Below are 57,671 nucleotides of genomic sequence, written 5' to 3' on the forward strand. Positions count from 1 at the left end.
CCGGAGGCGCGGCGGGCTGGCCGTACCCGGGCGGCGGAGGCGCGGTCTGGCCGGGCACCTGCCCGAACTGCGGCTGACCGGGCTGACCGTACGGCGCGGGTGCGGGCGCGGGCGGCGGCACCGGGCCCGGACCGCCGAGCGGCGCGATGACGGTCGGCGCGGCGTGCACCGGGGGGTGGCCGGGCGCGGGCTGCGGGGGCGGTACGGCTCCCGGCGGCGTGAAGCCCTGGCCGGGCTGCGGGGCGGGCGGCTGCGCGTGCGGGGCCGGTGCGGGGGCGCCGAACGCGGGTGGTGCCGTCTGCGCCGGAGGCGCCGTCTGGGCGGGCGGGGCGAACGCGGGTGCGGGCTGCGCGGGTCCGGCGTGCGCGGGCGGGGCGAATCCGGGGACACCGCCGGCCGCCGGCTGGGGCGCGGCGGGCTCCTCCTCGGCGACCTCACCGCCGAAGTTCTTCAGCAGCGCGTCCAGGCCCCCGTCGAAGCCCTGTCCGACGGCGGCGAACCGCCATACGTCCTTGAGATAGAGATCGCCGAGCATCACGGCGCGCTCGGTGGAGAACTCACCGCCTTGGAACGAGTACCGGGCCACCTCCTCGCCGCCCGCCACGATCCGCAGATACCCGGGGGCGACCTGCGCCATCTGTCCCGCACCGTCGATCGTCGCGGTGAACGACAGCTTCTGGATGCCCGCCGGAATCCGGTCCAGCGTCACGCGGAACGACTCCGTGTCGCCCGCCTGCGCGCCCAGCAGCTGAATGGACTCCTCCGGAGTCTTCGGCTGGTTGAAGAAGATGAAGTACCGGTCGTCCGACAGTCGTTCGTCAGCGTCCAGCCCGAAACAGCTGATGTCGAAGCTCAGCCCGGGGCCGGAGATCTGCACACCCACGTACAGATCCGTGCCCGCGGTGAGGTCACTGATCTTGGCCTTGTGGCCGCGTTGGAATTCCCTGGCCATGCGTAACGACCGTCCCCCATCCCGGATACAACTGCGTCGCGTCAGGCTAACGGCAAACTCTGACATCCGAGGAAGCCGGTACAGACCCGGTACACAAACACCACGCCCCGCCCTTCACCGCCCCTGCCCGGCCGTCAGCCCGGCCGTCATGCACGCACGCGACGACGCGCGCGGGGCGACCGATCACTCCTCGCGCGCGGAGGGGTGATACGGCAGCCGGTCCGCCGCGACCACCCCTTCGAGGTAGCCCCGCGCCCTCTCGGTACGGGGATACGCCTCCAGGAGCCGCCAGAAGTCGGGACCGTGCCCGGGGACCAGCAGATGCGCCAGCTCGTGGACGAGGACGTAGTCGACGACGTACTCGGGCATGCCCTGCAACCGGTGCGAAAGACGGATGCTGCCCTCGGACGGGGTGCACGATCCCCAGCGCGTGTTCTGGTTGGTGACCCAGCGCACCGACGTCGGCCGGGCCCGCCCGCCGAAGTACTGCACGGACAGCCGCGCGGCCCGCTCGACCAGCTCCGTGTCGCCCAGCAGTCGCTTGCTCTCCTGAGCGGCGAGCTTGTCGAGCATCACACCGACCCAGCGCTGCTCCTCCGCCTCGGACATCCGGGCGGGGATGAGCACAACGGTGCGATCGCCCTCGCGGTACGCGGAGACCGTCCGGCGTCTGCGGGCACTCCTGCGCACCTCGACCGCGCTCGCCCCCGAGCCGCTGGGCGGCTGGCTCGTCATGCTGCGCTGTGGCTTCGCGGCGCGGTGCAGTGGGTCGGCGGGCACGCCCCGACGTTACCCGCTGGACGTGCGAGAAGTCCCGCCCCCGGGGCGGTTCCGTGCCGATCCACTCCCCCAGGGCCGCATTGGTACGACTAATCCCGCCACCTGTGGACAACTTTCGGCAGCCCACGACCCGGGCCCCGCATGCTGAATCCGGACCGGCCCACGAGACAAGCCCAGGGCCACCCACGAAATATGCGAGACGCACAAGAAACGACGCACAAGAAACGGGGACAGCCATGCCTACGGAGACAGCAGCCACACCCATGGGAACAGCCAGGCATCCGGTACTGAAGCCCGCGTTGCGGCGCGGCTGGCGCGACCTCAACACCGTCCAGTTCGGTGTGGCCCCCGCCCACGCGGTGGTGCTGGGCCCGGTCGACACGGCCACGGGCAGCTTCCTGACCTTGCTCGACGGCACCCGCGGCCCGGATCTGTTACGCGCGGAAGGCCACCGCATGGGCCTGCCCGACGGCCATGTGGACGCCCTGCTCGACCGGCTCACCACAGCCGGCCTGCTCGACGACGCGACCGGCGGCGGCCCCCAAGCCGACGCGCTACGCCGACGGGGTGAAGCCATGGACCGGCTGCGCCCCGACCACGCGGCACTGTCGATCGTCGACCCGGTACCGGGCGGTGCCATGAAACGCCTCGCGGCCCGGCGGACCACGCGGGTCCAGGTGCGGGGCGCCGGACGGGTCGGCGCGGTCCTCGCCTCCGTACTGGCGGGAGCGGGCGTCGGCCAGGTCGACGTCATGGACGGAGGATGCGTCGAACCCTGGGACCTCGCCCCGGGCGGCCTCCCCCCGGAATCAGTCGGGGAACGCCGCGCGGAGGCAGCCCGCCGAGCCACCCGCCGCGCATCCCCCGGCCGCCCTCCTCGCACCCGCCCGGCACAGGAACCCGGTCGCTCCCTGGTGGTCATCGCCCCACGCGACGGCCTCGCCGCCTATGCCCCGGACCCGACCGCCACCGAAGACCTGATGGCAGCGGGCACCCCACATCTCTACGCCGGAGTGATCGAGGGCACCGGAGTCGTCGGCCCGCTCGTCCTGCCCGGAGCGACCGCGTGCGCGAACTGTCTGGCCCGGGGGCGGACGGAGCGCGATCCGACGTGGCCCCGGCTCATGGCGCAGTGGCGTTCGGGGGCCCGCCGCCAGGTCCCGGCCTGCGATCTCGCCCTGTCCACCGCCGTCGCCGGACTCGCCGCGGGACATGCCCTGGCGCATCTGGACGGTGAGCCTCCGGCGAGCGCGGGGGCCCGCTGGGAAGCGTCCCTGCCCCGCCTGGGCTGGCACGCCCGCCTGGTGTGGCCACACCCCGACTGCCCCTGCGGAGCGTCCGACCGCGACAAACAAGCCCAGGCGGAGACCGACGGCACCGCCGAGGGAGGATCCGAGGCCGACAGCGGAGGAGGCACGAAGGGAACTGGGGAAAGCCAACTGGGGAAAGCTAAGGGGGCACGCACCTCGGACGATCCGGAAGCGCACGACACAATGACCGGGTAACCGCCATACGTGGCACGGCTGTCTGGGAATTGGAGGGGCGAATGTCGGATCTTCCCCGCAAAGCGGTCACCCGGACCGCCAAGCTGGCCGCGCTACCGCTCGGCTTCGCCGGACGCGCGACCTGGGGTCTGGGCAAGCGCATCGGCGGCAAGTCGGCCGAGATCGTGGGACGCGAACTCCAACAGCGCACCGCGGAGCAACTGTTCAAGGTGCTCGGCGAACTCAAGGGCGGCGCCATGAAGTTCGGGCAGGCGCTCTCGGTCTTCGAGTCCGCACTGCCGGAGGAAGTCGCGGGCCCCTACCGCGCCGCCCTGACCAAGCTCCAGGAAGCGGCGCCACCGATGCCGACCCGTACGGTGCACACCGTCCTGGCGGAGCGGATGGGCGAGGACTGGCGCGCACTGTTCCTGGAGTTCGAGGACAAGCCGGCAGCGGCGGCGTCGATAGGCCAGGTCCACCGGGCGGTCTGGCACGACGGACGCGAGGTCGCGGTCAAGGTGCAGTACCCGGGTGCGGGGGACGCGCTGCTGTCGGACCTGACCCAGCTCAGCAGATTCGCCCGTCTGTTGGGCCCCCTGATCCCGGGCATGGACATCAAGCCGCTCATCTCCGAACTGCGCGACCGCGTATCGGAAGAACTGGACTACGCATTGGAGGCAGCAGCCCAGCAGACACATGCGGAGGAATTCTCCGGCGACCCGGACGTCCTGGTCCCGGACGTGGTGCACCAGTGCGACCAGATCCTGGTGACCGAGTGGATCGACGGGATACCGCTGTCGGAGATCGTCGCCGACGGCACCGAGGAGCAGCGGGACCGCGCGGGCCAGTTGCTGACCCGGTTCCTGTTCTCGGGCCCGGCCCGCACCGGTCTGCTGCACGCCGACCCCCACCCAGGCAACTTCCGTCTGCTGCCCGACGAGAAGGCTGGCTGGAAGCTCGGGGTACTGGACTTCGGAACGGTGGACCGACTGCCCGGCGGACTCCCGCAGACCATAGGTGACTCCCTGCGGATGACCCTCGACGGCGAGGCCGACGCGGTCTACGACCTGCTGTGCGAGGAAGGGTTCGTCAAGTCGGAGATAGACCTCGACCCGCAGGCGGTCCTGGACTACCTGCTGCCGATCATCGAACCGGCCCAGGCCGACGACTTCACGTTCACACGCGGGTGGATGCGCAGCCAGGCGGCACGCATCGCCGACCCCCGCTCACCCGCGCACCAACTGGGCAAACAACTGAACCTGCCGCCGGCGTACCTGCTGATCCACCGTGTGACGCTGAGCACGATCGGCGTCCTGTGCCAACTGGGCGCCACGGTACGCATGCGCGACGAACTGGAGGAGTGGCTACCGGGCTTCGTCCCGGAGACAGAGCCAGCGTAGACAGAGGGGGAGGGGGGTGGGGGTGGGGGGGTGGGGGCCCCGAAGTCACCACCACGTCGAGTCGAGTCGTCCCTCGATCGCCCTGATGTTGGCGCGGGCGCAGGCGTCGCAGAAGTAGTGGCGTGCGCCGTTCTCCACGGAGCAGGTCCAGGTCGGCGGGGCGCCCTTGGCGGAGGTGCCGCAGCGGGCGCACAGCGTCGCTTCGGCGTCCGGCCTCTGGGCAGTGTCATGATTCTGCCGGTCCACCGTGTGACGATATCGCCGTTTCGCGTGGATCCGGGCGTGCAACGCACCGCGGGGGCCGGTCCGTTCGGACCGGCCCCCGTGGGGTGGATCGTCTGTGCGGCTTCCTTCACAGGCTCTGGTGGGCCGCCCTGTCTCGGCCCGTTCCAGTTGCCTAGTGCATGACCGCTATGGCCAGCGCACGGCGGGCACGCATCGACGCGCGCTCCGCGCGGCGCCGCGCCCGCCGGGCCGCGGCAAGACGGGCTGCCGGGCGCTCGGCCTCGGCCTCCCGCAGCCGCTCGTGCATATGCGCACGGGCCAGGGCTTCTGGGATGAGTTGCATCTCTCGGGTCCTGTTCTGACGCGAGTCGATCGCGCCGGTGGTGGTGAAGTCTGGGATCGCGGAGCCAACGGGCTCGGTGGTGGATGTCATCGGGACCTGCTTCTTGGGGTCGTGCGTGAGGGGGCGATCGATCGTTCCGGCGAGTTTCATGCGACGACCGGGTTCTTGCGCGGGCGGCCACGCGGCCGCTTCCGGGCGACGACTACGCCCTGGACGAAGAGTTCGCCGCCCCAGACACCCCACGGCTCACGCCGCTCCTTGGCACCGGCGAGGCATGCCTCGACCAGCGGGCAGGTACGGCAGAGGGACTTGGCGTACTCGACATCGGCCGGCGACTCGGCGAAGAAGACCTCCGGGTCGTTGGAACGGCAGGGGACGGGTACGCCGAGGTTCTCGATGGCGTCGTCGAGCGCGGTGAGCGCGGTGAGCGGGGTCAAGGTGGAGTCCTCCGTGAGGCCGGGCGGGGTGATCGTGTCCGAGGGCGGTACTGACGGGGCGTGCGCTTCGAGTTGCACGGGGTGTCTTCCTCGTCTGGTCGTTCCGGCCGGTTGGCCGGTGGCGGTCTCTCCAGTGGTGACCGGAGAGGCTGGTACCGGGTGGTGCCTGTTCCCGAGGCCCCTTCACTTCGTCCTCCCGTGTTCGGGGAAAACAAAAGGGCCGCGGATCCCGGGTGGGGTTCCGCGGCCCTGAAGGCGCCGGCCTGATCGAGAATCAGGCTGGATCACTCCAGGGTTCGAGCCCACGGAAGGCCCACATCGAGTGGTGCTGCGTCTTGCTGCTGGATCCGGCACCGGTTGCCGCAAAGGCATATGCCTGCGCCTTGGTTGCTGCTACTGCTTCCGGTGCCTGGGTCGGTCGCTCATTGCGCTCACGAATCGGCAGACCCGCGAGGGCCAGGTTGGACACGGGGCGGACGGCGGCGACGCCGGACACACCGGTGCCCTGGTTCGAGAGGCCGAGCAGGCACGAGGCGACGACCGAGCGATCGGTCATTTTCGTGGTGCTGATGGAGCGGGTCTTGATGCTGATCACTGGAATCGCCTCCTCTCGGCGTCTCGGGGACTGGTGAACCAGTCCGACGGCTTTCAAGTACAACACGGAACCAGGGCTTCGGAGAAGCCGCTGTTCCCGTGCTTAAGAACCTATGGGGACTACTGGGGCATGCGCAAACTATTTTTTCGACGAGTTTGCATCAGTGCTCCTCGTCGACTCCTTCAGGGTCGCCACCTGCGCAGATGGCCAGAACTGCGGCGCCGAACCGGCCGACCTTGCGCGCCCCGACCCCGGAGATCCGCGCCAGATCGCCGATGTCGTCGGGTGCGGTCTCGGCGATCGCGATGAGGGTCTTGTCGGTGAAGACGCAGTAGGCGGGTTGGCCGAGTTCGGCCGCCTGGATCCGGCGCCAGTCGCGGAGGCGTTCGTAGATGCCTTCGTCCATGTCCGACGGGCAGTCCTCGCACCGCATGAGCTTCATCTCACCGGCTTCGGTCAGGGTGCGTCCGCACACCCGGCAGCGCGCGGGCGTGCGGGCTGCGCGGCGGGCCGTCGGGGTGCCGGGCCGGCCGGTGCCCCGCTCGATGCCGCCCGCTCCGGTCTGGCCGCCGCGTGCGGCGCCGGGTGCGCCGGTGGAGCCGGGGCGCAGTCCGTCGAGGAAGCGGCTCGGTCGGCGGTTGGGGCGGCCTCCTGGGGAGCGGGACAGGGCCCAGGAGACGGAGAGGTGTTGGCGTGCGCGGGTGACTCCGACGTAGAGGAGGCGGCGTTCTTCCTCGATCTGTTCGTCGGTCCTGGCGTAGGTGATCGGCATCATGCCTTCGGCGACGCCGACGAGGAAGACGGCGTCCCATTCCAGGCCCTTGGCGGCGTGGAGTGAGGCGAGGGTGACGCCGTCGACGGTGGGGGCGTGCTGGGCGGCGGCCCGTTCGTCGAGTTCGGCGACGAGGTCGGTGAGGGTGGCTTCCGGCCGGGCGCGCGCGAAGTCCTCGGCGAGGCGGGCGAGTGCGGCGAGGGATTCCCAGCGTTCGCGGACGGCGCCGGATCCGGCGGGCGGGCGGCTGTTCCAGCCTTTGGTCGAGAGGACGGCCCGGACCTGGGAGGGCAGGTCGACGGCGTCGTCGAGGAGGGCGTCGTTGGCGCCGAAGCGGGCGGCGCCGCGCAGGGCGGCGCCCGCTTCGCGTACTTCGCTGCGTTCGAAGAAGCGTTCGGCGCCGCGTAGCTGGTAGGGGATGCCGGCGTCGGCGAGTGCCTGTTCGTAGGTCGCGGACTGGCTGTTGGTGCGGAAGAGTACGGCGATCTCGCCGGCGGGGGTGCCGGCGGCGATGAGGTCGCGGATGCGGCGGGCGGCGCCTTCGGCTTCGGCGGGTTCGTCGGCGTACCCGGTGTAGATCGGTTCGGGGCCGGCGTCGCGCTGCGAGATCAGTTCGAGGCGGTGGTCGGCCGCGCGGCCGGTGGCTTGGGCGAGGAGGCCGTTGGCGAGGTGGACGACCTGGGGTGAGGAGCGGTAGTCGCGGATGAGTTTGACGACGGTGGCTGCGGGGTGGCGGGTGCGGAAGTCCAGGAGGTGGTCGGGGGTGGCTCCGGTGAAGGAGTAGATGGTCTGGCTGGCGTCGCCGACGACGCAGAGGTTGTCGCGTTCGCCGAGCCAGAGTTCGAGGAGGCGTTGCTGGAGGGGGCTGACGTCCTGGTATTCGTCGACGACGAAGTGTTGGTACTGGCTGCGGACTTGTTCGGCGATGTCGTGACGGTCCTGGAGGATGGCCACGGTGAGCAGGAGGACGTCTTCGAAGTCGATGACGGAGCGTTCGCGTTTGAGGTCTTCGTAGGTGCGGTAGAGCTGGGCGATCTCGGCGGGGTCGCGGGGGATGTCGCGGCCCGACTTGTGGGCGGCGGCGGGGTAGTCGGCGGGGACGGTCTGGGTGACCTTGGACCATTCGATCTCGGCGGTGACGTCGCGCAGTTCGTTGCGGTCGAGGCGGATGCGGCAGGCCGCCGCGGCGTCGGCGACGAGTTGGATCTTGCGGTCGACGATGCGGGGCAGGCCGCCGCCGACGGCTTTGGGCCAGAAGTACTGGAGCTGGCGCAGGGCGGCGGAGTGGAAGGTGCGGGCCTGGACTCCGGAGACGCCGAGCTGGCGCAGTCGGCCCCGCATCTCGCCGGCGGCGCGGTTGGTGAAGGTGACAGCCAGGACGCTGCTCGGCTGGAGGGCTCCGGCGTGCACGCCGTAGGCGATGCGGTGGGTGATCGCTCGGGTCTTGCCGGTCCCTGCGCCGGCCAGTACGCACACCGGTCCGCGCAGCGAGGTCGCGACCTCGCGCTGCTCCGGGTCGAGCCCGTCGAGCACCGCGTCGGCGCCCTGCGGCGGGGCCGGGAACTGGCCGGGGCCGGGGTCCTGCGGGAAGAGGGTGGAGTGCGTTGCTGATGTCACCCCGCCATGCTGCCAGGTCGCCGGAGACGCGTGAGCCGGGTTGTCCACAGGGGGGTGCATGTAGTCGTACTAATGCGGGAGGTGCGTGCTGACGCGGGAGGTGCGGGGTGTGCGGGGGCGGGGTACCCCCTCCGCGTACGGGAATGGCGGCCCGGTCGCGTACGTTCGAGTGAGGGCGGGCAGGCATCCGAGGCCCGTTCGCAGAGGGACGAAGGAGACCGAGAGACATGCCGGGCACTGTGACGATGTACAGCACGACGTGGTGTGGTTACTGCCGTCGGCTGAAGGGTCAGATGGACCGCGAGGGCATCGGCTACGAAGAGATCAACATCGAGCAGGACCCGGACTCGGCGGCGTTCGTGGAGAAGGCGAACGGCGGCAACCAGACGGTGCCGACCGTGCTGTTCCCGGACGGTTCGACGCTGACGAATCCTTCGTTGGCGCAGGTCAAGCAGAAGCTCGGCGCCTGACCGCGCCCAGGTGCACGCGTCCGCTCGCTTGCTCCGGGTTGGGGACTGTCAGAGGGCGGTCCCCGGCTTGGGCAGGGGCTTGCCGTACCAGAGTTCGATCAGTCGGGCCGCGATGGAGATGCCGTAGGGAGGCAGGACCTCGCCGGTGTCGAAGGCGGTCCGCAGGTCTTCGCGGGAGAACCAGCGCGCCTCGGAGATCTCCTCACCGTCGACGTTGATCTCGGACGTGGTGGCGCGTGCCATGAAGCCGAGCATGAGGCTCGACGGGAACGGCCAGGGCTGGCTGGCGATGTATTCGACCTCGCCGACCGTGACTCCGGCCTCTTCCTGGACCTCGCGGCGCACCGACTGCTCGATGGACTCTCCGGGCTCGACGAAGCCGGCGAGCGTGGAGAAGCGGCCTTCGGGCCAGTGCACCTGGCGACCAAGCAGCGCGCGGTCCTCGTCGTCCGTGACGAGCATGATCACGGCGGGGTCGGTACGGGGGTAGTGCTCGGCGCCGCAGGCCGGGCAGCGGCGGATGTGTCCTGCGGCGGCGATGACGGTGCGCTCGCCGCAGCGGGAGCAGAAGCGGTGCAGGCGCTGCCAGTTCTCCAGGGCGACGGCGTGCACCATGAGGCCGGCGTCGCGCGGGGACAGCAGCAGGCCCGCTTCCCGGAGCCCCGCCGCGCGTGCGGACTGGTCGATGCGGCCGGGCAGGACGTCCTTCTGGAGGGCGAAGTAGCTGACGCCGTCGTCGTCCGTGCCGAGGAAGTAGCGGTGCGCCTCGGTGAGGGGGGCTTCGAACGACGGTGTGCTGACGAGTTCCGTGGTGCCGTCGGGTGTCTCGTCGATGAGTACCTGGCCGCCGGAGACGACGAAGACCCGGGTGGTCGGGTGGCTCCACGCGGCGGCCAGCCATGCCTCGTCGAGGCGGTGGTGTGCGGCGCGGTCGATGCCGCTCGGGGCGGCCAGTGAGAGTGGTCGGTCGGCGTAGTGGTCGGTCCTGGTGGTCACGGGTGCTTCCAACTCCCCCGGTGGAACGGATATTTCGTCGGGCGGTTCAGGAGGACGTTCGGCTGGACTCGTCGGCGCCCGGTGGATCTTGGGTGGGTGGGGACGGTTGGTGCGGGGATCATGGCGGGGGCTGTCCGGCGCCGTGCCCGGTTCCGTCGTGCCCGGTTCCGGTGGCTTCCGGGGTTGGGGCGGCTTCCGGGTTCCCGGTGGTACGTGGCGTCCTGGTGGCGTGCTCCTCGCGCGCGGTGTCCCTGTCGCCCCAGGTCTCCGCGAGGTCGCCCCAGAGGTAGGCCGTGGTTTCGACGCCTTTGAACAGCAGGTCGAGTTCGACCTTCTCGTCGGGCGCGTGCCAGCCGTCGGACGGTACCGAGATGCCGAGGAACAGTACGGGCGCCGCGAGGACGTCCTGAAGGTCGGCTGCGGGTCCCGAGCCGCCTTCGCGCGTGTAGCGGATGTCCTGGCCGAAGGCGCGGCTCATCGCGCGGGCGACGGACCGCAGGGCGGGGTGGTCCAGCGGTGTCAGGCAGGGGCGGGTCGCGGCGCCGAAGGTGATCGTGTGGCGGATGCCTTCCGGGAGCTGATCGGCCACCCACGCGCGTACCGCGTTCTCGATCCGGTCGGGGTCCTGTCCCACGACCAGTCGGAACGAGAGCTTCAGCATGGCCGACGCGGGGATGATCGTCTTGCCGCCGGGGCCTTGGTAGCCGCCGCCGATGCCGTTGACCTCGGCGGTCGGGCGGGCCCAGACGCGCTCCAGGGTGGTGTGGCCTGCCTCGCCGTAGGCCGCGTGGGACTTCGCCGTACGCAGCCACTCGGCCTCGTCGAAGGGCAGTTCGGCGAAGAGTTCTCGCTCGCGGTCGGTCAGTTCGACGATGCCGTCGTAGAAGCCGGGGACGGCCACGCGTGCGTGCTCGTCGTGGAGCGCGGCGACGAGTCGGGCGGCGGCGGTCGCCGGGTTGGGCACGGCGCCGCCGAAGGAGCCGGAGTGGATGTCCTGGTCGGGCCCGTACAGCTCGATCTCGCAGTCCGCGAGGCCGCGCATGCCGGTGCAGACGGTGGGCGTCTGCGCCGACCACATGCCGGTGTCCGAGACGATCACGGCGTCCGTGGCGAGTCGGTCCGCGCGGGCTTCGACGAGGGCGCGGAAGTGCGGTGAACCGGACTCCTCCTCGCCTTCGACGAGCAGTTTGAGGTGGATCGCGGGGGTGCTGCGTCCGGTGGCGGCGAGGTGGGCGCGCAGGCCGAGGGTGTGGAAGAAGACCTGCCCCTTGTCGTCGGCGGCCCCGCGCGCGTAGAGCCTGTTGTCGCGGACGACCGGTTCGAAGGGGTCGCTGTGCCAGCCGTCCTCGCGTGTCGCGGGCTGTACGTCGTGGTGTCCGTAGACCAGGACGGTCGGGGCGTGCGGGTCGTCGGACGGCCATTCGGCGAAGACGGCCGGTGCGCCGGGGGTGTCCCAGATCTCGACGGTCGGGAAGCCGGTGTCCTTGAGTGACGCGGCGAGCCAGTCGGCGCTGCGTCGCACGTCCGCCGCGTGTTCCGGCTGCGCCGACACGGACGGGATGCGCAGCCAGTCGCCGAGGTCGGCGAGGAAGGCTGCGCGGTGGTTCTCGATGTACGTACGGACGGCGCTGACGGCACTGTCAACGGGCTTGCTCATGGTCACGAGCCTATCGGCCCACGGGGGTGTACTCGTCCGGCGGTTCTTCGGGAGACGTGTCGCGCGCGTCACTCCGGTCACCGTCCGCGGTCGCCTCGCCGAGCAGGATCCGCTCCAGTTCGGCCCGCCCCGGCAGCGTCTTCGGGCGTACGGTCTCGCCGCTGCGTACGTACAGGAACGCCGTCCTGACCGACTCCGGCGAAATGCCGTGCCGCTCGGCCCAGGCCAGCCGGTAGACGGCGAGCTGGAGCACGTCCGCCGCGCGCGTGCGGCTGGTCTTCCAGTCGAGGATCTCGTACGTGGCGTCGTCGCCGTCGCCGTTCTTGTAGACGGCGTCGATGCGGCCCCGTACGACGCGGCCGGCGAGGGTGAGCTGGAAGGGGACCTCTACGCGGTGGGGGGTGCGGTGGGCGTACGGGGTGCGTTCGAAGGCGTCCTTGAGTGTTTCCAGGTCGCGTGCGTCGGCGATCTCGGCCTCGCTGCCGGGGAGGTCGTCGGGTTCGAGCATCGGCAGCCGCAGCTCTTCGAAGCGGGACTCCACCCAGGCGTGGAAACGGGTGCCCTGTCGTGCGGCGGGCTGCGGGGGGCGTGGCATGGGGCGGGCGAGTTCCCGCGCGAAGGCGTCGGGGTCGGCGGCGAGGTGCATCACCTGCGATGCCGTGAGCGTCGGCGGCAGCGGGACGTCGGTGACGCCTTCGCGGGCGCGCAGCAGTTCCCCGGTGAGGGCGTCGAGGTCGCGGTCCCAGGAGGCGAGGGTGCGGGTTTCTTCGGGGGTGAGGGAGGGGTCGCCTGCGCGTGGGGCGGCCGATTGTGTGGGTACGCGCGCGGGGTGGTTTTCGGCCCTCCCGCGCGCGTGTTCTTCGGTGGAGGCGTGGGTGGGGTGCGGGAGTGCGGGGCGCTCGTGCGTCCACGAGTCCCAGTCCGCGTCCGCGTCCTCGTCGGATCCGGCATCCGGGAAGCCGTCGTATGTCGCGACGTCGTCCTGCGGCGGCGGATCGTCGTCGGGCGGGAATACGGCGTCCTCGGGCGGGAGGATGTCGTCGTCCGTCAGCCGCGCCAGGTGGGTCAGGACCGTCTCCGCCGCCGCCCGTCGCCGTGCGAGTGCCTGGTCGTCCAGTGGGAGGGGCCAGGCGTGTTCGGTGGCTTCGCTCAGGGCCGGGTTCCGGTCCTCCTCGTCGGGTTCGTCGGCCCATGCCTCGATCTCGCCGTGTCCGGCGGCGCAGTGGTCGTACAGCGCGCGTAGAAAGTCCGAGGGGCCGCGGCGCTTCTTCTGCGAGGGGCCCCACCAGTGGCCGGAGCCGAGGAGCAGGGACCTCGGGCGGGTGAAGGTGACGTAGCCGAGGCGGAGCTCCTCGGTGTGCTGGTGGTGCTTCATGTCCTCGTGGAACATTTTCAGGCCGCGCGCGTCCCAGGCGATCACGTCGGGCAGGGTCGCCGTGTCACCGCGCAGGGCGTGTGGGAGGACCTTGCCCTGCGCGGTCCACTTCTCGCGGCCCTGGGTGCTGGGGAAGGTGCCGGTGACCAGGCCGGGGACGGCGACGACGTCCCATTCGAGGCCCTTGGACTTGTGGGCGGTGAGGACCTTGACGGTGTTCTCGCCGCCGGGCAGGGCGTTGTCGAGGCCCTTCTCGTACTGGGCGGCGGTGCGCAGGAAGGCGAGGAACGCGAGCAGGCTGGTCTCGTTCTCGGTGGCGGCGAAGGAGGCCGCGGTGTCGAGGAAGTTGGACAGGGTTTCGCGGCGGCGGGCGGCCAGCGCGTGCGGGGACGCGGAGAGTTCGACTTCCAGGCCGGTGACGGTGAGGACGCGGTGCAGGACGTCCATCAGCGGGTCGGACAGGGAGCGGCGCAGATCGCGCAGTTCGGCGGCGAGGCGCGCGAAGCGGATCCGGGCGTCCGCCGAGAACGGCAGTCCGTCGTCCTCGACCTGCGCGTCGAAGGGCTGTTCGAGGAAGGTGTCGAGGGCGTCGGCGAGGGAGATGACCTCGGCGGGGTCTACGCCTTCGACGGCTGCGGCGAGGCGTCGGTCGGCGTCGTCATCGCCCACGCGCGCGTGGCGTACGAGCAGCCGGGCGCGGCGGCCCAGGAGGGCGAGGTCGCGGGGGCCGATGCGCCAGCGGGGGCCGGTGAGGAGGCGGACCAGGGACGCGTTGGCGCCGGGGTCCTGGAGCACTTCGCAGACGGCGACGAGGTCGGCGACCTCGGGCAGGTGCAGCAGACCGGAGAGGCCGACGACCTCGACGGGGATGTCGCGTGCGACGAGGGCGCCCTGGATGCCGGCGAAGTCGGTGGCCGTGCGGCACAGGACGGCGATCTCGCCGGGTGGGGTGCCGGTGCGCACGAGGTGGGCGATGGATCCGGCGATCCAGTCGATCTCTTCGGCGTGGGTGCGCAGCAGCGCGCAGCGCACGGTGCCGTCGCGCTCGGCTCCGGGTGCGGGCCGCAGGGCGTGCACGCCCGCGTGGCGCGCGCGCAGGGGCTCGGCGAGGGTGTTGGCGAGGTCGAGGAGGCGTCCGCCGCTGCGGCGGTTCTCGCTGAGGGAGTGGCGGGCAGCGGGGCGGCCGTCGGCGTGTGCGAAGTGGTCGGGGAAGTCGTCGAGGTTGGCCACGGAGGCGCCGCGCCAGCCGTAGATGGCCTGGCAAGGGTCGCCGACGGCGGTCACGGGGTGCCCGGTGCCGCTGCCGAAGAGGCCCGCCAGGAGGACGCGTTGGGCGACGGAGGTGTCCTGGTACTCGTCGAGGAGGACGACGCGGAATTCGTCGCGCAGGATGCCGCCGACCTCGGGTCGGGTGCGGGCCAGCGTCGCGGACAGCGCGATCTGGTCGCCGAAGTCGATGAGGTCCCTCGCGCGCTTGGCGGTGCGGTAGCGGCCGACCAGTTCGGTCAGCTCGCGGCGGGCGGCGGCGGCGTCCGGGACCTTGCGCAGGTCCGCGTTGGAGAGCTTCACTCCGTCGAGTGTGTGCAGTAGTTCACGGTCGTACGCGAGCAGTTCGCCGGGGTCCACGAGGTGTTCGGCGAGTTCGGCGTCGAGGGTGAGGAGGTCGCTGACGAGGTCCGGGAAGGAGCGGGTCAGCGCCGGGTAGGGCCCGGGGGCCTCGCGCAGTACGCGTGCGGCGAGTTGGAAGCGGGTCGCGTCGGCGAGGAGGCGGGAGGTCGGCTCCAGGCCGATGCGCAGTCCGTGGTCGGTCAGGAGGCGTCCCGCGAACGCGTGGTACGTGGAGATGACCGGTTCGCCCGGCGGGTGGTCGGGGTCGAAGGCGTCCGGGTCGGTGACGCCCGCCTTGACGAGGGCCTTGCGGACCCGCTCGGCGAGTTCACCGGCGGCCTTGTTGGTGAACGTGAGTCCGAGCACCTGCTCGGGCGCGACCTGTCCGGTGCCGACGAGCCAGACGACGCGGGCCGCCATCACCGTCGTCTTTCCTGATCCCGCTCCGGCCACGATGACCTGCGGGGCGGGGGGTGCGGTGATGCAGGCCGTCTGCTCCGGGGTGAAGGGGATGCCGAGGAGTTGCTTGAGCTGTTCGGGGTCGGTGATGCGGGCGTTCACATCGGAGAGGCTAACGGCGGCCACTGACAGTCAGGTCCGGGACGGCGGCGGGACACCGGCGCGGGACCGGTACGGGGCAGTGCGCGACGGGTACGCGACCGGTGCGGGAACCGGTCACTCCACGACGTGCTCCCCCTCGGGGCGCGCGCTGCACGAGGCCCGGAACGCGCAGTGCGTGCACTGCGGGCCCGTCGTCGGCGAGAACCGTTCGTCGAGCACCTTGCCCGCCGCGGTCGCGAGCAGGTCGCCGGCCCATTCACCGCTCAGCGCCTCCTGTGCCTGCACCTTGGGGAAGGCGTCGCCGCCGTCGCGTTGGGCGGCGCCCCGGCGCAGCTGGACGAGTTCGGCGCCGCCCGCCTCGGGTCGTTCCCCGTCGAAGGCGTCGTCCACGGCGCCCTCACGGACGGCGAGCTGGTAGACGGCGAGTTGGGGATGGTGGGCGACCTCGTCGGCGCTGGGGGCCTGTTTGCCGGTCTTGAAGTCGACGACATAGGCGCGGCCTTCGGCGTCCCGCTCGACGCGGTCCATGGAGCCGCGGATGCGTACCTCGAAGGAGCCCGCTTCGAGGGTCACGTCGAAGTCGTGCTCGCTGGCGACGGGCGTGCGTCCCGCGCGGTCCATGACGTGCCACTGGAGGAAGCGTTCGAGCGCTACGCGCGCGTGCTGCTTTTCCTGCGCCGACTTCCAGGGCGCGTCAAAGGCGAGCGCGTCCCACACGGAGTCGAGTCGTTCCATGAGGACGTCGAGATCGGCGGGGGTGCGTCCGGAGGCGACCTCGTCGGCGAGGACATGGACGACGTTGCCGAAGCCCTGCGCGGCGGTCGCGGGGGCGTCGGCCTTCACCTCGCGTCCCAGGAACCATTGCAGGGCGCAGGTGTTGGCGAGCTGGTCCAGTGCGCTGCCGGAGAGCACCAGGGGCTGGTCGCGATCGCGCAGGGGCACCTTGCTGTCGGTGGGCTCGTACATGCCCCACCAGCGGTACGGGTGCGCCGATGGGACCAGGGGGCGTCCGTCGCCGTCGTCGAGGGCGGCGAGCCGTGCCAGGCGGTGGGCGGCGGCCTCCCTGAGCGCGTCGGACGTGCGGGGGTCGACGGTGGTGGCGCGCAGTTCCGCGACGAGTGCGGAGACCGACAGGGGGCGGCGCGGCCTGCCTGTTATGTCCCGGGGTTCGACGCCGAGTTCGGTGAGGAAGCGGGACGGTTGGTCGCCGTCGTCGGCGGGGGCCTTGACCGCGGTGACGACGAGTCGCTCCCTCGCGCGCGTGGCGGCCACGTAGAACAGGCGGCGCTCCTCGGTCAGGAGCGCTCCGGGGGTGAGGGGGGCGGCCAGGCCGTCGTGTCCGATGCGGTCGGCTTCGAGGAGGGATCCGCGGCGGCGCAGATCGGGCCACAGGCCCTCCTGTACACCCGCGACGACGACGAGCCGCCACTCCAGCCCCTTGGACCGGTGTGCGGTCATCAGACGTACGGCGTCGGGGCGTACCGCCCTGCGGGTGAGGGTGTCGGCGGCGATGTCCTCGGCGTCGATCTCGGCCAGGAAGTTGAGGGCGCCGCGCCCGCCCGTGCGTTCCTCCGCGCGCGAGGCGGTCGCGAACAGCGCGCACACGGCGTCGAGGTCGCGGTCGGCGTTGCGTCCGGCGGCGCCGCCCCTGCGGGCGGCGCGTTCCAGGCGCTGGGGCCAGGGGGTGCCGTCCCACAGGTCCCAGAGGGCCTCTTCCGCGGTGCCGCCGCCGGTGAGGCGTTCACGGGCCTTGCGCAGGAGCGCGCCGAGGCGTTGCGCCCCGCGCGCGTAGGACGGGTCGTGCGCGACGAGGCGTTCCGGTTCGGTGAGCGCCCGCGCGAGGAGTTCGTCGGACGGCGGTGGTACGGCGTTGCCGGCGGCGCGTTCCTCCTCGCGCAGGGCGCGTCCGAGGCGGCGCAGGTCGGCGGCGTCCATGCCGGCGAGCGGTGAGGCGAGCAGGGTGAGCGCGGTCTCGGTGTCGAGCCGCCACCCCTCCGGGTCGACCTCGTCCTGGGACGGGGATCCGCCCTGGGGCTCGTCATCGGCGTCCTGAGGCTCGTGCCGAGTCCCGTCTTCGGCGTCCCGGGCCTCGGCATCGGCGTCCTGGGGCTCGTCCCGGGTCCCGTCGTCGGCATCCGGGGCCTCGTTTTCGGCGGTGTGGGCCTCGTCCCGGGCTTCGTCGGAGGGAACGGGAGCACGCGCGTGGGAGGCCGCTTCCGCGACCGCCTTGAGCGCCGTCAGGAGCGGGGCAACGGCCGGTTCATGGCGCAGCGGCAGATCGTCGCCGTCGATGTCGAGCGGCACGCCCGCGGCGGTCAGGGCGCGGCGTACCGAGGGGATGGTGCGGGAGCCGGCGCGGACCAGGACGGCCATGTCGCGCCAGGGGACGCCGTCCTCCAAGTGGGCGCGGCGCAGGATGTCGGCGATGTTGTCGAGTTCGGTGCCGGGCGTCGGATACGTGTACACCTCGACGCGCCCGCCGTCCCGTACCGGGGCGAGGTCGCGGTGGGCGCGGACCCGGTCGGCGGGCAGGCGGGTGAGCGGCATGCGCTGGGTGACGAGCCGGGTGGTGGCGAGCAGGGCGGCGCCCGAGCGGCGGGACGTGCGGAGCACCTCCACGCGCGCGGGGGTGCCGTCCGCGCGTGGGAAGGCGGTCGGGAAGTCGAGGATGCCGTTCACGTCGGCGCCCCGGAACGCGTAGATCGACTGGTCGGGGTCACCGAACGCGACCAGGGTGCGCCCGCCGCCCGCGAGCGCGTCGAGGAGCCGTACCTGCGCGGCGTCCGTGTCCTGGTACTCGTCGACGAACACGGCGTCGTACCGTGCGGTCGGCCCGCTCGCCACCTCGGGCCTGCGGGCGAGGAGGACGGCGCGGTGCACCAGTTCCGCGTAGTCGATGACGCCTTGCAGGTCGAGGACGTCGAGGTAGTCCGCGAGGAAGGCGGCTGCCGCGCCCCAGTCCGGCCGGCCGGTGCGGGCGGCGAAGGCCCGCAGCGACTCGGGCGCCAGGCCCAGTTCCCGGCTGCGGGCCAGCACGGCGCGGACCTCGTCGGCGAAGCCGCGGGTCGTCAGGCACGCGCGCAGTTCGTCGGGCCAGCGCACGTGCCGCAGGCCGTCCCGTTCGAGGTCGATCTGTCCGGCGAGGAGTTCCCGTACGGCGACGTCCTGTTCGGGTCCCGACAGCAGCCTAAGGGGCTCCACGAAGAGGTCGACGTCCTGGTGGGCGCGTACCAGGGCGTAGCAGTAGGAGTGGAAGGTGGTGGCCTGCGGGGCGCGGGCGGCGCCGATGCGTAGGGCCATGCGGTCGCGCAGTTCCACGGCGGCCTTGCGGCTGAACGTCAGCACCAGCATGCGTCCGGGGTCGTCGCCGCGCTCCACGCGCGCGGCGACGGCTTCGACCAGGGTCGTGGTTTTGCCTGTGCCGGGACCGGCCAGGACCAGGAGCGGTCCGCCGGTGTGGTCAACCACCGCGCGCTGGGCTGCGTCCAGACGAGGGGGATCCACCGGGACCGGCGGCGTACGCACCAGCCGGTACGCGCCGGGGGTCCCCTGTCGTACCCGGGGGTGCGACAGGCGCCTGGTGGAAGAAGAGGGGCTCACGTGGTTCGCCGGTCCTGGTGGGTGTGCTGGTTGACGGGCAGCCGTGCGCAAGGGGCGGTGGCTGCGGGGTGACGGGGACGAGTGCGGTCGACGCTACGCCTGCGGGCGTCGTGGAAACGCAGCTTCCGGCTGTTCCCGCCCGCCTCGGGCGACTCACACGCCCCTCACCTCACGAACGTCTCCACCGGTCCCGAAGTGCCCCCGCTCCCCCGTACGGGCCATCCGCACCCCGTACAGCGGCGGGATGGCGGAAGCCTGCGGGTGTGCGCCCGACCGCTTCACTGCTCAGCTCGTTCCTCCCCGTCCCAGCGCGCCCGTTTCATATCGAGGCGCGGCAAGTGTCCCTGGGACGAGCGGCTCGCGTCGCGCAGGGGCGTGCCCTCCGCGCGGTAGTGGTCCAGGGCGCGCAGTTCGTGGCCGGGCAGCAGCACGCCGTCGGAGCGCACCACGCGCCACCACGGCACGGCGCCGCCGTACAGGGCCATCACCCGGCCGACCTGGCGCGGTCCGCCTTCCTCCAGCCATTCGGCGACATCGCCGTAGGTCATCACGCGCCCCGGCGGGATCAGCTCGGCGACCTCCATGACCCGCTCCGCGTACTCCGGCAGTTCGTCCGCCGGGCTCTCCTCGCTCATCCGCCCTATCCTGCCCCACGCCACCGACAGCGTCCCGGGACCCGGAGCGGGCCGGGGGTCGGGCGAGGTGAATGCCGCGTGGACGCGTGTGCGGAATACGGGCGGGCGGCGCGTGGGGAGTGCCTGGACGTGGCGTGTGAGGGACACTGTGCGCCCCCGCATCGCACCCTGATGCCTTCCTGTGTCGGTGGGGCATGCCACCATCGTGCGGGCGGTGACTGGTGATACGTGAACATGAAGACGCGACGGAGCAGCAGGGAGTGCACCCCGAAGAGGCGGGCACATCCGGCTCTGTGTCGCGCCCTGACACCGGAGATCACGCCCTGAAGGCGCACGAAGAGCATGAGGACACCGGCGCGGCGGGTATCCCCGTGCCGGACCCACTCGCGTCGCACGTTGCGGTGACGGGAGCGGGCGCGAATGCGTCGTCCGGACCGGCCGTCCCGGATCATGTGGTGCACGACCCCGAGGGCCCCGGTGATCCCGACGATCCCGGCTCACCGGGCGGCGGCCCTGCCTCGGGCGGGGCCGACGATCCCGACGGTGAACCGCATGTCGACGAGGTCGAGGGCGACGAACCGCTGCTGCCCGCGCGCGTGCACCGTCCGTCCGATCTCATGCGGCTGCTCGTCGGAGCCCTGGCGATCGCGGTGCTCCTCTCCATCGCCGCCTTCGCGCACGGTACGACCACGGGTCTCGAACAGGACATCAACAAAGGCACCGGTCAGGCACCGGACCTGCTGATCAAGTTCGCGGGTCTGGCGTCGAGCATCGCGGTGCTCCTGGTGCCGGTCGCCTTTGCGATCGAGCGGCTCATCAAACGCGACGGGCTGCGGATCGCCGACGGTGTCCTGGCGGCCGTCCTCGCGCACGGGGTGACCCTCGCCACGGATCTGTGGGTCGCCAAGAGCGCGCCGGACTCCATCCAGGACGCTCTCACCCAGCCGTCCCCCGGTGACATCCACGCGCTCACCGATCCGGTGCACGGCTATCTCGCGCCCGTGATCGCGTACATGACCGCCGTGGGCATGTCCCGCAGGCCCCGCTGGCGTGTGGTGCTGTGGGTGGTGCTGCTGCTCGACGCGTTCGCGATGCTGGTCACCGGCTACACGACACCGTTCTCGATCATCCTGACGGTGCTGATCGGCTGGACGGTCGCCTACGGAACGCTTTACGCGGTCGGCTCGCCGAATGTGCGCCCCACCGGACAGACGCTCCTGGCGGGGCTGCGGCACGTGGGATTCCATCCCGTGAGCGCCGCGCGCGAGGAGGCCCTTTCGGACAGCACGGACAACGGCGACCGGGGCAGGCGCTACTTCGTCACGCTGGAGGACGGTCCACCCCTGGACATCACGGTCGTCGACCGTGAACAACAGGCACAGGGGTTCTTCTACCGCGTGTGGCGCCGTCTGACGCTGCGCGGCATCACCCAGCGCCGCAGCCTCCAGTCGCTGCGCCAGGCCCTGGAGCAGGAGGCGCTGCTCGCGTACGCGGCCATCGCGGCGGGGGCGAACGCGCCCAAGCTGATCGCGACCTCCGAACTGGGCCCCGACGCGGTCATGCTCGTCTACGAGCACACCGGCGGACGCTCCCTCGACTCGCTGCCCGACGAGGAGATCACCGACGGGCTGATGCACGACACCTGGCGGCAGGTGCAGGCGCTCCAGTCGCGCCGGATCGCGCACCGCAGGCTCGCCGGCGACGCGATCCTGGTGGACCGTTCCGGCACGGTGATCCTCACCGATCTGCGCGGCGGCGAGATCGCGGCGGGCGATCTGGTGCTGCGCATGGACATCGCCCAGTTGCTGACGACCCTCGGACTGCGGGTCGGCGCCGAACGGTCGGTCGCCTCCGCGGTCGCCGTCCTCGGTCCGGACGCCGTCGCCGACTGTCTGCCGCTGCTCCAGCCGATCGCGCTGACGCGCACCACGCGCGGGACGCTGCGCAGGCTGGCCCGTGAGCGGTCGCAGCGCGAGCGGGACGCCGTGCTGGAAGCGTCCCGTCAGGCCAAGCAGGACCGCCTGAACGAGTCGGCCACCGAAGAGCCTCAGACGGCCAAGAGGGCCGAGCGCGCCGAGAAGCAGGCCGAGAAGGCCGAGAGACAGGCCGAGAAACGGGCCATAGACGACGCTTTGGAAGGCGCCCGCGAGGAGGACCTGCTCACCCAGATCCGGCACCAGGTGCTACGGATCCGCCCCCAGGCGCCCGTCGAACCGGCCCGCCTGGAACGCATCAGGCCACGCACCCTGATCAGCTTCATCGCGGGCGCGATCGGCGGGTACTTCCTGCTGACCCAGCTGACCCACATCGAGTTCGGGACGCTGTTCAAGGAGGCCCAGTGGGGCTGGGTCGCCGCGGCGGTGCTGTTCTCCGCGCTCAGCTACTTCGCCGCCGCGATGAGCCTGCTCGGCTTCGTGCCGGAGCGGGTGCCGTTCCTGCGCGCGGTGGCGGCCCAGGTCGCCGGCTCCTTCGTGAAGATCGTGGCCCCCGCCGCGGTCGGCGGTGTGGCCCTCAACACACGCTTCCTGCAACGCGCGGGCGTACGGCCGGGCCTGGCGGTGGCCAGTGTCGGCGCCTCGCAGTTGTTCGGCCTGGGCTGTCACATCGTGCTGCTGCTGTCGTTCGGCTATCTGACGGGGACCGAGAAGACGCCGTCCCTGTCGCCGTCCCGGACCGTCATCGCGGGCCTGCTGACCGTCGCGGTCCTGGTCCTGGTGATGACGTCGATCCCGTTCCTGCGCAAATTCGTCGTCACGCGCGTGAGGTCCCTGTTCGCGGGGGTCGTGCCGCGCATGCTGGACGTGTTGCAGCGCCCGCAGAAGTTGCTCACCGGCATCGGCGGGATGCTGCTGCTCACCGCCTGCTTCGTGATGTGTCTCGACGCGTCGGTGCGCGCCTTCGGCAACGAGACGACGTCGCTGAGCCTCGCCGGCGTCGCCGTCGTGTTCCTCGCGGGCAACGCGCTCGGTTCGGCCGCGCCGACGCCCGGTGGCGTGGGTGCCGTCGAGGCGACGCTGACGGTCGGTCTGATCGCGATCGGGCTGCCGAAGGAGGTCGCGGCTCCCGCCGTGCTGCTGTACCGACTGCTGACGCTGTGGCTGCCGGTACTGCCCGGGTGGCTGTTCTTCAATCACCTCACGCGCAAGGGCGCCCTCTGACGGCAGGGTGCCCGTCCACGCGCGCGTGGCCGTAACCGGTGCCCACGCCGTAACCGGTGCTCACGCGCGCGTAGGAACACGTTTCGCGGGTCACCCGCACGGCCCCTGTCCCGAGCGCCCCGCGTGCGGCGACCGCAGGATGGGTGCATGCCGAAGCCGACGTCACTGCGTGCCTCTGCCCTGGCCGCCACCGCTGTCCTGCTGTCCGCCTCAGCCGCCGCGTGCGGCAGCAGCGACCCGAAGAGCGAGGACCTCTCGGCACAGAAGCTGAACTGGAAGGAGTGCCCGGCGCCGTCCGAGGCCGAGGGCGGCGGCTCGGCACCGTCGCCGCTGCCCGGCGGCGGCGAATGGCAGTGCGCCACGATGAAGGCCCCTCTCGACTGGGCCAACCCCCAGGGCGACACGATCGACATCGCGCTGATCCGCGCCGTGACGAGCGGACCGCAGAACCGGCGTATCGGCTCCCTGGTCTTCAACTTCGGCGGCCCCGGCGGCTCGGGAGTGATCACCCTGCCGGCCTTCGGCGGGGACTACGCCGCCCTGCGCACCCGCTACGACCTGGTGAGCTTCGATCCACGCGGAGTGGGCCGCAGCGCGGGCGTGAAGTGCGAGAACGACGAACAGCTCGACCGGTTCTTCCAACAGGACGCCACCCCGGACGACGCCGCCGAGCAGCAGACCCTCGTCAACAACACCAAGGCGTTCAACGCCGCGTGCGACAAGAACTCCGGCAAGGTCATCCCGCATGTCGCGACGACCGACGCGGCCCGCGACATGGACCTGATGCGCCAAGTGCTCGGCGACGACAAGCTGTACTACTTCGGCATCTCGTACGGCACCGAACTGGGCGGTGTCTACGCGCACTTGTTCCCGAAGAACGTGGGCCGTGCCGTGTTCGACGGGGTGGTCGACCCGACGCAGGACCCGGAGCAGGGTTCCCTGGGCCAGGCCAGGGGCTTCCAGCTCGCCCTCGACAACTACGCCAAGAACTGCACGTCTCAGGTCGAGGAGTGCCCTGTCGGCACCTCCGAGCAGGACGTCAAGAACCGGATCGCGAGGCTCCTCAAGGACCTGGACAAGAAGCCGCTGCCGGGGCTCTTCCCCAGGGAGCTGACACAGACGGCCGCCACCAACGGCATCGCGCAGTCCCTGTACTCGAAGGATTTCTGGGAGTACCTCACCGAGGGCCTGCAGCAGGCGTACGAGGGCGACGGCAAGATCCTGATGATGCTGTCCGACTCGATGAACGGCCGCAACGAGAGCGGGCAGTACAGCAACATCCAGGCGGCGAATGTCTCCATCAACTGCGCCGACCAGAAGCCCCGGTACACCCCGCAGGACGTCGAGTCGAAGCTGCCCGAGTTCCGTGCCGCGTCACCGCTGTTCGGGGACTATCTCGCCTGGGGCATGCTCAGTTGCACGGACTGGGCGGTGCCCGGTGCCGCCGACCACCCGGACGTGAGCGCGCCCGGGGCCCCGCCGATCCTGGTCGTCGGCAACACCGGTGACCCTGCGACTCCGTACGAGGGCGCCCGCAAGATGGTGGACGCGCTGGGCGACGGCGTCGGGGTCGAGCTGACGTACAAGGGGCAGGGGCACGGGGCGTACGACAGCAAGAACAAGTGCGTGCAGGGCACCGTGAACAGCTATCTGCTGGACGGGAAGGTGCCGTCGGCGGGCACGGTCTGCACCTGAGGGGCGGGGCCGCGTCATCGACCGGTTCGGGAGCCGGCTTCCTCGGCTGGTTCGGGACATGCCAAGGGTTATCCACAGGCCCGCTCGGTGGTCCGCCTTGCCTGCCTACTATGGCCGGGACAGATCGCAAAGGGGGGAATGCCATGGCGCGTTATCTACGGTCAGCGGCCCTGTTGACCGCTGCGCTGCTGGTCGCCGGGTGCGGCGGCGGCTCCGGGGACGGGGACGCCAAGCCGTCCGAATCGGGCGACCGCTCGGCGCCGCAGCGGCCGGACCCGTCAGGGTCCAAGGGATCGGACCGCTCCGGCGGGGCCGACACGGCGTCGCTGCCCGCGGCCCTCACCGGGCAGAGGCTCGACTGGGGCCGCTGCAAGGCCACGCAGGACGATCCGGCACCGGGCGGTTCCTGGCAGTGCGCGACGCTCAAGGCGCCCCTGGACTACGCGAAGCCGGACGGCGAGACCATCGGCATAGCCCTGATCCGCCAGCAGGCCAAGAACGGCGGGAAGAACGGCGATGACTCCCGCATAGGCTCCCTCCTCTTCAACTTCGGCGGCCCCGGCGGCTCGGGACTCTCCCTGCTCCCGGCCTTCGCCTCCGAGTACGACAAGCTCCGCGAGCACTACGACCTGGTCAGCTTCGACCCGCGCGGCGTCGCGTCCAGCGAAGGCGTGCGCTGCCGCAGCGACAAGGAGATGCGGGCCGCGGAGTCCGTCGACCTCACCCCCGACACGGCGGCCGAGGAGACGGCGTACTTCAAGGACGCGGCGGACTTCGGCGCGGGCTGCGAGCGCCAGGCGAAGAATCTGCTGTCGCATGTGTCGACCACCGAGACCGCGCGCGACATGGATCTCATGCGCCATGTCCTGGGCGACGACAAGCTGTACTACCTCGGCATCTCGTACGGCACCGAACTCGGCGGTACCTACGCGCACTTGTTCCCGACGCGTGTGGGCCGACTCGTGCTCGACGCCGTCGTGGACCCCACGGCGAACAGCGTGGACCTGGCCAAGAACCAGGCACGGGGCTTCCAGCGGGCCCTGGACAACTACTTCAAGTCGACCGGCCAGGCACCGGAGGAAGGCACCCGCAAGACGGCGGACCTACTGAAGCGCATCGACGCCAAACCCCTACCGACGTCCGGCGGACGTGAGTTGAACCAGACATTGGCCCTCACCGGCATCCTGGTCACGCTCTACGACCAGGGCACCTGGACCCTGCTCACCGACGCGCTGAAGTCAGCCGAGGAAGGCGACGGCACAGCGCTGCTGACCCTGGCGGACGCCTACAACGAGCGGGACGCGTCCGGTCACTACAGCACCCAGAGCCACGCCCAGCGAGCCATATCGTGCCGCGACGCCAAGGGGCGTCCGACGCCCGATGAGGCGAAGCGGGGGTTGGGCGAGTTCCGGAAGATATCGCCGGTGTTCGGGGAGTTCCTCGGCTGGGACACGGCCGGCTGGTGCCACGACTGGCCGGTGCCGGGTCTGCGCGAGACGGCGGAAGTCAGCGCTCCGGGCGCCGATCCGATCCTGGTCGTGGGCAACACCGGTGACCCGGCCACACCGTACGAGGGCGCCCGCAGGATGGCGGACGAGCTGGGCAAGGGCGTCGGCGTGGAGCTGACCTGGAAGGGAGAGGGGCACGGGGCGTATGGCAGCGGAAGCGACTGCGTGGACAGCACGGTGAACGCGTACCTGATCGACGGCAAGGTGCCGCAGGACGGCAAGGTGTGCTCCTGAGCCCATGACAAAACGGGGGGCCCGTGCGAAAACGGGTCCCCCGCGCCGGAAGGCACGGGGGACCCGTCTCGAAACCGCGGTCGGCCGATGCACCGGCCCCTGGGGCTCGCTCAGTACACCGGCTTGTCGGGCTCGATCTGGTTGACCCAGCCGATCACGCCGCCGCCGACGTGCACCGCGTCCGCGAAACCCGCGGACTTGAGCACGGCGAGGACCTCCGCACTGCGGACACCCGTCTTGCAGTGCAGAACGATCTTCCTGTCCTGCGGGAGGGCCTCCAGGGCGGTGCCCATGAGGAACTCGTTCTTGGGAATGAGCTTGGCGCCCGGGATCGACACGATCTCGTACTCGTTCGGCTCGCGGACATCGATGATCTCGATGTTCTCGCCGTCGTCGATCCACTCCTTGAGCTGCTTGGGAGTGATCGTGGAACCCGCGGCGGCCTGCTGGGCCTCCTCGGAGACCACCCCGCAGAACGCCTCGTAGTCGATGAGTTCGGTGACAGTGGGGTTGTCGCCGCAGACCGCGCAGTTCGGGTCCTTGCGGACCTTGACCTGGCGGTACTGCATCTCCAGGGCGTCGTAGATCATCAGGCGGCCGACCAGGGGGTCACCGATACCGGTGAGGACCTTGATGGCCTCCGTGACCTGGATGGAACCGATGGACGCGCACAGCACACCGAGGACGCCGCCCTCGGCGCAGGACGGGACCATACCGGGGGGCGGGGGCTCCGGGTACAGGCAGCGGTAGCAGGGGCCGTGCTCGCTCCAGAAGACCGACGCCTGGCCGTCGAAACGGTAGATCGAACCCCAGACATACGGCTTGTTGAGGAGGACACATGCGTCATTGACGAGGTACCGCGTCGCGAAGTTGTCGGTGCCGTCGACGATCAGGTCGTACTGGCTGAAGATGTCCATCACGTTGTCGGCTTCGAGCCGCTCTTCGTGGAGGATCACGTTCACGTACGGGTTGATGCCCACCACGCTGTCCCGGGCGGACGCCGCCTTGGAGCGGCCGATGTCCGACTGGCTGTGGATGATCTGCCGCTGAAGGTTGGACTCGTCGACCTCGTCGAACTCCACGATGCCGAGCGTGCCGACACCCGCCGCGGCCAGATACATCAGGGCCGGCGAGCCGAGGCCGCCGGCGCCCACACAGAGCACCTTGGCGTTCTTCAGCCGCTTCTGCCCGTCCATCCCGACGTCCGGGATGATCAGGTGGCGGGAGTACTTGCGGACCTCGTCTACGGTGAGCTGATCAGCTGGCTCGACCAGGGGTGGCAGCGACACGGGGGCTCCGTCGGTCGGTATGTCGGAAGGTTGCTCTTCCGGTAACACTGCCACGGCCTTCTTCATTCCGAGACACCTGTTCCGATCCGCGAGACGATTTCGTCCCAGTAACCGGGCAGGGTCCCCCAGGGGTCGACGGCGCCACCGCGGTCCGTGCGGTCGGTGAAGTAGATCGTCGCCGCGCCCTGCCAGCGGGCGAGGCGCAGTGCCTCGTCGAGATGTCCCAGAGGCACGCCGTGCACGAAGTGGCAGAAACGCTCGGGCGGGTAGTCGGCGGTCCACTCGGCGGCCTGTGACCAGCGGTAGTCGCTCCAGGGTCCGGAGAAGGTGACGAGCTGGTCGGCGGCCTCGGCGTAGCCCGGGTAGGGGTGGGCGCCATGGCCGAGGACGAGGTGCGGGGTGTCGAGGAGGGAGCGCAGGGTGGCGAGCGTGCGCCGTACCTCGGGCAGCGCGGCGCGTTCGGTGGGGCAGCGGTCGAGGAGGAAGCCGTCGACTTTGTACCAGTCGAGGTAGCGGTGGGCGTCGGAGACCACTTCGCCGAAGGTGCGGGCGCCGTAGGTCATGTCGAGGCGGCCGAGGACCCGTACGCGCGCGTTGGTGAGTCGGCCGGCGGCTTCCAGGCAGTGCGGGTCGGGGCGGGTGCCGGGACCGTCGGCGACATTGAGGACGACCCAGTGCAGGGGGGTGGCGGGGCGGGTGAGTTCGGCCCATTCGACGGGCGCGACGAGGGGGTGGGCGTAGCCGGGCACGCCGAAACCGAGTCCCGTCCCGGTGACGGGCGTGCCGGTGAGGGTGCCGCTCAGATACGGCATGCCGCCTCCATCCAGATGTCGGCGAGGGATTCCTCAAGGTTGATCCGGGGCCGCCAGCCGAGCCGGTCGCGCGCGGTGCGGACGTCGGCCTGCTGCCAGCTGCCGCAGCCGTCGGGATAGGGGTACGCGGCGGGGATGCCGTGTTCGCCCTCGGAGCGGGGGTGCCCGATGGTGGCGCGCAGCGGGCCGGGGGGCGCGTCGAGTTCGTGCAGCGCGCCGCCGTAGCCGGCCACGCGCGCGAGGACGGCGGCGGCGTCGCGCAGCCGTACTGCGCGGCCCGAGCCGATGTTGACGATGCCCTGGGCGGCGGACAGCGAGGCCGCGTGCACGGCGCGCGCCACGTCGCGTACGTCCACGAAGTCACGCTGGACGCCGAGTCCGCCGAGTTTGAGTTCGCCGTCGCCGGACTGCATGGCGCGGCGCATGGCCTCGGCGAGGCGGCCCAGCGGGGATCCCGCCGGGGTGCCGGGGCCCGCGGGCGAGAAGACGCGCAGGACGACGGCGTCGAGGCCGGAGCCGAGGACGAGTTCGGTGGCGGCCAGCTTGCTGACGCCGTAGGGCCCGCCTGGGCGTGGTACGGCGTCCTCGGCGGTGGACGAGCCGGGCTGGCTGGGCCCGTACTCGGCGCCGCAGCCGATCTGCACGAGCCGTGCCCCGCAGCCGCTGCGGCGCAGGGCCTCGCAGACGGTGGCGACGGCGACGGTGTTGTGCCGGGTGAGGTCGCGGGCGCCGCCGCGGGTGGCGCCCGCGCAGTTGACGACGACCCCGGGGTGTACGGCGTCCAGGAAGCGGGTGAGCGCGCCAGGGCTGCCGGTGGCGAGGTCGAAGCGGACGTCGGCGTCGTCGCCGCGGCCCAGTGCGGTGAGCTGAACCGCCGGGTCGGCGAGGAGCCGGTCGGCGACGAAGCGGCCGAGGTATCCGTTGGCTCCGATCAGCAACACTCTCATCGGGCGGCTCCGGGTGCGCGGTCTCCGGACGGGAGGGTGGTCATCTCGCTTTCTCCTTCGGGGTGTTGCCGTGCGTCGGAAGGCCCGCGGTGTCGGCCCCGCGGGAGGGAGTGGGGGATGGAGTCCTGGTGCGGGGCCGGTCGGGCCCCGGGGGCACGGCAGCTACGGGTCGTACGGGCCTTGTGACGGGCGGTACGGGCCGTGGGCCGGGCCGGGTGAAGGGGGGTCGGCGGTGTCGGTGGCGGGCGTCATGGGGCGCCCCCGGCCGTCGCGTGCGCGGAGGCCCGCGTGAGGGTGCGGGTCGCGTGGATCAGGAGGATCAGGGCCGCCGTGCCGCAGACCACGGCGGGGACGGCTCCGGGGCCCCACCGGTCGACGGCGGTCTCGACGGGTACCGAGAGGAACCCGCAGCCGGGCAGCCGTCCGGCGAACACCGTGGCGAGACAGAGCAGTTCGCCGGCGCCTGCCGCGCCGAGGACGACGGCGGGGGCGTGCGAGAAGCCACGCACGGTCAGCAGCCGCGCGAGCAACAGAAGGACGCCCAGGGCGACGGGTCCGGCGATACCGGACCGCTGGTCGAGCAGCGTCTCGGACAGCCACAGGAGGAAGGACAGCGCACCCAGGAACAGAGTGAGGACGCCGAGCAGAAGGGGGCGCACGGAGGCGGCGAAGTCCTCCAGGCCCCGGCTCGTCGTGAGCCGGCGCGCGGCCCGGTGCGCGAAGAGCCATGCGCACCAGACCCCGGGGGCGACGGCGAGTGTGAGGCCGAGGAGGGGGGCGGTCGCGAGTGGCCATGAGGTGTCGGGGCCGCCGTCGACAGCGGCCCGCAGCAGGCCGTCACCTGCGGCTGCGTAGGCGAGGAGCCACACCGTCCACGCACGCGTGGGGCCCGGTACGCGTGCGTGGGGCACGCGCAGAGGTCCGTACCGCAGGACGGTGCGCAGGGTGGCGGTGACGGCGAGCGTGCCGAGGATCAGGAGGGCCAGGTACCAGCCGCCGTCGATGAGACGGAGGCCCGAGACGACCAGGGTGCAGACGGCTCCCGGTACGAGGGCGAGTGCGGCCCGACCGGCGCGTGCGCCGGGCGCGTTCGGCGCCGCGCGCCCCCCGGACGTGCCGGTGTCCAAGGACCCGACGGCCCCGGAACGGTCGCTACCGCGTGGCACGCGCGCGTAGATCTCCTCGGCGAGCGAGAACACGTCCCGGTGCCGGAACCGTGTGGCGGTTCGGTCGGTGACGCCGTGCGCTTCGAGTCCGGCGGCGATCTCCAGGGGGTCGACGGCCCGTTCGCACAGGTCGCGGTGCCGGTGCATCAGCGCCTTGACCGGGTCGACGGCACCCCGGCGGCGACTGTCCTGGCGGTGGCCGTTCTGGTGGTGAGTGTCCTGGCGGGTCCCGTTGGCGGTCATCGCACCGCCTCCTTTTCCGGAATCCCCGGAATCTCCGAAATCTCAGAGATCCCCGAGATCCCCGGAGCGGCCGGGACCGTCAGTGGCCCCTCCGTCGCCCAGCTGGGCAACGGCCCGAACCGGTCGTCCAGCACCGGTGGAGTCCAACTGCCGGGCACATGCGCCTCCGCGGGGAACGCGAAGGGCAGCGGCTCCCCGGTCGCGTCCAGCGCGTACCGGCGCACGGGGCAGTGCGACACGATCTCCAGGTAAATGCCGTGAAATGCCGTGATGTTCTGCTCGACGGTGAACAGTTCGAGCGCCCGCGCACGGGCGGCTGCGCCGAGGCGCTCGCGCCGTTCGGGGTCGCGCAGCAGCGCCACGCACGCCTCCGCGAGCGCGCGCGGATTACGCGGCGGTACGACAAGCCCGGTGCCGCCGATGACCTCGACCACGGCGCCGACATCCGTCGAGACGGTGGCGCGCCCGCAGAACATGGCCTCGACCAGGCTGATCGGGAAGCCCTCCACGACGCTGGACAGGACGACCACGCCGGCCGCCGCGTACGCGTCGGGCAGGTCGGGGGCCTCGGGGCCACCGATCTCGTCGAACGAGACGGGGTTCTCACCGATCGCGTGCGCGCCGTCGGCCTCGTCCGGGAAGAGCTGCGAGGCCAGCGCCTTGCAATGGGCGAGATAGGCGGCGGCGTCCGGTCCTTCGGCGGGCGCGCCGACGATCCGCAGCCGCGCCTTGGGCTCCTCGCGGCGGACCTCGGCAAAGGCGTGCAGCAGCGAGACGAGGTCCTTGGCGGGCTCGATCCGGCCCACCCAGACGAGCGTGTCGGGGTCCGAACAGCCGGGGTGCTCACCGACGTCGGCGAACCGGGACGCGTCCATGCCGGGGTAAACGGTCCGCAGTTTGGCGCGGTCGGCGCCGCACCGTTCCTGCCAGCGCCGCGCATGGGTGTTGCCGGGCGTGACGAGGGTGGCCCGCCGGTACACCTCGGCGGCGAGCCTGCCGTGGAATCCGGCGAGGAGGGCGCGCGCGGGCGCACTCTCCGCCGTGTCGCCGGAGGCGAGGTAGTGCGCGCGCAGCTGCACGCCGTACTCGGTGACGAGGAGCGGGACCCCTGCGAAGTGGCGGGCGAGCAGCCCGGTCAGCGCGGCCGGGCCGCCCGACGTCGCGTGGCACAGGTCCACGGCGCCGAGGCCGTCGTGCCGGTACCAGTCGAGAGAGAGGGGGCGCAGGGCCCGTTCGATGTGGGCGGCGACGACGAGCAGGTCGGGGACGCGTGCGGCGTGCGCGGCGCGCAGTGCGCCCGGCGCGCGGCAGGCGTGTTCGAGGGCGCGTACGGCGGTCTCGGAGCGCAGGGCGCCGCCGAGTCCGCCGGTGTCACGGGCCAGCTCCGCGAGTCCGTAGAGGGCGTTGGCGAAACGGTCCGCCTGAAGTCCGGCAAGGTGTTCGTCCAGCCCATCCGGCACCGTTCCGGTGCCCGGCACGGCGCGCTCCGGGTCGCTCGCGCTCCCCACTTCCACGGCGCACACCACCCGCGCCAACTCGCCGTAGTACTCCGCGAAGCGCCGGCGCGCACGCCGTCCGATGCCGGGTCCTTCGTCGGGCCCCGACCACAGCGGCGCGGTCCGCACCAGGCTGACCTGGGGCGGCAGGGCGACCCATCCTTCGTCCTCCTGGCGCTCGCTGCGGCTGAGCGCGTAGAGGTCGAATTCGTGCTGCTTGAGCCCGCGCACGAGCCGGTCGCACCAGAGCCTGGCCTCACCGCTCACATACGGATAGCCACCCTCGGTAAGCAGTCCGATGCGCACGAGTACACCCCCGATCTCCCTTTTGGGGAGCCGCCGTTGGACCGGCGGCTCGCAGCGGAACGAACGTATGCGGACATGCCCGTGGCGCGACGGACGGTTGTCCATCGCGCCACCAAAAGGGGTGAACGGACGTAACTTTCCCGAGCGGGTGGCGTTCCGTCGCGCTAAGGAGCTTGTTCGTCACACAGGGTCATGCGACGGCCAACTCCTGGCGGGCCGCGCGACGCCGGGCCGCGACCGCCGGATCGAGCGCGGGAACAGCCGCGAGGAGCTGCCGCGTGTACGGGTCGCGGGGCGCGCCATACACGTCGTCCACGGGCCCGTACTCGACGATCCGGCCCGCGCGCATGACGGCGACCCGGTGGCTGACCTGACGGACCACGGCGAGGTCATGGGCGATGAACACCAGGGCGAGCCCGAGTTCTCGCTGGAGTTCGGCGAGGAGCGCGGTCACCTGCGCCTGGGTCGTGACGTCGAGCGCGGAGACGGGTTCGTCGCAGACGATGATCCGGGGCTCGGCCGCGAGCGCCCGCGCGATGCCGACGCGCTGCCGCTGTCCGCCGCTGAACTCGTGCGGATAGCGGTCGTAGTGGGCCGGATCGAGCCCGACGCGCTCCAGCAGATCACGCACGCGCGCGTGGATACGCGTTTCGTCCCGCTCGCCCCGCGCGCGGAGGGGGTCAGCTACGGACTCGCCGACGGCGCGGCGGGGGTTGAGCGAGGAGACGGGGTCCTGGAACACCATCTGCACGGACGGCCGGACCCCAGGTGCCGCACGCAGCCCGTGCACCCCACGCACCCGCTGCCCCCGGCCCCTCGAACCCGCGCCCGACCCCGACCCCGACCCCGACCCCGACCCCGGGGAGGCGTCCACGTCCGCCTCCACGTGCCGAATCTCCCCGGACGTCGGCTCCAGGAGCCCCACGAGCATGCGCCCCAGCGTCGTCTTGCCGCTGCCGCTCTCACCGACCACACCGAGGGTCTCGCCGCGGCGCACGGTGAGGGACACCCCGTCCACGGCGGCGACGGCCCGTGCACCCCGCCCGAAGACGCGCCGCAGGTCCCGTACCTCAAGCAGCGGATCGGCCGACAAACCCTCCGAGGAGTTCACCGAGGATTCCACCGCGGAATCCGCCAAGGAACCCACCGATGGACCGTCCACGCGCGGCACGGCACGCAACAACGCGCGTGTGTACGTGTCCTTGGGCGCGCCCAGCACCTCGGCGACAGGCCCCCGTTCCACCGCGCGGCCCCCACGCATGACGAGGACGTCGTCCACGCTCTCGGCGGCGACACCCACGTCATGCGTGACCAGGAGCAGCCCCATACCGGTCTCGCGACGCAGGGTGTGCAGCAGGTCGAGGATCTGCGCCTGGACGGTCACGTCGAGCGCGGTGGTGGGTTCGTCGGCGATCAGCAGGTCGGGTTCGCAGGCCAGGGCCATGGCGATGAGGGCGCGTTGCCGCATACCGCCGCTGAACTCGTGGGGGCGGGAGCGCGCGCGGCGGGCCGCGTCCGAAATGCCGACCCGGTCGAGCACGTCGACGGCACGCGCGCGTGCCGCACGCCGGGACGCGCGCGTGTGCACGCGGTACACCTCGGCGATCTGGTCGCCCACGGCGTAGTAGGGATCGAGCGCTGACAGCGGGTCCTGGAACACCATCGCGGCCTTCCCACCGCGCAGCCGCCGCAGCGCCTCCCCTGACGCCGACGCCACGGCGCCCGGCCCTTGTACGTCGACCCCGGCGACCCGGACCGTGCCGGTGACCCGGGCGCCCGTACCGCGGTGGAGTCCCAGCAGTGCGGAGGCGACGGTGCTCTTGCCGGAGCCGGACTCGCCGACCAGACCGAGTGCGGCGCCCTTGGCGAGCGTGAACGACAGCCCGTCCACGGCGCGTACATCACCGAACTCGACGGACAAGCCGGCCACGTCGACCAGTGGTGCCGCGCCCTCAATACCGTCAACGCCATCAACACTGTCAATATCGTCCGCAGAATCAACACCCTCGACATCAACACCGTCGACAGGGTCAATGGACTCGGTCCGGCTCATGACAGCACCACCCGTCGATCGGCCACCGCGTACAGCACATCGGCCACGGCGTTGGCGAGCACCACGAAGAAGCCGGTGACGAGCACCAGGCCGACGACCACCGGCAGGTCGACGACATTGACCGCATGGACGAGTTCACGTCCGAGCCCGGGGATCCCGAACAGCGTCTCGCTGAGCACGGCGCCGCCGAACATCGAGCCGAAGTCATTGGCATTGAGGGCGATGACCGGGGCGACCGCTCCCCGCAACGCGTGCCGTCCGATGACGGAGCGCTCACCGACCCCGTACGCGCGGAAGGTGCGCACATGGTCCTCGGCGAGGGTTTCCAGCATGGACGCGCGCGTGAGGCGCGCGTATTTGGCAGCCTCGATCAGGGCGAGCGAGAGCCAGGGCAGCAGCAGGTTCCACGCCCACTGTTCGGGGTTCTCCGTGAAGGGCACGTACTGCGGGAAGGGCAGCCACCGCAGTTGACCGCAGAGGACGATCATCAGCAGCAGACCGATGACGAAGACAGGGGTCGCCGTACCGGCCAGGGTGACGGCGGTCAGGACCCGTTCGGAGGCCCGTCCGCGCCGCCAGGCGGACAGTACGCCGGTGCCGACGCCGAGGATCAGCCACATCACCATCGCGCCCAGCGCGAGCGATCCGGTGACCGGGAGCTTCGCCCAGATCAGCCGCGTGACCTGCTGGTCGCTCTGGTACGACAGACCGAGGCAGGGCGCGGCGCAGTGTTCGACTGACGTGCCCGTGGAGTAGTCCCGGCCGACGACGATGCCCTCCAGGAAGTGCCAGTACCGCAGATACACCGGGTCGCCGAGGCGGAGCTGCTCGGCGACCTGCTGGACCTGGGCGGGTGAACAGCGCTCCCCGCAGGTGATCTGGGCGACGTTGCCGGGAGCCACGTAGAAGACCACGTAGACGATCACGGAGATCGCCAGGAGGGTGACGACGGCACCCACGAAGCGCCGCAGAAGAAAGCCGGCGAAACGAGGGAACCCTGAGATACCAGGGATAGCGGGGATACCGGGGATACCGGGGAAGCGCGGCGAGCCCGGAACCCCGGGCCGGCTCTTGAGGCGGTTCATGCCCGCGCCTCCCCCTTGCGTCCCGTCCCGATCCGCAGCCGTGACGCCGCGCGCGGGTCGAGTGCCGTGCGCACCCCGTCACCGAGGACGGTGAGCGCGAGGACGGTCACGAACAGGGCGCCGGCGGGCAGCAGTAGGTACTGCGGCGCCGCCTGATACCAGACGTCGGCGGAAGTGAGCATCTGTCCCCAGGACGGTGTGGGTGGCTTGACGCCGACGCCGAGGAACGACAGTGCGGCCTCGATCGTGATGTTGACGGGCACGAGCAGCGCCGCGAACGTGATGACGGGCGCGGCGAGCGCGGGCAGGAGTTCACGGCGGGCGATGCGCCAGGTGGACCAGCCGCTGAGCCGGGCGGCGGCGACGTAGTCGAGTTCCTTGAGCGTGATGGTCTGGGCGCGCACGATCTTCGCGGTCGAACCCCAGGCGATGAGGCCGATGATGAGGGCGACCAGGACCGGGCGCGGGAAGTCGCTCGGCACGATCGCGAGCAGCGCCAGAGCCATGATCATCAGGGGCATCGCGACGATGATGTCGGTGATGCGGCTCAGCACCTGGTCGAGGAAACGGTTCCCCAGCCCGGCGGCCACACCGACGACGACCCCGATGAAGACCTGGACGAGGGTCGCCGCGAGCGCGACGCCGAGGGACACCCGGGCGCCGTGGACAAGCCGGGCGAACAGATCGCGTCCGGTCTGCGGTTCGACGCCCAGCCAGTGATCGGCACTGATCCCGCCGAAGGAGCCGAGCGGCACTCCCCCGCGCGCGGAGTCGACGAGATGCGGATGGTACGTGGTGGCGTCCTGGCCCTCCAGGGCGGTGAGCAGGGGCGCGGTGAGCGCGACCAGGACGAGCAGCAGGACGACGGCCGCCGCGACGAGGGCGGCGCGCTGGGTGCGCAGCCGCCGCCAGAACTGTCGGGCCCCCGAGGCGGGGGCGGGCACCGTGCCGGTGCCCGTCCCGGACGCCTGGGAGGCCGCAAGTGCCTCACTCATGGGGTCACTTCACCGAGACCTGCGAGATGTCCAGGACACCGGTCCAGTCACTGATCACGATGTTCTTGACGTCCTTGCCGTACAGCCGCTTGTAGACGGGGTGGAACAGCGGGACGGTCAGTGCCTGCTCGCCGATCTTCCGGTCAAGAGCGCCCCAGCGCTCGGCCGCCGCGTCAAGATTCGTCAACTTGTTGATCGCGTCAATCTCGTCATTGACCGTCTTGTCATTGAGGAAGCCCGTATTGAAGTTGGCGCCGTCCTTGACGATCTGCCGACCGTCGAAGATCGGGGCGAGGAAGGGCCCGCCCGACGGCCAGTCGGCACCCCAGTGCGCGAGGAAGAACCCGGGCTCCGTCTTCGCGCTGTGGATCGTGTCCCGGTACTCGTTGTCCTCAAGGCCCTCCAGCTTGACGGTGATTCCCGCCTTCTTGAGGGCGTCCTGGAGTGCGGTCGCGATCTCGGGGCTGGTCTCGAAGTCCTTGGCGTTGGAGTGCGTCAGCGTCACGGTGAGCCCCTTGGCGTACCCGGCGTCCTTCAGCAGCTCCTGGGCCTTCTGCGGGTTGCCGGAGGTACCTGCCGGGAAGTGGTCGTAGGGCGTGTAGCCGAACGACTTCTGGTTCGGCAGATACGTGGTCGCGGGCTCGGCGAGCGACGAGCCGCCGGCGGCGTTGATCACCGAGGACCGGTCGACCGCGTAGGCGATGGCCTGCCGCACCTTCGGGTCGTCGAAAGGCTTCACCTTCGGGTTGAACGCGATGTAGTTCGTGTAGCCGAAGTGACCGGTGCCCACGCGCGCGGCGAGCTGCTTGTCGCCGCTCACCTTGGCGAGTTCGGCGGGCCCGAGGTTGGTGTCGGTGGTGACGGCCCGCGCGTCAGCGCCCTGGCTCGCCGAGAGGCGCTGGTTGATGACGGACGAGTCGAGCCCGGAGCGGACCTCGACGGTGTCCGGGTACGCCTTGCGTTCTGCGTCCGTCGCGGCCGACCAGTGCGGGTTGCGCTCCAGGAGCAGCCGCTCGCCGTCGTTCTCGTTCTTGACGACCTTGTACGGGCCCGACGACAGCGGGTGCTCCTCGTACTTGGTGCCCTTGTCCTTCGCCTTGGGGACCGGCGTGAACTGTGTCTGGGTCGCGAGGTACGGGAACTCGCCCTCGGGCTTGTTCAGATGGAAGACGATGGTTCGCTCGTCCGGCGTCTCGATCGAGTCGAGCCCCTTGGCGTCCTTGTAGGGGCCCTGGTAGTCGGCGCCGCCGATCAGCCAGTCCCGCAGGTAGGGCGCTCCGCCGGAGAGTTCGGCGGCGAAGGACCGCTCGATGCCGTACTTGATGTCGGCGGTGGTGATCGCTGTTCCGTCCTCGTATTTGAGGCCCTTTTTCAGGGTGTACGTCCACACGGTCGCGTTCTCGCTGGGCGTGCCGAGGCCCGTGGCGAGGTCGGGGACGACCTGGGCGCCGGCGGCGCCGTCCTCGCGGTTGCGGGTGGTGAGGGTGCGGAAGACGAGGGACGGCACATTGCCGCCGCCCGAGGTGTAGAGCCGCGCCGGGTCGAAGTCGGTCTGCGGGTTCGAGTTCAGGACGGTGAGGGTGCCGCCCTTCCGCGGCTTGCCGTCACCACCGCCCCCGGCATCGTTGTCCTGGGGCCCGGCGCAGGCGGCGGCGCCCGAGGCCAGGACGAGGCTGACGGATGCCGCTGCCACACGGCGCGCTATGACGGACGTTTGACGCATCGGAAGGGAACCTCTCGGAGAGTGCCGCGTGGGTGCGGCAACAGGCGGAATCGCGCTGAGGCCGCCCTGGGGCACGCCGAGAATCCGAACACCGGTGGTGTGCCGCGCGTGCGGGAAACGGCACGCGTACACACGAGGTCAGACACGAACAGCACGGAACCGCGAGGAAATCCGTGGGAGTCGCGCACCACCGGAAAGCGGGGGAAAAGCCGACGTCTCGCCAGGGCGGACGTCAGCGACAGTGAATGTCGGCCACGCAGAGCGCGGTCACGCCGAAGAGCGCCAGCTCAAGGGCGGCGCGCACTGAGGCGTGGGGGGACGACATGCGGAAAAATATGAACGAACTTTCGCCGGATGTCAACGCACCCTGGTGACCCAACGTCAATTGCCGGGGAAAGCCCAGGGGTTGGCGCGGCAGCTGATTCCGTCATGGTCGAGGAACTTGGTCTGCTGCTGCATGACGGGCGCGAGCGCGCCGTCCTTCTGGCAGGTCACATGGTTGAAGCCGAGCCGATGACCGACCTCGTGATTGATCAGCATCTGCCGATACGGGTAAATGTCGTCGCCGTAGGTCTCGGAACCCTGGGCCCATCGATAGGCGTTGATCATGACGCGGTCGGTCGAAGCGGAGTCGCACGACACATTGTCCTGAGTGGTGTCGAGTCCGGACTTGGCACACCATTCGGCGGTCGTTCCCGGACTCGCCAAGGTGATGACGAAATCGACCTTTCCGGAGGAAACCCGCTCGAAGCTGCGGCCACCGTTGTGGGCCCAGCTCCGCTTGTCGTTCAGCGTCTTCTGCACGGCCTCCGCGAAGAGTGAGCCATCGAGTCCGAGGCCCTTCTCGACGTCCACCCGATAGCGGAACACCTGACCGCGCCCCGGTGCCTTGACGAATCCAGGGACGACGGAGAAAGCGCCCGACGCCTTCAGTTTCGGATCCAGCGGATAGGTCTTGCCCATCTTCTGCGCGTAGGTGAGCGGGGCCGCCGCGACCGCCGACTTCTCGGGCGTGGGGCGGTCGTCGGACCGGGACGCCGGGTCTTCGGTGGCCCGCTCCGCGCCGTCCGCGCTGCGCGCCTGGGTGTCGCCGCCCGACCGGTCGTCGGCGACCTGTCCGGCGACGACGACCGCCAGCACCGTGGTCACTGCCGCCGCGGCGATCCCGGTCAGGGCACGGCCGCGGCCCCCCTTCGCGCCCTTGTCGCCGATACCGGTGTCCGGTTCGTCGACAGGCGAACGCGGCGGCCCGACCGTCCGTACGACTTCGTCACCGGCCGGGGTGTCGAGGTCGGTGTCCCAGTCGGTGACGGAGGCGAACGGGTCGGAGGCGAATGGGTCGGAGGCCGGGGCGTGGGGCGCCCTGGGCCGCTGCGGTGGGGTGTAGGGGCCCGAGGCGTACGGGGCCGCCCCGCGCGGCATGGAGCCGGTCCCGTACGGGGCCGGGGAGGTGCGCGGAGCGAAGACGTCCGCGTCCTCGAAGGCGTCCACGTACTCCCTGCGGGGGCCGGGGATCCGTGGGCCGGGCGGCCGGCCCTGCGAGGCGACGCCGTATCCGGTGGCCTCCCGGGGTCCACCGGCACCCCAGCCACCCCCGTCCTCGCGCTGCTCGGGGTGCCCACCCCGCACATGCGGCACACCGGGCTCCTGAGCACCGGTAGGCCCGACCCGGGGCACACCGTGCGCGGGGGTCCCGTCGGGAAAACGCGGCACCCCACGCGCGGGGGTTCCATCGGGGAAACGGGGTACCCCACGCGCGGGAGTGCCGTCCGGCATCATCCTGGGCACCCCATGAGCCGGCGTCCCGTCAGGGAAACGCGGCACACCGCGCGCAGAAGTGCCGTCGGCGAACCGGGGCACTCCCTGGGCCGGCGTCCCGGGCGCCCGGGGCGTCCCACGCGTTCCGGGCGGCGGCGCCGGGTTCGCCGATGGGGTCCATTGATTGGATTGATCCGGTTGATTCGGTCGATTCGGTTGACCCGGTCGATCCGGTTGGGTCGATGAAGCCGATGAAGTCGCGTTGCCGACGTTCCTGGCCTTGTCGCCGTTGTTCGCCGGTCCCCGGCGGCTGTGCCGTCCCACGCGCCGTCTCAGCTCCCCGCCTGCGCCTCGGCGGTCCCGCCGGTATCGGCGCGGTCCGCGGACTCCGTCGCCCCGGCCGACCCGTCCAACTCGCCCAGATCGGCGAGGAGTTCCTGGAAGGCCGTGGCGACCGTCTCGGGGTATTCCATCATCGCCACGTGCCCGGCGTCCGGCAGGGACAGCAACCGCGCGTCACGGAATGCCCGCGCGGCCCGTTGCGCCATGCGGTACGACACCAATTGGTCCCGTCCGCCGTAGATGAGAAGCGTCGGCGCGAGCACCCGCTCCGCCTGCCGCCACAGCCCGTGCTGACCGCCCAGCGTGTAGGCGTCGACGATCCCGCGCGCGGAGCGCGACATGGCGTCCCAGAAGTACGGCAGCGCCATCCGCCGTTCCATCTCCTCGACCGCGGCCCGCACCCCTTCCGGTGTCACCCGCCCCGGGTCGCCGTAACAGAGCGCCATCACGCCCCGTACCCGCTGCTCCGCCGACCACCCCTTGGTGAGGCGGGTGAACAGCCCGGCGACCCCCGGCAGCGCCAGCAGCGCGGTGGGTACGGCGGTGCGCTGCACCCGGATCTCCGGCAGCGCGGGCGAGATCAGCGTGAGGGTGCGTACGAGATCGGGCCGGACGGCGGCCACGCGCGTGGTGACGGCGCCGCCCAACGAGTTGCCGAAGAGGTGCACAGGGCCGCGGCCCGACGCGTCGAGAAAACGGATCACCGCGCGCGCGTGCCCGGTGACGGAGTAGTTGCCGTCGTCGGGCGGCGGGGAGTCGCCGAAGCCCGGCAGGTCGAGTGCCTCGCTCTCCACGACGTCGTCGAGGAGGGGCATCAAATCGGACCAGTTCAACGAGGACCCGCCCAGCCCGTGCACGTACAGCGCGGGCGGCAGGCCGGTGCGGGTCGCCGGGCGGGAGCGCACGGTCAGCGACAGTCCGGGAAGTCCCACGGTCCGCAGGCGCTCGCCCTCGGCGGCCCTGACAGCACCCACTTTGGGCAGGGCGGCTGCGGTGAAGCTCGGCAACTCCGTCGAAGACATGCGGCAATGTTACGAGACGATCACGCACGGGTTCGTGTGTTCGCGGTCACAGACCACGTAGCGTCGCCATCCCGTCTCTCCTACCCTTCAGGTGAAAGCACACGTACCGCTCGGGAAGAGGACATATGACTGTCGACCCGACCGATCCCGATGCGCTCTACGAGGACATCACCGACACCAACGAAGCCGCCGAGATCGACGTGGAAGCGAACGAGGCGGACGCGGCGGAGCAGTTGACGGACCTCGCACCCGACCGGGACGACTCCCTGAAGGACTCGGACCCCACCAGCGCGGACGAGGGTGACCTCGCGGAGCAGGCGCGCGTCGTGACCCTGGACGAGGACGACTACCGCTGAGGACAGGCGATCACGCTCCGTCGCCGCAGGGGCCCCGTGGGACGCCCTGTGTACGGTTCAGCTGCGTCCGGTGCGTTCCGTCGGCGTCCGGTCCGTGAAATTCTGCGCTCGCACCGCGCACACCACGGTTACCGAAAAGTACGATGGCAGCGCGGCGCACACCGCACACGGTCAACTTTGGGAGGCGGCGTGACAGCCATCGAGCAGACAGAGGCGGCACGCCCGCGGGGCACCCGCCTGCCGCGCCGTGCCCGACGCAACCAGCTCCTGGGCGCGGCCCAGGAAGTCTTCGTCGCGCAGGGGTACCACGCGGCAGCGATGGACGACATCGCCGAGCGGGCGGGCGTCAGCAAGCCCGTGCTCTACCAGCACTTCCCCGGCAAGCTCGACCTGTACCTGGCCCTGCTGGACCAGCACTGCGAGGCCCTGCTGCACTCCGTGCGCACGGCGCTCGCGTCCACGACGGACAACAAGCAGCGCGTGGCGGCCACCATGGACGCCTATTTCGCGTACGTGCAGGACGAGGGCGGCGCGTTCCGGCTGGTCTTCGAGTCCGACCTGACGAACGAGCCCGCGGTGCGCGAGCGCGTGGACCGGGTCAGCCTCCAGTGCGCCGAGGCGATCTCGGACGTCATCGCCGAGGACACCGGGCACTCCAAGGAGGAGTCGATGCTCCTCGCGGTGGGTCTGGGCGGCGTATCGCAGGTGGTCGCGCGCTACTGGCTCTCCAGTGCGAACGGCATCCCGCGCGACAAGGCGGTCCAGCTGCTGACGTCGCTCGCGTGGCGCGGTATCGCGGGCTTCCCGCTGCACGGTACGGACCAGCAGCCGCACTGAGCGCACGCCGGGCCCACCCGCCAGGACACCCGGCCGTCCCGCGCGGCGACGACCCGCGCTTTTGTTCCCGTTCGCTGTTCGCTACCGGCGTGGTCGGCCGGAACATTCACCCCCTGTCACCGGGCTAGGGTGTGCGAGGTACGGCGCGGACGCCCGCGCACATCACTGACCGTCGGAGGGACAAAGCCGTGGAGGTCAAGATCGGCGTGCAGCACGCGCCCCGTGAGATCGTTCTGGAGAGCGCGCAGACCGCCGAGGAGGTCGAGCGCGCGGTGTCCGAGGCGCTGTCCGGGAAGGCGCAACTGCTGAGCCTCGTGGATGACCACGGGCGCAAGGTCCTGGTGCCGGCGGAGCGACTCGCGTACGTGGAGATCGGCGAGCCCACGCAGCGCAAGGTGGGCTTCAGCGCGCTGTAGGTCTGCTGCCGCAGGGCTCCCGCGCGCGGGAACGCGTTCCGCGTACGCCGACCGCGTTCGACACAAAGGCGGGCGTGTCCAGCATACGAGACATATGAAAGAGCGGTCCGGTGGTTGTCAACCACCGGACCGCTCTTCCGTGTTGGGCCCCACGCCTCGCAGTTTCATCCACAGACGCATCACAACTCGAACACAGCGGAGGATTGCATTCCGGCCGTGGCGGGTAGGACCGCCTACGAGCGATTCGCCACTGACCGTGCGGGAGGGACCACAGAATGCTTTGGGAAGCGCTGGGCTCCGGAGTAGTCGGTCTCGCCCTCGCGTGGGTGGCCCTCCGGCGGATGCCGGACCGGCTGCCGACCCCGGCCCTGGTCCTGCCGACCGGCATCGCGGGCGCCCTGTTCGGCGCGTTCGTGACCCACACCGCGCTGGGCGCGGGCAACATCGCCGCGACCCTGATCGGTGCCGCGGCGATCTCGACGGCCCTGCTGTCACTCCTGCTGCGCCCCAGGCGTCTGCGGCGATCAGCGCCCGCGTAGCTGGACAGCCCGCGCGCCTACCGGGCTCGGGGGCCCGAAGGCCCCCTGCCGTGCCCGACTCCCGGGCCTCGCCCGGTTCGCTAGGCCGCGAGACCCAGCGCGGCCATCCGCTTGGTGTGCGCCTCGGTGATCCGCGAGAACATCCGGCCCACCTCCGCGAGGTCGAAGCCGTCGGCGACACCGCCGACCAGCATGGTCGACAGGGCGTCCCGCTCGGCGACCACCCGCTGCGACTGCGACAGGGCCTCCCCCATCAGCCGCCGCGCCCAGAGCGCCAACCGCCCTCCCACGCGCGGGTCGGCGTCGATCGCCGCGCGCACCTTCTCGATGGCGAAGCTCGCGTGCCCGGTGTCGTCGAGGACGCCGAGCACCAGACCGCGGGTGTCGGCGTCGAGCCGGGCCGCAACCTCACGGTAGAAGTCACTGGCGATCGAGTCGCCGACGTACGCCTTGACGAGCCCTTCCAGCCAGTCGGACGGCGCCGTCTGCCGGTGGAAGCCGTCGAGCGCGGCGACGAACGGCTCCATGGCCCCCGTGGGCTCGGCGCCGACCGCCGAGAGCCGGTCCCGCAACTGCTCGAAGTGGTGGAACTCGGCCGACGCCATCTTCGCCAGCTCCGCCTTGTCGGCGAGCGTGGGCGCCAGCTTCGCGTCCTCGGCGAGGCGCTCGAACGCCGCCAGCTCCCCGTACGCCAGGGCGCCGAGCAGGTCGACGACCGCGGCACGGTACTGCGGGTCTGCGGAGGCCCGCGCCCAGTCCTGGGCGGCGACTCCGGTGGGTGCGGGTGCGTCAGAGGCGTGGTCAGGCGTCGTCATGAAGCGCACAATAGCCCGCTCACGGCAACCCTGAAGTCCCTGGTCAATCACTGTGACGACCACTACGTGACCAATTCGGCCATCGCATGTGCGCGATTCCGGGGTATGGTGGTAAAGGCCCGCTGAGTACGCCGCCGTACCTGAGTGCACGGTATCGAGTGCATGAGGTATCTCGACGACTCAACGGGTACATGAATGAGGATGCCCGGTCGGTGGCCCGATCGGCTCCGACCCGACAGCCCTCCCACGCCGTACGGCACTGTGCGTACGGCATCCGGAGGGGCCCTCAGCGGCACGACAGCTCCGAGCGTCGGCAGTGGTCCCATGCGACGCGGTCCGCCCCCCAGGCGGCCGGCGGTACACAGCACGGTCACGACCCCCAGCGTTCGCCTCACGCCGCGTCTCACAGAAGAGGCAACACCCTGACTACGCAGGCTACGACTTTCCGAGATCTCGGGATCCTTCCCGAGACAGCCGAGGCCCTTGAGGCCGTCGGCATCACCAATCCGTTCCCCATCCAGGAGATGACGCTCCCCGTAGCGCTCTCCGGGACCGACGTCATCGGCCAGGCCAAGACCGGCACCGGCAAGACGCTCGGCTTCGGACTCCCCCTCCTGGAGCGGGTCACCGTCCCCGCCGACGTCGAGGCGGGCCGCGCCCGTCCCGAGCAGCTCACCGAGGCCCCCCAGGCCCTTGTCGTGGTTCCCACGCGCGAGCTGTGCACCCAGGTCACCAACGACCTCCTGACGGCCGGCAAGGTCCGCAACGTACGCGTCCTCGCGATCTACGGCGGCCGGGCCTATGAGCCGCAGGTCGAGGCGCTGCGCAAGGGCGTCGACGTCGTCGTCGGCACCCCGGGCCGCCTCCTGGACCTCGCGGGCCAGAAGAAGCTCAACCTCAAGCACGTGCGCTGCCTCGTCCTGGACGAGGCCGACGAGATGCTCGACCTGGGCTTCCTGCCCGACGTCGAGAAGATCATCAACATGCTGCCGCCGAAGCGCCAGACGATGCTGTTCTCGGCGACCATGCCGGGCGCCGTGATCGGTCTGGCCCGGCGCTACATGTCGCAGCCCACGCACATCCGCGCCACCGCGCCGGACGACCAGGGCGCGACCGTGGCGAACACCACGCAGCACGTGTACCGCGCGCACTCCATGGACAAGCCGGAGATGGTCTCGCGCATCCTCCAGGCCGACGGCCGCGGTCTCGCCATGGTCTTCTGCCGCACCAAGCGGACGGCCGCGGACATCGCCGAGCAGCTCCAGCGCCGCGGCTTCGCCTCCGGCGCGGTCCACGGCGACCTGGGCCAGGGCGCCCGCGAGCAGGCCCTGCGCGCGTTCCGCAACGGCAAGGTGGACGTGCTCGTCTGCACCGACGTCGCCGCGCGCGGTATCGACGTCGAGGGCGTCACGCACGTCATCAACTACCAGTCGCCGGAGGACGAGAAGACGTACCTCCACCGCATCGGCCGCACGGGCCGCGCGGGCGCGTCCGGTACGGCGGTCACGCTGGTCGACTGGGACGACATCCCGCGCTGGCAGCTCATCAACAAGGCGCTCGACCTGAAGTTCCCCGATCCGCCCGAGACATACTCCACGTCGCCGCACTTCTTCGAGGACCTGAAGATCCCCGAGGGCACGAAGGGCATCCTGCCCCGGGCCGAGCGCACGCGCGCGGGGCTCGCGGCCGAAGAGGTCGAGGACCTCGGCGAGACCGGTGGCCGTGGACAGCGCGGACGCGGCGGCCGGGTCGCCGCGCCGGACAGGGACAGGGACAGGGACAAGGACCGCGAGCGGGACAGCGAGCGCGAGCGTCCGGCCCGTACGCCCCGTCGTCGGCGTCGTACGCGCGCGGGGTCGCCCCTGGAGGGCGTGAACGCGGCGGAGCCCACCACGACGGACGGCACGCAGTCGTCCGGGCCCGCCCGGGTTCCGGTACAGACGTCCGGTGACGCGACGGAGGCCGCCGTGGCCGCCAGCGCGCCCGCCGTCGATGCCGAGGCCGACAGCGAGCCCCGTACGCCCCGACGCAGGCGCCGGACGCGTTCCGGGGCCACGGACGCCGTGACAGCGGCGCCGGAGGCGGCCGAGGCCGCCGTCGACACCGCCGAGGCCGCCGAGCCGGTGACGGAGGAGCCCAAGCGGCGCCGCCGGACCCGGAAGACCGCCGAGCCGGTGGTCGTGGCCGAGGCGGCCGAGACCGCCACGGCCGTCGACACCGCCGTCGCGGAGATCGCGGCGCAGGCCACCGACGAGGCACCCGCCAAGCCCCGCCGCCGCACCCGCAAGGCCGCTCCGGCGGTCGTCACGGCCGAGATCCCGGCCCAGCCGGGCGACGCCGCCGAGGCGACCGGCGCGAGCGCCGAGGCCGGCACAGTCGTCGAGGCCAAGCCCCGGCGCCGGACGCGCAAGACCGCGGCAGCCGCCGAGACCGCCGCCGCCACGGAGGCCGTCGAGGCGAAGGTGGCCGCTGCGGGCGAGGAGACCGCCGAGGCCAAGCCCAAGCGCCGCCGCACCCGCAAGGTCGCCGAGGCCCCCGAGGTCTGACGTACATCCTGATGGCCCGGTCCCCCGCGCGCGGTGGGGCCGGGCCATCGGCGTACCCGATCGCCCTGTGTGCTTCGGGGCCCGGGGTGAGAACTCCTGTCCGGGGCCGGGACACTAGCCTCGTGCCATGAGCAGGCCGCCCTCCTTCGTCCCCCCGCCCGGCACCCGCGCACTGCGGCTCAGCACCGCGCGCGGGGACTTCGCCGCCATCGCGTCGCCCGCCGTCACCGGGCACACCAAAGGCACCGCCCTGCTGCTGCCCGGGTTCACCGGCAGCAAGGAGGACTTCATCGCCCTGCACACGCCCCTGGCCGCCGCCGGATACCGGACGGTCGCCGTGGACGGTCGCGGGCAGTTCGAGTCCGACGGTCCCCGCGACGACGAGACGCCCTACGCGCAGGAGCAACTCGCGCGCGATGTCATCGCCCAGGCCACCGCGGTGAGTGGCGCTTTTGCGGACGACACCTTCGGCGAGGGCGCCTTTGCTGACGGCTCCTTCGCGGGCGGCACCTTCGCGGGCGACACCTTTGCGGGCGGTCCCGTCCATCTCCTGGGGCATTCGCTGGGCGGTCTCGTCGCGCGCGCGGCCGTGCTGCTGGACGTCGCGCCGTTCCGGTCGCTCACCTTGATGGCGTCCGGGCCCGCGCAGATCTCCCCATCGCAGCAGGAGCGCGTGAAGCTGTTGCGGGACGCCCTCACGGTGATGGACATGGCCCAGGTCTGGGCCGCGATCCAGAGCATGGAACCGCCACCCCCGGAGGACACCGCCAGCGGTGCCGAAGTGCCGGGTCTCGACCAGGGGTTGGACGACGCCGACGACCTGCGCAGGCGCTGGCTCCTTACGAGCCCGTCCCAACTCATCGTCACCGGGCGGCAGTTGTGCGTGGAACCGGACCGGGTCGGTGAACTCGCCGCACTGCCGCTGCCCAAGCATGTGATCTCCGGCGAGCGGGACGACACCTGGCCGCTACCGCTCCTGGACGACATGGCCGTACGACTCGGAGCGCGCCGCACGGTCGTACGCGGGGCCGAGCACTCGCCGAACACGGACCGCCCGCAGGAGACGGCGGCGGCACTGGCGGCCTTCTGGGACACCGTCGACTGAGAAGCTGTCGTCCGTCCGGGAGCACGAAAGCGCCTCAGTACTGCTTGGGGCTGCTTGATTCTCAGTACTGCACTGCCTGGGTCTCAGTACTGCGTACGCAAGTGCTCCCAGAAGCCGTCCCGCAGGGCGCGGCGCAGGTCGGACTGGCCGCGCAGGGAGTACTGGAGCAGCCCCTCGGCCTCCACCAGGAGGTCCTGGTCGACGGAGCCGGGCAGGTAGGGGTGGCCGGGCAGCAGGTCCACCAGAGCCTCGCGGCCACGGGCGCCGAGCCATTTGGCGGCGATCTGCGCGCCCACGAAACGCACGTCCTCGCGCGCGGGGCGTGGGGTCGCCGTCATGTCGTAGCCGACGGTGGTGCGCCGGGACACGTACGGCTTGAAGAAGTCGAGGTCGAAGGTCCGCTGGCTGTCGACCTCCCAGAGCAGCGGTTCGGCCTGGTTGCGCCCGTCGGGTGCCTCGACGCCCCACAGGTGCACGCGCGCGCCGTAGCCCTGCGCGGCCTCGACCGCCGAGACCAGGTCCTCGTCGCCGCCGACAAGGGCCGCGTCGCTGATCGCGCGGTGCCGGGCCAGTGACTCCAGATCGGTGCGGATGAGGGAGTCGACGCCCTTCTGCTGGTTGTTGGCGTTGAGGTTGCCGAGGCGGACCTTCACATCGGGGAGTTCCGCGATGGTCTGCTGCTCGGCGGTGTGGATACGGCGCCTTGCCCCGTCGTACCAGTAGACGCGCAGGAGTCGGCTGTCCGCGAAGATCATGCGGGCCCGGTCGATCAGCGCGTCGATCAGCCCCTGCGCGTCGAGGTCGAAGGCGCGACGGTCCTCGGTGCCCGCGACGAGCCGGCCGGCCGCGGCGTACAGGTACCCGGCGTCCACGAAGATCGCGTGGGTGGACGGGGTCTTCGCGACCTCGGCCAGCATGCGCTGGAGCAGCTCGTTGGTGCGGTCCAGGCGGGCCATCAGCGCGGGCGTCGTCGGGCTGTCTTCGGATCCGGGGAGTTCGGTGCCGGGGATTTCGTGGTTCATATGGCGCCCATTGTCCGGGCTGTCACGGAGAGGGCACAACCCGTCGGGTCACCTCGGGTTACCCGTGGGTAATTAGGTAGACGAAAAATTTCCTTAGCGTAGGGAATGTTTGCTGAGGGCAACCCGTTGAGGAGAGTGTGGGAGCGGGGCAGTGTTGCCGCGCAATCCACTCTTTACGGGCAGGCAATCGCCGTGTCCGGCACAGGGACAAGACTTCTGTCCCGAACCAGTAGTTCTCCTTCAGGAGGATGACCACCGACGAAGGGAGAAGCGTGATGCGCTTCGAGATCATGTGCCTTGACGATGTGGACGGCACCGCCGTCGACAGCACCGTCGTGGACGCCGCCTCCGTCAATCAGATCGTGCAGCAGGCCGCGGCCACCGGCCGGCGGCTCTACATACGGCCGGCCGAATCCCCGGCCTCGTAGGACGCGAGCACTGACGACACTCTTCAGGGCCCTCGCGCGACGCGGTCGAACACCGCGGTCGCGCGAGGGCCCTGCGCTTGCGCGAGGTCGGAGGGCGGCTCGCCCCGCGCGGCGGGCACGGGGCGAGTGGGTCACGCTCCCTTGATCACCTGTGTCACGCCGTTGATGATCTGCTGCACGGCGATGGCCGAGAGCATCATGCCCGCGAGCCGGGTGACCAGGACGACCCCGCCGTCCTTGATCACGCGGATGATGAACAGCGAGTACCGCATGACGACCCAGAGCACAGCGTGGATCGCGAGGATCGCGACCCATACGGAGACCTGGGCGCCGGCGCTGTCGGCCTTCTGCACGGCGAGGATCACCGACACGATCGCGCCGGGCCCGGCGAGCAGCGGCATTCCGAGCGGTACGAGGGCGACGTTGACGTCCTTGGTCTGCTGGGGTTCGTCGGTCTTGCCGGTGAGCAGGTCGAGCGCGATCAGCAGGAGCAGCAGACCGCCCGCGATCATCAGGGCGGGTACGGAGACATGCAGATAGTCGAGGATCTGCTGTCCCACGAGACCGAAGACGGCGATCACTCCGAAGGCCACGCAGACGGCCTGGAACGCCATCCGCTTCTGGACCTTGCCGGGGCGGCCGGCGGTGAGCGCGAGGAAGATCGGGGTGATTCCCGGGGGGTCCATGATCACGAAGAGGGTGAGGAAGAGGGAGCCGAAGACGGCGAGGTCGAACACGGGAAGCCTTGCGAGAGTGTGTGAACGGAAAGGGGGTGGGCCGCGCCTGAAGGGCACAGCCCCGGAGCCGGCCGGGACCGGAGTGGGACGGAACGCGACACGAAACGCGACACGGATGGAACCGGAGCGGGACGGACACCCGACTGCGGCCAGGGCGAAGGCCGAGTGGGGGCGGGCGGCCCCTGACCGGATCAGCGCATCGGCTCAGGCGGTGCGGGCCGGACCCCCGGCTCCCGGCACGGGGAAGGCTCCCGTGGCGCGCCGGGTGATCTCGCCGTAGACCTCGGGGTCGGTGGTGAACTCGCCGAGTACGCAGGTCTTGCGGTGTCCGTGGTAGTCGCTGGATCCGGTGGCGAGGAGTCCCAGGTCACCGGCGAGTCCGCGCAGCCGTGCGCGGGTGGCCGGTTCGTGGTCCATGTGGTCGACCTCGATGCCGTCGAGTCCGGCCGACGCGAATTCGGCGATGGCCGATTCGGGGACGATACGGCCGCGTTTGGCGGCTGCCGGGTGCGCGAAGACGGTGACTCCGCCCGCCGCCTTGACCAGGCGGATGGCCTCGAAGGGGTCCAGTTCGTGCTTGGCGACGTACGCCCGGCCGCCGTCGCCGAGCCACTCGGACGTGAAGGCGTGGGAGACGGAGGAGATCAGGCCGAGTTCGATCAGGGCCTCCGCGATGTGGGGGCGGCCGACGGAACCGTCACCGGCGATCCGGGCGACCTGTGCCCAGGTCACCGGGACTCCCAGGTCCTGGAGCTTGCGGACCATGCCCTGAGCGCGGGGGACCCGGTCGTCGCGGACGAGTTCGCGCTGGCGGAGGAGTTCCGGTTCGTCGGCGTCGAAGAGGTACGCGAGCAGGTGCAGGCCGATGCCGTTGAGGCGGCAGGAGAGTTCGGCGCCGGTGACGACGGTGAGGTCGCGGTCGAGGGAGGGGAGGGTGTCGATGGCTTCCGCGTGGCCGCGGGTGGTGTCGTGGTCGGTCAGCGCGACGACGTCCAGCCCCTCGGCGGCTGCCCGGCGGATCAGTTCGGCCGGGGTGTCCGTGCCGTCGGATGCGGTGGAGTGGGTGTGCAGGTCAATACGCACGCTTGGCTCCAGACCGAACGGGGGGACGGGGACGCCCCAGGATACCGGGGCGCCGGGTGCCCTTTGTCCCCTGGGCGGGGGGCCGGTCCCGTGCCGGGGGCGGGGGCTGCCTGGGGGTTCCGCAAGACTTCCGCGGTCCCGGCGGAGCACCGTCGCGGCGGGAGGTTGCCCCCGCCGGAGGCGTCCCCGCTGCCGCGATGCCCTTACGGCTGGAGGAAACCCCTACCGCAGAAGGGCCACGCCGCCGGACATACCGCCGGACACTCGCCGCCCCGGCGGAGCGCCGTCGCGGCGGCAAAAAATCCCCTGGCGGGAAACGGGGCTCCCTGCCGGGCGGCGGCAGGCTGTTCGGCTACAAGCCGCGTGCCTGACGCCGTCGGGTATTCCACGGGATACCCGCCCTCCCAGCGGAACGTCATCGCAGCGGTAAGAGATCACCTGGCGGGGAAGACTTTTCGGCCGAGCGCGGCCCGCGCGGCGCGGTGTTCTGACCGGTCGAAACGCTCCGCCAGCGAGAGTGGCACCCCACCTGCGCCCCGCCCGCAGGAGCCGTCCGAGCGCGAGCCGGGCACACGATGCCGTCGGGCATTCCGCCGGACACCCACCGTCCCGGCGAAGCGCCGTCGCGGCGTCGCGGCGTCGCGGCGGGAAGTAGGCCCCTGAGGGGGAAGGGGGCCGCCACCGGACGGGGTAGCCCGGCCGCCGATCGGCTGCAAGCCGTGCGACCGGCACCTAAGGGTGTTCCGCCGGTCCCCCGCCGGCCCGGCGAAGCGCCATCGCAGCGGGAAGAGATCACCTGGCGGGGAAGAGGGCTTGCGCCCAGGGGCGGCACCCCCCGATCTGGCATTCCGGCGGGACGAAACTCTCTGCCAGGGAGAGGGGCGCCCCGCCCAGGGGAAGTCCGCCGAGGCCGGCCGGCCGCGAGTCGGGGGTCCGACGGTGCCGGGTACCCGTCAACCCAGCGGAGCGTCTCGTTGGGTCAGGGGGAGAGGATTCGGGGGGTCAGGGCTCCGCAAGGGAGTAGGTCTACTTCCGCGCCCGCGTCGCGGAGGTCCGTGAGGACGAGTTCGTCGTACATGAGCAGGCCCGACTGCTCCGGCCAGACCACCGCCCAGAGCCAGAGGCCGAGCGCCTCGCCGGCGAAGACCGCGCGGTCGTCGGGTGTGCCCGATACATGCCACAGCGGTGTGGGACGGCCCGCCGCCAGGACCTTGGCCTGAGGGGGTTTCTCGACGCTGATGAAGGGGCCGGGGTCGGGTCCGTCGATGCCGGCGTACCGCGCGCCCAGCCCGACGCCCAGTTCCTCGGCGACCAGCACCAGCTCCCCTATGCCGCCCAGCGGCCCCGGTCCCGAGCAGGCCACCGCCGTCGCGCGCCCACCGCTGCGGTCGTCACCCGCGTAGGCCACCCCGGTGAACAGCCAGCCGACGGGAAGGGGCCACGGCATCCAGACAGGCACCTGAGCGCGGTGCACCACCACACCGAGGGCCTCGACGCTGGGCGGGATCACGGGCTGCAACGGGTGCACCGGCCCATGGACATCGCACTGCCAGGCATCGGCGAAAAGTCCGGGAGCCCTGACCCGGCCACCACACTTCGGGCAACTGGGTTCGCCCCTCATAGGTGCCAACGGTCCTCCCCGGCCGTCCTCGCGTCAAGGACGATCACTCGTCCGGAGCGCCCGCGACCAGGCGTAATTAAGTGTAGCTTACATTAATTAGTCTACCTAACTTATTGTGTGCATAGACCAAGGACCCCACCACCTTGATCAACCTTGATTCACAGTCTTGATTCACAGTGAGGAGTGGGTATGCGGAGCAGTACCAACCTCCTGCGTCAGCCGAAGGCGGTCTGGGCCACCGCCGGGGCATCCGTCGTCGCCTTCATGGGCATCGGACTCGTCGACCCGATCCTCCCTTCGATCGCCAAGGGTCTTGAGGCGACGCCGAGCCAGGTCTCCCTGCTCTTCACCTCGTACTTCCTGATCACCGCCGTGGCCATGCTGGTGACCGGCTTCGTCTCCAGCCGGATCGGCGGACGCCGGACCCTGCTCCTCGGTCTCGCCCTGGTCGTCGTCTTCGCGGCCCTGTCCGGCACCTCGGGCTCGGTCGGCGAACTCGTCGGATTCCGCGCGGGCTGGGGCCTGGGCAACGCCCTCTTCGTCTCGACGGCGCTCGCCGTCATCGTCGGCGCCGCGGCCGGCGGCAGCGCGGCGGCGATCCTGCTGTACGAGTCGGCGCTCGGGCTCGGCATGGCGTGCGGCCCGTTGGCAGGGGCGCTCCTCGGGAACGCCAGCTGGCGCTACCCGTTCTTCGGCACCGCCGCCCTGATGGCCATCGGCTTCCTGTGCATCACGGTGTTCCTGAAGGAGCAGCCGAAGCCGGCGCGCAAGACCTCGCTCCTCGATCCGCTCAAGGCGCTCGGCCACGGCGGTCTGGCCTCAGCGGCCGTCTCGGCGTTCTTCTACAACTACACGTTCTTCACGGTCCTGGCCTTCACGCCGTTCGTACTGAACATGACCCCGTACAAGTCCGGTGCGGTGTTCTTCGCCTGGGGTGTGCTGCTCGCCTTGTTCTCGGTGCTGGTCGCGCCCCGCCTCCAGAGGCGTTTCGGCTCGCTCAAGGTGCTCGGCGGCTCCCTCGTGCTGCTCGCGCTGGACGTCCTCGTCCTCGGTTACGGCAGCCACACCACGGCCGTGGTCTGCACGATCCTGTCGGGCGCGCTGATCGGCGTGAACAACACCGTCTACACCGAACTGGCGCTCGGGGTCTCGGACGCGCCCCGTCCGGTCGCCAGCGCCGGATACAACTTCGTCCGCTGGTTCGCCGCCGCGGCGGCCCCGTTCTTCGCGCCGAAGATCGAGGAGTGGAGCGACATCCACATCCCGTTCGTGGTCGCGGCGGTGACGGCGGTGGCCGCAGCGGTGGTCGTGTGGGTGCGCAGGACGTCCCTCACGCACGAGGCGGAGGAACTCGCACCGCGCCATGCGACGGAGGACGGCGTCTCGGCCTTCGCCAACTGAACCAACGAGCCGATGAGCCGATGAGCCAAGACCCGCTGAGCCGATGACCCAGTGACCCAACGAGCCGCCGACCCAATGACCCAGTAAGCCAAACTCACCGGCCCCCACAAAACCGACCCCTCACTCCAGCCCTACCCCCGACCGCAACGGATCCCGCAGATCCGTACCCGCACCGAGCCACCGCTCCTGAAGCGCGTCGGCCCCCCGCACCCTCTTCCACGCGGCCTCGTTCGCCGTCATCGGCAACAGCGGCAGAAACCGTACGGAATCCAGCGGAGCGTCCAGTTCCAGGTCTTCCACCAGACCGCCGGACTCGGCGACCAGGACCGATGTGAACGGCGCGCCGGGCCACAGGGGTTCGCCGACGTCGAGTGAGGCGCCGGGGGCCACCACCAGACCCTCGACCTGGGGCGAGGCCGCCAGTACGGCGAGGGGCCGGAGCGCCTTGTCGGTGTCGGCGAGCCCGGACCGTACCGACAGGACCAGTTCCGCGCGCGGACCCCGCTCCGGATCCGCGACGACCGCCGTCGGGTCCGTCATCGGGTGGGCGGACATGCCCAGGGTCACGTAACGCGCCAGGCCGTCGCCGGTGAAGCGGAGCACCTCGATACGGTCCGTGCCCAGGAACGTCACCGCCGCGCGCGCGTCCGGTTCGCCCAGGGTCATCCGCAGCCGGGCCTCGACCAGCGCAAGAACATCAGCCATGCGGCGAGCATAGAACCCCCACGTCACCCCCATGCCAGCCGCTTTTCGGAGCGGCTCCGGTGCATGGAACGCGTATTCAACGGGTAAAGGCGGGGGCCGACACTTCAGTCGGCTGATACTCTTGGCCGCTGGTCGGGGTAGCACGCTGAAGCGTCACCCTCACGCCCCGACGTCATGGACCTCCCCTACGGGGGACCGGCCGGAGGAGGTGGGGCTGCAATGGATCGAAGTCACCCGGGCAGTACCACCCGCTCTTCCGACCGCTGAGTCCCCGTAGCTCCGGCAGCTACTCCCCGGCGTTCGCGCCCCGCGTCCAGGTCAGTCTGATCGTCTGTCCTCGCCCGGCGTATGACGGAAGAGCCCGTGGTTCCCGCCTGAACTGACTGATCCGTCTGATCACGTCTGATCACGTCTGATCCGTATCAGCAGCGAAGCCGCCACCGCGAAGGCGCGGTGCTCCCCGCTTTGTGGACGTCACCGACCTCCGTAGCAGGACGTCCTCATTCCGGGTAGTTCCAGCCCTCGCCCGGCGGCCCCGTAGCGAAGGAGCCTGCCCATGTCGATGATCCGTGACCTGCGCGCCGCCGTCCGGCCCGCGCCGCGCAAGGACGACAGCCCCTACGACACGACCCGAGACCCCGCGACGCCGTCCGCCGTCGTCGACTGCGCCGTCTACCGCGACGGGCGCCGCGTCGAGTCCGCGGAGTGCCTGACACCGCACGGCGCGATGCTCCAGGTGCGGCGCGACGGCGGCTTCGCGTGGATCGGTCTGCACGAGCCAACGGAGGCCGAATTCGCCGTGATCGCGGCCGAGTTCGGGCTGCATCCGCTGGCCGTCGAGGACGCCGTGCACGCGCATCAGCGGCCCAAGCTGGAGCGGTACGACGACACGCTCTTCACGGTGTTCAAGACCATCCACTACGTCGAGCACGCCGAACTCACCGCGACCAGCGAGGTCGTGGAGACCGGCGAGGTGATGTGCTTCACCGGGCGGGACTTCTTCATCACCGTGCGGCACGGCGGACAGGGGTCCCTGCGGGGGCTGCGGCACCGGCTCCAGGACGAGCCGGAACTCCTCGCCAAAGGGCCTTCGGCGGTACTGCACGGGATCGCCGACCATGTCGTGGACGGATATCTCGCGGTCGCGGACGCCATGCAGGACGACATCGACGAGGTCGAGACCGAGGTGTTCTCGCCGGGCCGCAAAGGCGGTTCACGCGGAGTGGACGCCGGTCGGATCTACCAGCTCAAGCGGGAGGTCCTGGAGTTCAAGCGGGCGGTCGCTCCGCTCGCGCGGCCCATGCAACTGCTCAGCGAGCGGCCGATGCGGCTGGTCGACCCCGACATCCAGAAGTACTTCCGCGATGTCGCCGACCACCTCGCGCGCGTGCAGGAACATGTCGTCGGTTTCGACGAGTTGCTGAACTCGATCCTCCAGGCCAACCTCGCGCAGGCGTCCGTCGCACAGAACGAGGACATGCGCAAGATCACGTCCTGGGCGGCCATCATCGCCGTACCGACCATGGTCTGCGGCGTGTACGGCATGAACTTCGACCACATGCCGGAGCTGCGCTGGACGTACGGGTATCCGATGGTGCTCGGGATCACGGTCGGGATCTGCCTCACGATCCACCGCACCCTGAAGCGCAACGGCTGGCTCTGACTACGCTGGGGCCATGACGGATTCGCTGCTCGACCAGGCCCTCGTCGAGGAGGCCACGAAGAAGTCCGGACTCATCTGGGTGCGGGGCGCCGGACCCACGCGGGCCTTGTGGCACGTGTGGCACGACGGCGCCGCGCATCTCGTCGGCGACGGGCCCGGCGAGCAGCCGCTGCCGGAGCTGGTCGACGGGGGTACGGCCACGGTCACCGTACGCAGCAAGGACAAGGGCGGGCGGCTCGTGGGGTGGACCGCGCGGGTCGTGGAGCTGGCTCCCGGTACGGAGGCGTGGGAGGCGGCCGTGGCGGAGCTGAAGGGCAAGCGGCTGAACGCGCCGGACGGGGAAGGGGTGCCGGCGCGGTGGGCTCGGGAGTGCCGTGTCCTGCGCCTGGAGCCACAGGGCCCCCTCGTGGACCCCTCACCCGGCTCCGATGCGGCCCCGCCCCTCCCCACCCCGGCCACCACGCGCCATCCGATCCCGGCGGCCCTCCCCCGCCTCCTGCGCAAACGCCGCCGCTGAGCGAAGCCGCCGCCGACCGGAAACCCGAAAGCCCGGAAACCCGAAGGCCCGGAAACTCAGAAAAGGGCCCTCAAGACGTAGGCAATTGCTTGCCGTAATCCACCGTCTCCGTCTTGTCCGGTTCCTTCAGGACGAACTCCTTGTTCCAGTCCGTCAGGCTGATCGTGCCGGCGTCCCCGGCGCGTACCAGACGCAGCGGGAACGGGGTGCCCTCCAGGGACACGTCGAGCGTCCCGCCGGCGCCTTTGTCACCGGTGACCTGCACGGTACGGACCCCTCCCGAGTCCTCCCGGTCCCCCTTGTCGAGCTTGCCGTGGAGGGTGAGGAGCCCTTCGAGCAGCAGCTTCATATCGGTGAAGCCACTGAGCTGCTGATACGCGGGGTCGCCCTGGGGCACCTTCACGTACTTACCGTCGAGCTTGTTCGCGACCGCCTTGTCGGACTCCGAGGAATCGCCCTTGCCGTCGTCCTCGTGGCTCCAGAAACCGGAATCCGCCTTGAGGAACAGGTGCTCGCCCACGCGCAGCAGCCGGAACGTGCC

The 57,671-nt window shown here is 71.0% G+C and carries 47 protein-coding genes (2 of these 47 running past the window's edge); 16 read left to right on the top strand and 31 right to left on the bottom strand.

Annotated features, from left to right (window positions below):
• Positions 1–952, bottom strand: partial view of a TerD family protein gene (locus ACFVT5_RS31360; protein WP_389894923.1) — the 5' portion only. Its footprint begins 818 nt before the window's first position; the window shows 952 of its 1,770 coding nt (coding positions 1–952); the start codon lies at positions 950–952; its stop codon lies off the left edge, out of view.
• A 183-nt stretch (positions 953–1,135) separates the two neighbouring features.
• Complete coding sequence (locus tag ACFVT5_RS31365; protein ID WP_389894925.1) at positions 1,136–1,732, bottom strand: M48 family metallopeptidase; 597 nt, start codon at positions 1,730–1,732, stop codon at positions 1,136–1,138.
• 263 nt (positions 1,733–1,995) lie between these two features.
• Here ACFVT5_RS31365 and ACFVT5_RS31370 point away from each other — a divergent pair, with 263 nt between their 5' ends.
• Both ACFVT5_RS31370 and ACFVT5_RS31375 read left to right on the top strand, forming a co-directional pair.
• Positions 1,996–3,237, top strand: coding sequence for a TOMM precursor leader peptide-binding protein (locus ACFVT5_RS31370; protein ID WP_389894927.1), 1,242 nt, complete (start codon positions 1,996–1,998; stop codon positions 3,235–3,237).
• Between the two features lie 41 nt (positions 3,238–3,278).
• Positions 3,279–4,616: an ABC1 kinase family protein gene (locus ACFVT5_RS31375; RefSeq protein WP_389894929.1), complete on the top strand. Its 1,338-nt coding sequence runs from the start codon at positions 3,279–3,281 to the stop codon at positions 4,614–4,616.
• 45 nt (positions 4,617–4,661) lie between these two features.
• Here ACFVT5_RS31375 and ACFVT5_RS31380 read toward each other — a convergent pair whose 3' ends face one another.
• From ACFVT5_RS31380 to ACFVT5_RS31400, 5 genes are all read right to left on the bottom strand, one after another.
• Positions 4,662–4,862: a hypothetical protein gene (locus ACFVT5_RS31380; protein WP_389894931.1), complete on the bottom strand. Its 201-nt coding sequence runs from the start codon at positions 4,860–4,862 to the stop codon at positions 4,662–4,664.
• A gap of 151 nt (positions 4,863–5,013) precedes the next feature.
• A complete protein-coding gene (locus tag ACFVT5_RS31385) occupies positions 5,014–5,334 on the bottom strand; it encodes a hypothetical protein (protein WP_389894933.1) in 321 nt (106 codons plus the stop codon).
• Positions 5,331–5,699: a WhiB family transcriptional regulator gene (locus ACFVT5_RS31390; RefSeq protein WP_389894935.1), complete on the bottom strand. Its 369-nt coding sequence runs from the start codon at positions 5,697–5,699 to the stop codon at positions 5,331–5,333. The genes ACFVT5_RS31385 and ACFVT5_RS31390 overlap by 4 nt, the downstream gene beginning before the upstream one ends.
• A gap of 196 nt (positions 5,700–5,895) precedes the next feature.
• A complete protein-coding gene (locus tag ACFVT5_RS31395; protein ID WP_389894937.1) occupies positions 5,896–6,216 on the bottom strand; it encodes a hypothetical protein in 321 nt (106 codons plus the stop codon).
• Positions 6,217–6,376: 160 nt separating this feature from the next.
• Entirely contained in the window at positions 6,377–8,605 is a 2,229-nt protein-coding gene (locus ACFVT5_RS31400) for an ATP-dependent DNA helicase UvrD2 (protein WP_389894939.1), read from the bottom strand.
• Positions 8,606–8,832: 227 nt separating this feature from the next.
• On the opposite strand from ACFVT5_RS31400, the gene ACFVT5_RS31405 reads away from it, so the two are divergent.
• On the top strand, positions 8,833–9,075 hold the full coding sequence (locus ACFVT5_RS31405) for a mycoredoxin (protein WP_389894941.1): 243 nt from the start codon (positions 8,833–8,835) through the stop codon (positions 9,073–9,075).
• A 48-nt stretch (positions 9,076–9,123) separates the two neighbouring features.
• Here ACFVT5_RS31405 and nudC read toward each other — a convergent pair whose 3' ends face one another.
• From nudC to ACFVT5_RS31430, 5 genes are all read right to left on the bottom strand, one after another.
• Complete coding sequence (nudC, locus tag ACFVT5_RS31410) at positions 9,124–10,071, bottom strand: NAD(+) diphosphatase (protein WP_389894943.1); 948 nt, start codon at positions 10,069–10,071, stop codon at positions 9,124–9,126.
• A gap of 118 nt (positions 10,072–10,189) precedes the next feature.
• Positions 10,190–11,728, bottom strand: a complete 1,539-nt coding sequence (locus tag ACFVT5_RS31415; RefSeq protein ID WP_389894945.1) for a dipeptidase — start codon at positions 11,726–11,728, stop codon at positions 10,190–10,192.
• 10 nt (positions 11,729–11,738) lie between these two features.
• Positions 11,739–15,272, bottom strand: coding sequence for a UvrD-helicase domain-containing protein (locus ACFVT5_RS31420; protein WP_389894947.1), 3,534 nt, complete (start codon positions 15,270–15,272; stop codon positions 11,739–11,741).
• 114 nt (positions 15,273–15,386) lie between these two features.
• A complete protein-coding gene (locus ACFVT5_RS31425) occupies positions 15,387–18,872 on the bottom strand; it encodes an ATP-dependent helicase (protein ID WP_389894949.1) in 3,486 nt (1,161 codons plus the stop codon).
• A 278-nt stretch (positions 18,873–19,150) separates the two neighbouring features.
• Positions 19,151–19,507, bottom strand: coding sequence for an MGMT family protein (locus tag ACFVT5_RS31430; RefSeq protein WP_389894951.1), 357 nt, complete (start codon positions 19,505–19,507; stop codon positions 19,151–19,153).
• A gap of 221 nt (positions 19,508–19,728) precedes the next feature.
• On the opposite strand from ACFVT5_RS31430, the gene ACFVT5_RS31435 reads away from it, so the two are divergent.
• From ACFVT5_RS31435 to ACFVT5_RS31445, 3 genes are all read left to right on the top strand, one after another.
• On the top strand, positions 19,729–22,665 hold the full coding sequence (locus tag ACFVT5_RS31435) for a lysylphosphatidylglycerol synthase domain-containing protein (RefSeq protein WP_389894953.1): 2,937 nt from the start codon (positions 19,729–19,731) through the stop codon (positions 22,663–22,665).
• A gap of 147 nt (positions 22,666–22,812) precedes the next feature.
• Positions 22,813–24,360, top strand: coding sequence for an alpha/beta hydrolase (locus tag ACFVT5_RS31440; RefSeq protein WP_389894955.1), 1,548 nt, complete (start codon positions 22,813–22,815; stop codon positions 24,358–24,360).
• A gap of 143 nt (positions 24,361–24,503) precedes the next feature.
• The gene (locus ACFVT5_RS31445) at positions 24,504–26,102 is read left to right on the top strand and encodes an alpha/beta hydrolase (protein WP_389894957.1); all 1,599 of its coding nucleotides are present in this window, start codon (positions 24,504–24,506) and stop codon (positions 26,100–26,102) included.
• A 110-nt stretch (positions 26,103–26,212) separates the two neighbouring features.
• On the opposite strand, the gene moeZ is transcribed toward ACFVT5_RS31445, so the two are convergent.
• The 12 genes from moeZ to ACFVT5_RS31505 form a co-directional block, all read right to left on the bottom strand.
• The gene (gene moeZ, locus ACFVT5_RS31450; RefSeq protein ID WP_389894959.1) at positions 26,213–27,391 is read right to left on the bottom strand and encodes an adenylyltransferase/sulfurtransferase MoeZ; all 1,179 of its coding nucleotides are present in this window, start codon (positions 27,389–27,391) and stop codon (positions 26,213–26,215) included.
• A 62-nt stretch (positions 27,392–27,453) separates the two neighbouring features.
• The gene (locus ACFVT5_RS31455; RefSeq protein WP_389894961.1) at positions 27,454–28,203 is read right to left on the bottom strand and encodes a spherulation-specific family 4 protein; all 750 of its coding nucleotides are present in this window, start codon (positions 28,201–28,203) and stop codon (positions 27,454–27,456) included.
• Complete coding sequence (locus tag ACFVT5_RS31460; protein WP_389894963.1) at positions 28,191–29,150, bottom strand: NAD-dependent epimerase/dehydratase family protein; 960 nt, start codon at positions 29,148–29,150, stop codon at positions 28,191–28,193. Before ACFVT5_RS31460 ends, ACFVT5_RS31455 begins: the two co-directional genes overlap by 13 nt.
• A gap of 248 nt (positions 29,151–29,398) precedes the next feature.
• Positions 29,399–30,559, bottom strand: a complete 1,161-nt coding sequence (locus ACFVT5_RS31465; RefSeq protein WP_389894965.1) for a hypothetical protein — start codon at positions 30,557–30,559, stop codon at positions 29,399–29,401.
• The gene (locus ACFVT5_RS31470; RefSeq protein ID WP_389894967.1) at positions 30,556–32,361 is read right to left on the bottom strand and encodes a DUF3492 domain-containing protein; all 1,806 of its coding nucleotides are present in this window, start codon (positions 32,359–32,361) and stop codon (positions 30,556–30,558) included. Before ACFVT5_RS31470 ends, ACFVT5_RS31465 begins: the two co-directional genes overlap by 4 nt.
• Before the next feature lie 190 nt (positions 32,362–32,551).
• Entirely contained in the window at positions 32,552–34,414 is a 1,863-nt protein-coding gene (locus tag ACFVT5_RS31475) for a dipeptide ABC transporter ATP-binding protein (RefSeq protein WP_389894969.1), read from the bottom strand.
• Positions 34,411–35,499, bottom strand: a complete 1,089-nt coding sequence (locus tag ACFVT5_RS31480; protein ID WP_389894971.1) for an ABC transporter permease — start codon at positions 35,497–35,499, stop codon at positions 34,411–34,413. Before ACFVT5_RS31480 ends, ACFVT5_RS31475 begins: the two co-directional genes overlap by 4 nt.
• Positions 35,496–36,494 (bottom strand): ABC transporter permease, encoded by a 999-nt coding sequence (locus tag ACFVT5_RS31485; RefSeq protein ID WP_389894973.1) that lies wholly within the window; start codon positions 36,492–36,494, stop codon positions 35,496–35,498. Before ACFVT5_RS31485 ends, ACFVT5_RS31480 begins: the two co-directional genes overlap by 4 nt.
• 4 nt (positions 36,495–36,498) lie before the next feature.
• The gene (locus ACFVT5_RS31490) at positions 36,499–38,217 is read right to left on the bottom strand and encodes an ABC transporter substrate-binding protein (protein ID WP_389894975.1); all 1,719 of its coding nucleotides are present in this window, start codon (positions 38,215–38,217) and stop codon (positions 36,499–36,501) included.
• Positions 38,218–38,449: 232 nt separating this feature from the next.
• Positions 38,450–38,542, bottom strand: a complete 93-nt coding sequence (locus ACFVT5_RS31495) for an Ms4533A family Cys-rich leader peptide (protein WP_389894977.1) — start codon at positions 38,540–38,542, stop codon at positions 38,450–38,452.
• 56 nt (positions 38,543–38,598) lie between these two features.
• Positions 38,599–40,299, bottom strand: coding sequence for a DUF3152 domain-containing protein (locus ACFVT5_RS31500; RefSeq protein ID WP_389894979.1), 1,701 nt, complete (start codon positions 40,297–40,299; stop codon positions 38,599–38,601).
• An 8-nt stretch (positions 40,300–40,307) separates the two neighbouring features.
• Complete coding sequence (locus ACFVT5_RS31505; RefSeq protein ID WP_389894981.1) at positions 40,308–41,339, bottom strand: alpha/beta fold hydrolase; 1,032 nt, start codon at positions 41,337–41,339, stop codon at positions 40,308–40,310.
• Positions 41,340–41,464: 125 nt separating this feature from the next.
• Between ACFVT5_RS31505 and ACFVT5_RS31510 the strand changes: the two genes are divergently transcribed.
• The 4 genes from ACFVT5_RS31510 to ACFVT5_RS31525 all read left to right on the top strand — a co-directional run bounded on the left by ACFVT5_RS31510 (position 41,465) and on the right by ACFVT5_RS31525 (position 43,487).
• Positions 41,465–41,695 (top strand): hypothetical protein, encoded by a 231-nt coding sequence (locus ACFVT5_RS31510; RefSeq protein ID WP_389894982.1) that lies wholly within the window; start codon positions 41,465–41,467, stop codon positions 41,693–41,695.
• Between the two features lie 189 nt (positions 41,696–41,884).
• Positions 41,885–42,532, top strand: a complete 648-nt coding sequence (locus ACFVT5_RS31515) for a TetR/AcrR family transcriptional regulator (RefSeq protein ID WP_389894984.1) — start codon at positions 41,885–41,887, stop codon at positions 42,530–42,532.
• A 188-nt stretch (positions 42,533–42,720) separates the two neighbouring features.
• A complete protein-coding gene (locus tag ACFVT5_RS31520) occupies positions 42,721–42,948 on the top strand; it encodes a DUF3107 domain-containing protein (RefSeq protein WP_389894986.1) in 228 nt (75 codons plus the stop codon).
• Positions 42,949–43,223: 275 nt separating this feature from the next.
• Positions 43,224–43,487 carry a hypothetical protein gene (locus ACFVT5_RS31525; RefSeq protein WP_389894988.1) on the top strand — a complete coding sequence of 88 codons (264 nt, stop codon included), beginning with the start codon at positions 43,224–43,226 and terminating at the stop codon, positions 43,485–43,487.
• Positions 43,488–43,567: 80 nt separating this feature from the next.
• Here ACFVT5_RS31525 and ACFVT5_RS31530 read toward each other — a convergent pair whose 3' ends face one another.
• Positions 43,568–44,302 carry a ferritin-like fold-containing protein gene (locus ACFVT5_RS31530; RefSeq protein ID WP_389894990.1) on the bottom strand — a complete coding sequence of 245 codons (735 nt, stop codon included), beginning with the start codon at positions 44,300–44,302 and terminating at the stop codon, positions 43,568–43,570.
• A 524-nt stretch (positions 44,303–44,826) separates the two neighbouring features.
• On the opposite strand from ACFVT5_RS31530, the gene ACFVT5_RS31535 reads away from it, so the two are divergent.
• On the top strand, positions 44,827–46,848 hold the full coding sequence (locus ACFVT5_RS31535; RefSeq protein WP_389894992.1) for a DEAD/DEAH box helicase: 2,022 nt from the start codon (positions 44,827–44,829) through the stop codon (positions 46,846–46,848).
• A 127-nt stretch (positions 46,849–46,975) separates the two neighbouring features.
• Positions 46,976–47,953, top strand: a complete 978-nt coding sequence (locus ACFVT5_RS31540) for an alpha/beta fold hydrolase (protein ID WP_389894994.1) — start codon at positions 46,976–46,978, stop codon at positions 47,951–47,953.
• An 83-nt stretch (positions 47,954–48,036) separates the two neighbouring features.
• Here the strand turns inward: ACFVT5_RS31540 and ACFVT5_RS31545 are convergent, their stop codons facing one another.
• Positions 48,037–48,909 (bottom strand): NYN domain-containing protein, encoded by an 873-nt coding sequence (locus ACFVT5_RS31545; RefSeq protein WP_389895051.1) that lies wholly within the window; start codon positions 48,907–48,909, stop codon positions 48,037–48,039.
• A gap of 314 nt (positions 48,910–49,223) precedes the next feature.
• Here ACFVT5_RS31545 and ACFVT5_RS31550 point away from each other — a divergent pair, with 314 nt between their 5' ends.
• Positions 49,224–49,403 (top strand): hypothetical protein, encoded by a 180-nt coding sequence (locus ACFVT5_RS31550; RefSeq protein ID WP_389895059.1) that lies wholly within the window; start codon positions 49,224–49,226, stop codon positions 49,401–49,403.
• A 131-nt stretch (positions 49,404–49,534) separates the two neighbouring features.
• On the opposite strand, the gene ACFVT5_RS31555 is transcribed toward ACFVT5_RS31550, so the two are convergent.
• The 3 genes from ACFVT5_RS31555 to ACFVT5_RS31565 all read right to left on the bottom strand — a co-directional run bounded on the left by ACFVT5_RS31555 (position 49,535) and on the right by ACFVT5_RS31565 (position 52,844).
• Positions 49,535–50,140, bottom strand: a complete 606-nt coding sequence (locus ACFVT5_RS31555) for a MarC family protein (protein WP_389894996.1) — start codon at positions 50,138–50,140, stop codon at positions 49,535–49,537.
• A 204-nt stretch (positions 50,141–50,344) separates the two neighbouring features.
• Positions 50,345–51,223: a PHP domain-containing protein gene (locus ACFVT5_RS31560; RefSeq protein WP_389894998.1), complete on the bottom strand. Its 879-nt coding sequence runs from the start codon at positions 51,221–51,223 to the stop codon at positions 50,345–50,347.
• 979 nt (positions 51,224–52,202) lie between these two features.
• Complete coding sequence (locus ACFVT5_RS31565; RefSeq protein ID WP_389895000.1) at positions 52,203–52,844, bottom strand: DUF6758 family protein; 642 nt, start codon at positions 52,842–52,844, stop codon at positions 52,203–52,205.
• 189 nt (positions 52,845–53,033) lie between these two features.
• On the opposite strand from ACFVT5_RS31565, the gene ACFVT5_RS31570 reads away from it, so the two are divergent.
• A complete protein-coding gene (locus ACFVT5_RS31570) occupies positions 53,034–54,245 on the top strand; it encodes an MFS transporter (protein WP_389895002.1) in 1,212 nt (403 codons plus the stop codon).
• Positions 54,246–54,365: 120 nt separating this feature from the next.
• Here the strand turns inward: ACFVT5_RS31570 and ACFVT5_RS31575 are convergent, their stop codons facing one another.
• Positions 54,366–54,950, bottom strand: a complete 585-nt coding sequence (locus ACFVT5_RS31575; RefSeq protein ID WP_389895004.1) for a suppressor of fused domain protein — start codon at positions 54,948–54,950, stop codon at positions 54,366–54,368.
• 556 nt (positions 54,951–55,506) lie between these two features.
• Here ACFVT5_RS31575 and ACFVT5_RS31580 point away from each other — a divergent pair.
• Positions 55,507–56,613, top strand: coding sequence for a magnesium and cobalt transport protein CorA (locus tag ACFVT5_RS31580; protein ID WP_389895006.1), 1,107 nt, complete (start codon positions 55,507–55,509; stop codon positions 56,611–56,613).
• A 13-nt stretch (positions 56,614–56,626) separates the two neighbouring features.
• A complete protein-coding gene (locus tag ACFVT5_RS31585) occupies positions 56,627–57,130 on the top strand; it encodes a hypothetical protein (RefSeq protein WP_389895008.1) in 504 nt (167 codons plus the stop codon).
• 70 nt (positions 57,131–57,200) lie between these two features.
• On the opposite strand, the gene ACFVT5_RS31590 is transcribed toward ACFVT5_RS31585, so the two are convergent.
• A protein-coding gene (locus tag ACFVT5_RS31590; protein WP_389895010.1) for a hypothetical protein crosses the window boundary here: on the bottom strand, positions 57,201–57,671 show its 3' portion. It continues 312 nt past the right edge of the window; only the last 471 of its 783 coding nucleotides appear in the window; its start codon lies off the right edge, out of view; it ends in the stop codon at positions 57,201–57,203.

Source organism: Streptomyces sp. NPDC058001 (genome assembly GCF_042886315.1).
Taxonomy (GTDB): domain Bacteria; phylum Actinomycetota; class Actinomycetes; order Streptomycetales; family Streptomycetaceae; genus Streptomyces.

What these genes read in the sequence shown, in the direction of transcription:
- ACFVT5_RS31370 (WP_389894927.1), top strand. Translation starts at nt 1,996, where the DNA reads ATGGGAACAGCCAGGCATCCGGTACTGAAGCCCGCGTTGCGGCGCGGC.
- ACFVT5_RS31375 (WP_389894929.1), top strand. Translation starts at nt 3,279, where the DNA reads ATGTCGGATCTTCCCCGCAAAGCGGTCACCCGGACCGCCAAGCTGGCC.
- ACFVT5_RS31385 (WP_389894933.1), bottom strand. Translation starts at nt 5,334, where the DNA reads ATGAAACTCGCCGGAACGATCGATCGCCCCCTCACGCACGACCCCAAG.
- ACFVT5_RS31405 (WP_389894941.1), top strand. Translation starts at nt 8,833, where the DNA reads ATGCCGGGCACTGTGACGATGTACAGCACGACGTGGTGTGGTTACTGC.
- ACFVT5_RS31415 (WP_389894945.1), bottom strand. Translation starts at nt 11,728, where the DNA reads ATGAGCAAGCCCGTTGACAGTGCCGTCAGCGCCGTCCGTACGTACATC.
- ACFVT5_RS31430 (WP_389894951.1), bottom strand. Translation starts at nt 19,507, where the DNA reads ATGAGCGAGGAGAGCCCGGCGGACGAACTGCCGGAGTACGCGGAGCGG.
- ACFVT5_RS31440 (WP_389894955.1), top strand. Translation starts at nt 22,813, where the DNA reads ATGCCGAAGCCGACGTCACTGCGTGCCTCTGCCCTGGCCGCCACCGCT.
- ACFVT5_RS31445 (WP_389894957.1), top strand. Translation starts at nt 24,504, where the DNA reads ATGGCGCGTTATCTACGGTCAGCGGCCCTGTTGACCGCTGCGCTGCTG.
- ACFVT5_RS31455 (WP_389894961.1), bottom strand. Translation starts at nt 28,203, where the DNA reads ATGCCGTATCTGAGCGGCACCCTCACCGGCACGCCCGTCACCGGGACG.
- ACFVT5_RS31460 (WP_389894963.1), bottom strand. Translation starts at nt 29,150, where the DNA reads ATGAGAGTGTTGCTGATCGGAGCCAACGGATACCTCGGCCGCTTCGTC.
- ACFVT5_RS31465 (WP_389894965.1), bottom strand. Translation starts at nt 30,559, where the DNA reads ATGACCGCCAACGGGACCCGCCAGGACACTCACCACCAGAACGGCCAC.
- ACFVT5_RS31475 (WP_389894969.1), bottom strand. Translation starts at nt 34,414, where the DNA reads ATGAGCCGGACCGAGTCCATTGACCCTGTCGACGGTGTTGATGTCGAG.
- ACFVT5_RS31480 (WP_389894971.1), bottom strand. Translation starts at nt 35,499, where the DNA reads ATGAACCGCCTCAAGAGCCGGCCCGGGGTTCCGGGCTCGCCGCGCTTC.
- ACFVT5_RS31485 (WP_389894973.1), bottom strand. Translation starts at nt 36,494, where the DNA reads ATGAGTGAGGCACTTGCGGCCTCCCAGGCGTCCGGGACGGGCACCGGC.
- ACFVT5_RS31490 (WP_389894975.1), bottom strand. Translation starts at nt 38,217, where the DNA reads ATGCGTCAAACGTCCGTCATAGCGCGCCGTGTGGCAGCGGCATCCGTC.
- ACFVT5_RS31495 (WP_389894977.1), bottom strand. Translation starts at nt 38,542, where the DNA reads ATGTCGTCCCCCCACGCCTCAGTGCGCGCCGCCCTTGAGCTGGCGCTC.
- ACFVT5_RS31505 (WP_389894981.1), bottom strand. Translation starts at nt 41,339, where the DNA reads ATGTCTTCGACGGAGTTGCCGAGCTTCACCGCAGCCGCCCTGCCCAAA.
- ACFVT5_RS31510 (WP_389894982.1), top strand. Translation starts at nt 41,465, where the DNA reads ATGACTGTCGACCCGACCGATCCCGATGCGCTCTACGAGGACATCACC.
- ACFVT5_RS31525 (WP_389894988.1), top strand. Translation starts at nt 43,224, where the DNA reads ATGCTTTGGGAAGCGCTGGGCTCCGGAGTAGTCGGTCTCGCCCTCGCG.
- ACFVT5_RS31530 (WP_389894990.1), bottom strand. Translation starts at nt 44,302, where the DNA reads ATGACGACGCCTGACCACGCCTCTGACGCACCCGCACCCACCGGAGTC.
- ACFVT5_RS31535 (WP_389894992.1), top strand. Translation starts at nt 44,827, where the DNA reads ATGACGCTCCCCGTAGCGCTCTCCGGGACCGACGTCATCGGCCAGGCC.
- ACFVT5_RS31540 (WP_389894994.1), top strand. Translation starts at nt 46,976, where the DNA reads ATGAGCAGGCCGCCCTCCTTCGTCCCCCCGCCCGGCACCCGCGCACTG.
- ACFVT5_RS31545 (WP_389895051.1), bottom strand. Translation starts at nt 48,909, where the DNA reads ATGGCCCGCCTGGACCGCACCAACGAGCTGCTCCAGCGCATGCTGGCC.
- ACFVT5_RS31550 (WP_389895059.1), top strand. Translation starts at nt 49,224, where the DNA reads ATGACCACCGACGAAGGGAGAAGCGTGATGCGCTTCGAGATCATGTGC.
- ACFVT5_RS31565 (WP_389895000.1), bottom strand. Translation starts at nt 52,844, where the DNA reads ATGAGGGGCGAACCCAGTTGCCCGAAGTGTGGTGGCCGGGTCAGGGCT.
- ACFVT5_RS31570 (WP_389895002.1), top strand. Translation starts at nt 53,034, where the DNA reads ATGCGGAGCAGTACCAACCTCCTGCGTCAGCCGAAGGCGGTCTGGGCC.
- ACFVT5_RS31575 (WP_389895004.1), bottom strand. Translation starts at nt 54,950, where the DNA reads ATGGCTGATGTTCTTGCGCTGGTCGAGGCCCGGCTGCGGATGACCCTG.
- ACFVT5_RS31580 (WP_389895006.1), top strand. Translation starts at nt 55,507, where the DNA reads ATGTCGATGATCCGTGACCTGCGCGCCGCCGTCCGGCCCGCGCCGCGC.
- ACFVT5_RS31585 (WP_389895008.1), top strand. Translation starts at nt 56,627, where the DNA reads ATGACGGATTCGCTGCTCGACCAGGCCCTCGTCGAGGAGGCCACGAAG.